Origin of the sequence: Limnohabitans sp. Rim28 (assembly GCF_000293865.2) — a bacterium.
Taxonomy (GTDB): domain Bacteria; phylum Pseudomonadota; class Gammaproteobacteria; order Burkholderiales; family Burkholderiaceae_C; genus Limnohabitans_A.
Window position 1 is genome coordinate 55393 of the sequence record NZ_ALKN02000002.1, and the last position, 57671, is coordinate 113063.

53 protein-coding genes, 1 tRNA gene and 1 pseudogene (2 of these 55 only partly in view) are annotated in these 57671 nt (G+C 53.1%); 30 read left to right on the forward strand and 25 right to left on the reverse strand.

Annotated features, from left to right (window positions below):
• The 9 genes in view from B472_RS02825 to B472_RS02865 are tightly spaced (at most 59 nt apart) and all read left to right on the forward strand, a layout consistent with a single transcriptional unit that may run on beyond the window.
• Positions 1-332 carry the end of a CmpA/NrtA family ABC transporter substrate-binding protein gene (locus tag B472_RS02825; protein WP_019425230.1) on the forward strand. The gene continues 913 nt to the left of window position 1, outside the view, so 332 of the gene's 1245 nt are visible here — the last part of the coding sequence; its start codon lies beyond the left edge, outside the window; it ends in the stop codon at positions 330-332.
• A gap of 11 nt (positions 333-343) precedes the next feature.
• Positions 344-1252: a nitrate ABC transporter permease gene (gene ntrB, locus B472_RS02830; protein ID WP_019425231.1), complete on the forward strand. Its 909-nt coding sequence runs from the start codon at positions 344-346 to the stop codon at positions 1250-1252.
• On the forward strand, positions 1249-2055 hold the full coding sequence (locus B472_RS02835) for an ABC transporter ATP-binding protein (protein WP_019425232.1): 807 nt from the start codon (positions 1249-1251) through the stop codon (positions 2053-2055). Before ntrB ends, B472_RS02835 begins: the two co-directional genes overlap by 4 nt.
• A 10-nt stretch (positions 2056-2065) precedes the next feature.
• The gene (gene nirB, locus B472_RS02840) at positions 2066-4534 is read left to right on the forward strand and encodes a nitrite reductase large subunit NirB (protein WP_019425233.1); all 2469 of its coding nucleotides are present in this window, start codon (positions 2066-2068) and stop codon (positions 4532-4534) included.
• A 19-nt stretch (positions 4535-4553) separates the two neighbouring features.
• On the forward strand, positions 4554-4940 hold the full coding sequence (nirD, locus tag B472_RS02845) for a nitrite reductase small subunit NirD (protein WP_019425234.1): 387 nt from the start codon (positions 4554-4556) through the stop codon (positions 4938-4940).
• Between the two features lie 10 nt (positions 4941-4950).
• Positions 4951-7797 (forward strand): nitrate reductase, encoded by a 2847-nt coding sequence (locus B472_RS02850; RefSeq protein WP_019425235.1) that lies wholly within the window; start codon positions 4951-4953, stop codon positions 7795-7797.
• A 59-nt stretch (positions 7798-7856) separates the two neighbouring features.
• Positions 7857-8756: a DNA-binding protein YbiB gene (ybiB, locus tag B472_RS02855; RefSeq protein ID WP_019425236.1), complete on the forward strand. Its 900-nt coding sequence runs from the start codon at positions 7857-7859 to the stop codon at positions 8754-8756.
• On the forward strand, positions 8753-9535 hold the full coding sequence (cobA, locus tag B472_RS02860) for a uroporphyrinogen-III C-methyltransferase (protein WP_019425237.1): 783 nt from the start codon (positions 8753-8755) through the stop codon (positions 9533-9535). Before ybiB ends, cobA begins: the two co-directional genes overlap by 4 nt.
• Positions 9532-9924, forward strand: a complete 393-nt coding sequence (locus B472_RS02865; protein ID WP_081504904.1) for a sirohydrochlorin chelatase — start codon at positions 9532-9534, stop codon at positions 9922-9924. Before cobA ends, B472_RS02865 begins: the two co-directional genes overlap by 4 nt.
• 68 nt (positions 9925-9992) lie before the next feature.
• Here B472_RS02865 and B472_RS02870 read toward each other — a convergent pair whose 3' ends face one another.
• On the reverse strand, positions 9993-10736 hold the full coding sequence (locus tag B472_RS02870) for a hypothetical protein (RefSeq protein WP_019425239.1): 744 nt from the start codon (positions 10734-10736) through the stop codon (positions 9993-9995).
• A gap of 221 nt (positions 10737-10957) precedes the next feature.
• Between B472_RS02870 and B472_RS02875 the strand changes: the two genes are divergently transcribed.
• The 8 genes from B472_RS02875 (at position 10958) to B472_RS02905 (ending at position 20376) form a co-directional block, all read left to right on the forward strand.
• Complete coding sequence (locus B472_RS02875; RefSeq protein WP_133176055.1) at positions 10958-11896, forward strand: hypothetical protein; 939 nt, start codon at positions 10958-10960, stop codon at positions 11894-11896.
• A gap of 68 nt (positions 11897-11964) precedes the next feature.
• Positions 11965-12603: a hypothetical protein gene (locus tag B472_RS02880; protein ID WP_019425241.1), complete on the forward strand. Its 639-nt coding sequence runs from the start codon at positions 11965-11967 to the stop codon at positions 12601-12603.
• Between the two features lie 121 nt (positions 12604-12724).
• Positions 12725-14074 carry a hypothetical protein gene (locus B472_RS02885; protein WP_019425242.1) on the forward strand — a complete coding sequence of 450 codons (1350 nt, stop codon included), beginning with the start codon at positions 12725-12727 and terminating at the stop codon, positions 14072-14074.
• A 322-nt stretch (positions 14075-14396) separates the two neighbouring features.
• Positions 14397-16328, forward strand: a complete 1932-nt coding sequence (locus B472_RS02890) for a hypothetical protein (protein ID WP_019425243.1) — start codon at positions 14397-14399, stop codon at positions 16326-16328.
• Positions 16329-16598: 270 nt separating this feature from the next.
• A complete protein-coding gene (locus B472_RS02895; protein ID WP_019425244.1) occupies positions 16599-17303 on the forward strand; it encodes a trypsin-like peptidase domain-containing protein in 705 nt (234 codons plus the stop codon).
• Between the two features lie 917 nt (positions 17304-18220).
• Entirely contained in the window at positions 18221-18352 is a 132-nt protein-coding gene (locus B472_RS17410; RefSeq protein ID WP_255418400.1) for a hypothetical protein, read from the forward strand.
• 607 nt (positions 18353-18959) lie between these two features.
• On the forward strand, positions 18960-19532 hold the full coding sequence (locus B472_RS02900; protein WP_019425245.1) for a TIGR00645 family protein: 573 nt from the start codon (positions 18960-18962) through the stop codon (positions 19530-19532).
• Positions 19533-19983: 451 nt separating this feature from the next.
• Complete coding sequence (locus tag B472_RS02905; RefSeq protein WP_026039177.1) at positions 19984-20376, forward strand: DUF4149 domain-containing protein; 393 nt, start codon at positions 19984-19986, stop codon at positions 20374-20376.
• Positions 20377-20428: 52 nt separating this feature from the next.
• Here B472_RS02905 and B472_RS02910 read toward each other — a convergent pair whose 3' ends face one another.
• Positions 20429-21847 (reverse strand): mannose-1-phosphate guanylyltransferase/mannose-6-phosphate isomerase, encoded by a 1419-nt coding sequence (locus B472_RS02910; RefSeq protein WP_040505707.1) that lies wholly within the window; start codon positions 21845-21847, stop codon positions 20429-20431.
• 19 nt (positions 21848-21866) lie between these two features.
• Between B472_RS02910 and B472_RS02915 the strand changes: the two genes are divergently transcribed.
• On the forward strand, positions 21867-22487 hold the full coding sequence (locus B472_RS02915) for a cytochrome b (RefSeq protein ID WP_255418401.1): 621 nt from the start codon (positions 21867-21869) through the stop codon (positions 22485-22487).
• Here the strand turns inward: B472_RS02915 and ribA are convergent.
• On the reverse strand, positions 22474-23568 hold the full coding sequence (gene ribA, locus B472_RS02920; RefSeq protein ID WP_019425249.1) for a GTP cyclohydrolase II: 1095 nt from the start codon (positions 23566-23568) through the stop codon (positions 22474-22476). The two genes, B472_RS02915 and ribA, sit on opposite strands and share 14 nt — an antisense overlap.
• Before the next feature lie 154 nt (positions 23569-23722).
• Between ribA and B472_RS02925 the strand changes: the two genes are divergently transcribed.
• Positions 23723-24529: a RibD family protein gene (locus B472_RS02925; RefSeq protein ID WP_133176056.1), complete on the forward strand. Its 807-nt coding sequence runs from the start codon at positions 23723-23725 to the stop codon at positions 24527-24529.
• A gap of 4 nt (positions 24530-24533) precedes the next feature.
• Here the strand turns inward: B472_RS02925 and B472_RS02930 are convergent, their stop codons facing one another.
• From B472_RS02930 to B472_RS02940, 3 genes are read right to left on the reverse strand one after another with little or no spacing between them, the layout of a single operon-like run.
• Complete coding sequence (locus B472_RS02930) at positions 24534-25619, reverse strand: glycosyltransferase family 4 protein (protein WP_133176057.1); 1086 nt, start codon at positions 25617-25619, stop codon at positions 24534-24536.
• Positions 25620-25627: 8 nt separating this feature from the next.
• The gene (locus B472_RS02935; RefSeq protein ID WP_019425252.1) at positions 25628-26029 is read right to left on the reverse strand and encodes a 6-carboxytetrahydropterin synthase; all 402 of its coding nucleotides are present in this window, start codon (positions 26027-26029) and stop codon (positions 25628-25630) included.
• 9 nt (positions 26030-26038) lie between these two features.
• On the reverse strand, positions 26039-27031 hold the full coding sequence (locus tag B472_RS02940; protein ID WP_081504895.1) for a zinc-binding alcohol dehydrogenase: 993 nt from the start codon (positions 27029-27031) through the stop codon (positions 26039-26041).
• 201 nt (positions 27032-27232) lie between these two features.
• Between B472_RS02940 and mdoH the strand changes: the two genes are divergently transcribed.
• The 3 genes from mdoH to B472_RS02955 are packed head-to-tail and all read left to right on the forward strand — an operon-like array spanning position 27233 to position 31636.
• Entirely contained in the window at positions 27233-28972 is a 1740-nt protein-coding gene (gene mdoH, locus B472_RS02945; protein WP_019425254.1) for a glucans biosynthesis glucosyltransferase MdoH, read from the forward strand.
• On the forward strand, positions 28969-30777 hold the full coding sequence (locus tag B472_RS02950) for a glucan ABC transporter ATP-binding protein/ permease (RefSeq protein ID WP_019425255.1): 1809 nt from the start codon (positions 28969-28971) through the stop codon (positions 30775-30777). The genes mdoH and B472_RS02950 overlap by 4 nt, the downstream gene beginning before the upstream one ends.
• The gene (locus B472_RS02955) at positions 30758-31636 is read left to right on the forward strand and encodes a class I SAM-dependent methyltransferase (protein ID WP_026039181.1); all 879 of its coding nucleotides are present in this window, start codon (positions 30758-30760) and stop codon (positions 31634-31636) included. Before B472_RS02950 ends, B472_RS02955 begins: the two co-directional genes overlap by 20 nt.
• Positions 31637-32008: 372 nt before the next feature.
• Here B472_RS02955 and B472_RS02960 read toward each other — a convergent pair whose 3' ends face one another.
• Positions 32009-32458 (reverse strand): CBS domain-containing protein, encoded by a 450-nt coding sequence (locus tag B472_RS02960; RefSeq protein WP_116798566.1) that lies wholly within the window; start codon positions 32456-32458, stop codon positions 32009-32011.
• A gap of 91 nt (positions 32459-32549) precedes the next feature.
• The gene (locus tag B472_RS02965) at positions 32550-32942 is read right to left on the reverse strand and encodes a phosphate-starvation-inducible protein PsiE (RefSeq protein ID WP_116798567.1); all 393 of its coding nucleotides are present in this window, start codon (positions 32940-32942) and stop codon (positions 32550-32552) included.
• Between the two features lie 446 nt (positions 32943-33388).
• Here B472_RS02965 and B472_RS02970 point away from each other — a divergent pair, with 446 nt between their 5' ends.
• On the forward strand, positions 33389-34402 hold the full coding sequence (locus tag B472_RS02970; RefSeq protein ID WP_133176058.1) for a hypothetical protein: 1014 nt from the start codon (positions 33389-33391) through the stop codon (positions 34400-34402).
• A gap of 204 nt (positions 34403-34606) precedes the next feature.
• Complete coding sequence (locus B472_RS02975; RefSeq protein ID WP_019425261.1) at positions 34607-35473, forward strand: cyclopropane-fatty-acyl-phospholipid synthase family protein; 867 nt, start codon at positions 34607-34609, stop codon at positions 35471-35473.
• Positions 35474-35492: 19 nt separating this feature from the next.
• On the opposite strand, the gene B472_RS02980 is transcribed toward B472_RS02975, so the two are convergent.
• Positions 35493-36446, reverse strand: coding sequence for a LysR family transcriptional regulator (locus B472_RS02980; protein ID WP_081504896.1), 954 nt, complete (start codon positions 36444-36446; stop codon positions 35493-35495).
• Positions 36447-36551: 105 nt separating this feature from the next.
• Here B472_RS02980 and B472_RS02985 point away from each other — a divergent pair, with 105 nt between their 5' ends.
• Together B472_RS02985 and B472_RS02990 are read left to right on the forward strand one after the other, a co-directional pair.
• Entirely contained in the window at positions 36552-37982 is a 1431-nt protein-coding gene (locus B472_RS02985; protein ID WP_019425263.1) for a sulfatase, read from the forward strand.
• A gap of 18 nt (positions 37983-38000) precedes the next feature.
• Positions 38001-38975 (forward strand): tripartite tricarboxylate transporter substrate binding protein, encoded by a 975-nt coding sequence (locus B472_RS02990; protein WP_019425264.1) that lies wholly within the window; start codon positions 38001-38003, stop codon positions 38973-38975.
• Positions 38976-39006: 31 nt separating this feature from the next.
• Here the strand turns inward: B472_RS02990 and eno are convergent, their stop codons facing one another.
• From eno to B472_RS03070, 16 genes and pseudogenes are all read right to left on the reverse strand, one after another.
• Entirely contained in the window at positions 39007-40293 is a 1287-nt protein-coding gene (eno, locus tag B472_RS02995; protein WP_026039182.1) for a phosphopyruvate hydratase, read from the reverse strand.
• Positions 40290-41297: a phosphotransferase family protein gene (locus B472_RS03000; RefSeq protein ID WP_050995399.1), complete on the reverse strand. Its 1008-nt coding sequence runs from the start codon at positions 41295-41297 to the stop codon at positions 40290-40292. Before B472_RS03000 ends, eno begins: the two co-directional genes overlap by 4 nt.
• The gene (locus B472_RS03005) at positions 41290-42240 is read right to left on the reverse strand and encodes a ketopantoate reductase family protein (protein WP_019425267.1); all 951 of its coding nucleotides are present in this window, start codon (positions 42238-42240) and stop codon (positions 41290-41292) included. The genes B472_RS03000 and B472_RS03005 overlap by 8 nt, the downstream gene beginning before the upstream one ends.
• A 198-nt stretch (positions 42241-42438) precedes the next feature.
• Positions 42439-43233 (reverse strand): carbon-nitrogen hydrolase family protein, encoded by a 795-nt coding sequence (locus B472_RS03010; RefSeq protein ID WP_019425268.1) that lies wholly within the window; start codon positions 43231-43233, stop codon positions 42439-42441.
• Between the two features lie 40 nt (positions 43234-43273).
• A complete protein-coding gene (locus tag B472_RS03015; RefSeq protein WP_026039185.1) occupies positions 43274-43690 on the reverse strand; it encodes a hypothetical protein in 417 nt (138 codons plus the stop codon).
• 324 nt (positions 43691-44014) lie between these two features.
• Positions 44015-44089: transfer RNA gene (locus B472_RS03020), tRNA-Val, on the reverse strand.
• A 107-nt stretch (positions 44090-44196) separates the two neighbouring features.
• Positions 44197-44907 (reverse strand): annotated as a pseudogene (gene dnaQ, locus B472_RS03025) (DNA polymerase III subunit epsilon).
• A 19-nt stretch (positions 44908-44926) separates the two neighbouring features.
• Entirely contained in the window at positions 44927-45265 is a 339-nt protein-coding gene (gene fdx, locus B472_RS03030) for an ISC system 2Fe-2S type ferredoxin (protein ID WP_019425272.1), read from the reverse strand.
• 33 nt (positions 45266-45298) lie between these two features.
• Complete coding sequence (gene hscA / locus B472_RS03035) at positions 45299-47164, reverse strand: Fe-S protein assembly chaperone HscA (protein ID WP_019425273.1); 1866 nt, start codon at positions 47162-47164, stop codon at positions 45299-45301.
• 16 nt (positions 47165-47180) lie between these two features.
• On the reverse strand, positions 47181-47696 hold the full coding sequence (gene hscB / locus B472_RS03040) for a Fe-S protein assembly co-chaperone HscB (RefSeq protein ID WP_026039186.1): 516 nt from the start codon (positions 47694-47696) through the stop codon (positions 47181-47183).
• 14 nt (positions 47697-47710) lie between these two features.
• Positions 47711-48034, reverse strand: coding sequence for an iron-sulfur cluster assembly protein IscA (gene iscA, locus B472_RS03045; RefSeq protein ID WP_019425275.1), 324 nt, complete (start codon positions 48032-48034; stop codon positions 47711-47713).
• A 1-nt stretch (position 48035) separates the two neighbouring features.
• Positions 48036-48422, reverse strand: a complete 387-nt coding sequence (gene iscU, locus B472_RS03050; RefSeq protein WP_019425276.1) for a Fe-S cluster assembly scaffold IscU — start codon at positions 48420-48422, stop codon at positions 48036-48038.
• A gap of 47 nt (positions 48423-48469) precedes the next feature.
• A complete protein-coding gene (locus tag B472_RS03055; RefSeq protein WP_019425277.1) occupies positions 48470-49687 on the reverse strand; it encodes an IscS subfamily cysteine desulfurase in 1218 nt (405 codons plus the stop codon).
• An 18-nt stretch (positions 49688-49705) separates the two neighbouring features.
• Entirely contained in the window at positions 49706-50242 is a 537-nt protein-coding gene (iscR, locus tag B472_RS03060; protein ID WP_019425278.1) for a Fe-S cluster assembly transcriptional regulator IscR, read from the reverse strand.
• 139 nt (positions 50243-50381) lie between these two features.
• Positions 50382-52487 carry an excinuclease ABC subunit UvrB gene (gene uvrB, locus B472_RS03065; RefSeq protein WP_019425279.1) on the reverse strand — a complete coding sequence of 702 codons (2106 nt, stop codon included), beginning with the start codon at positions 52485-52487 and terminating at the stop codon, positions 50382-50384.
• Between the two features lie 135 nt (positions 52488-52622).
• A complete protein-coding gene (locus B472_RS03070; protein ID WP_019425280.1) occupies positions 52623-54320 on the reverse strand; it encodes a hypothetical protein in 1698 nt (565 codons plus the stop codon).
• Between the two features lie 141 nt (positions 54321-54461).
• On the opposite strand from B472_RS03070, the gene B472_RS03075 reads away from it, so the two are divergent.
• From B472_RS03075 to pilO2, 4 genes are all read left to right on the forward strand, one after another.
• On the forward strand, positions 54462-55112 hold the full coding sequence (locus B472_RS03075) for a type II secretion system protein (RefSeq protein ID WP_133176059.1): 651 nt from the start codon (positions 54462-54464) through the stop codon (positions 55110-55112).
• Positions 55109-55663 (forward strand): toxin co-regulated pilus biosynthesis Q family protein, encoded by a 555-nt coding sequence (locus B472_RS03080; protein ID WP_157951957.1) that lies wholly within the window; start codon positions 55109-55111, stop codon positions 55661-55663. The genes B472_RS03075 and B472_RS03080 overlap by 4 nt, the downstream gene beginning before the upstream one ends.
• A gap of 72 nt (positions 55664-55735) precedes the next feature.
• On the forward strand, positions 55736-57358 hold the full coding sequence (locus tag B472_RS03085; protein ID WP_157951958.1) for a hypothetical protein: 1623 nt from the start codon (positions 55736-55738) through the stop codon (positions 57356-57358).
• A 140-nt stretch (positions 57359-57498) separates the two neighbouring features.
• Positions 57499-57671, forward strand: the 5' portion of a protein-coding gene (gene pilO2, locus B472_RS03090) for a type 4b pilus protein PilO2 (RefSeq protein ID WP_019425284.1). The gene runs 1078 nt beyond the window's last position; only the first 173 of its 1251 coding nucleotides appear in the window; its start codon is at positions 57499-57501; the stop codon falls past the right edge of the window.

Here is a 57671-nt window from a genome sequence, read left to right on the forward strand (position 1 = left end):
TCTTGGGCCGCTACCAAAACGGTATGGGCAAAACCTGGGACGACCCGAACCACATGAAGTTCTACAACGAAGGTACGGTGAACTTCCCCTATCTGTCTGACGGCATGTGGTTCATGACTCAGCACAAACGTTGGGGCCTGCTCAAAGACCATCCCGATTACTTGGGTGTGGCCAAACAAATTAACCATATCGCGCTTTACAAAGAAGCTGCTACAGCCGCCAAAGCGTCTATCCCCAAGAGTGACATGCGCAGTCACAAAGGAATCGATGGCGTGGTCTGGGATGGCAAAGATCCCAAGAAGTACGCAGACGGCTTCAAAATCAAGGCGTGAAGGAAAACCCAATGGTCAGTGCTGTTTTCCACTCACCCACTGGGGGCAAGACCGCTTCCGTCAAGCGGGTCCCTGCGACTGCTGCAGAACTTGCAGCAGCCACAGCCAAGGCTGCCACTCAAATGCAACGAACTCGCCAATGGCACAACTTCTGGATGGCAGTGATGCCACCGTTCATGGGGCTGGGACTCTTGATCGGTATTTGGGCACTGGTGTCCATCACAACTAAGGGCAGCATTCCTAGCCCTTATGAAACGGGTGTGCAAGCTATCGAGATCTTCAGCGACCCTTTTTACCGCAAAGGTCCTAACGACCAAGGTGTGGGATGGAACGTGCTGATGTCGCTCGAACGGGTGGCTGTGGGATTTGGCTTGGCGGCAATTGTCGGTATCCCTGCGGGCTTTGTCATTGGACGCTTTACCTTCCTCTCGCGCATGTTCAACCCGCTGATCAGCTTGCTGCGCCCAGTGTCGCCACTGGCATGGCTACCCATTGGCTTGCTGGTATTCAAAGGTGCCAACCCGGCGGCCATCTGGACGATTTTTATCTGCTCTATCTGGCCCATGATCATCAACACTGCCGTGGGCGTGCAGCGAGTGCCGCAGGATTATCTGAATGTGGCGCGGGTACTGAATCTGTCTGAATGGAAGATTGCCACCAAGATTCTCTTTCCTGCTGTTTTGCCGTACATGTTGACTGGCGTTCGCTTGGCTGTTGGCACCGCTTGGTTGGTGATCGTGGCTGCCGAAATGCTCACGGGCGGTGTGGGCATTGGTTTCTGGGTCTGGGACGAGTGGAACAACTTGAACGTTAAAAACATCATCATCGCCATCTTTGTGATCGGTTTGGTGGGTTTGGTCTTGGAATTGGCACTGATCCGCATCGCCACGGCCTTCACATTTGAGGATGTCAAATCATGAACCATGACAGCAAATACATCCAGATTCAAGGCGTTGAGCAGACCTTCAAAACCAACAAAGGCTTGTTTCCAGCGTTACGGGACATTGACCTGGATATCGCCAAGGGCGAGTTCGTGGCACTGATTGGCCACTCCGGTTGCGGCAAATCCACCTTGCTCAACCTGATCGCTGGCCTGACCACCCCCACGGCCGGAGTCCTGCTCTGCGCTAACCGTGAAATTGCAGGCCCAGGCCCCGAGCGCGCGGTGGTGTTCCAAAATCATTCACTGTTGCCGTGGCTCACTTGTTTTGACAACGTTCACTTGGGTATCGAGCGGGTGTTTGGGAAGACCGAAACCAAGGCCAAACTCAAGGCGCGCACCGATGCAGCTTTGGACATGGTGGGCCTGACCCACGCTGCACAAAAACGCCCAGGCGAAATCTCAGGCGGCATGAAGCAGCGGGTGGGCATTGCCCGCGCGCTGGCCTTGGAGCCCAAAGTTCTGTTGATGGACGAACCCTTTGGAGCGCTGGACGCCCTGACCCGCGCGAAACTGCAAGACGAACTGCTGGAGATCGTGGCCCGCACCCAAAGCACGGTGGTCATGGTGACGCACGACGTGGACGAAGCCGTGTTGCTGTCCGACAAGATCGTGATGATGACCAACGGACCCGCTGCCACGATTGGCGAGGTATTGCGGGTGGACTTGCCCCGCCCGCGTCAGCGCGTGGAATTGGCCGAAAGCGCTGAATACCAGCGCTACCGCAAGGCGGTGATCGATTTCCTCTACACACGCCAGGCGCATGTAGAAAAGACAGCCTAAGGACAAGACCATGGACATGCGCGTCAACAACAAAGAAAAAATGAAACTGGTCATGATCGGCAACGGCATGGCTGGTGTCCGGGCCATCGAGGAGCTGCTCAAGCTGGCCCCCGATTTGTACGATATCACCGTGTTCGGTGCCGAGCCGCACCCCAACTACAACCGCATCTTGTTGTCTCCCGTACTGGCAGGTGAGCAAACGCTGGATGAAATCGTGCTCAACGATTGGGCTTGGTACACCGACAACAGCATCCAGCTTCACGCGGGATGGAAAGTCACTGAAGTGGACCGGGTCCAACGAACCGTAAGCGCAGAAAACGCGCAAGGCGAAAAGGTCACCGCTCCTTATGACCGTTTGGTCATGGCTACTGGCTCCAACCCATTCATACTGCCTTTACCTGGCAAAGACCTGCAAGGCGTGCTGGCTTACCGAGATATCGCCGATACACAAGCCATGATCGATGCGGCCACGCAATACAAGCATGCTGTGGTGATTGGTGGCGGCCTCCTTGGCTTGGAAGCGGCTAACGGACTGATGAAGCGTGGCATGCAAGTCACCGTGGTGCATGTTAGCGAATGGCTGATGGAGCGTCAGCTTGACAAGCTGGCCGCACAAATGCTGCAAGCCTCACTTGAAGCGCGCGGTATGCAGTTCCGCATGAGTGCGCAAACGGCTGCGTTGGTCGGTAACGACAGCGGCCGCGTAAGCCGAATTGAATTGAAAGATGGCACGCAACTGAAAGCTGACCTGGTGGTCATGGCCGTGGGTATTCGTCCCAACACGGCACTGGCTGAGAAGATGGGCTTGCATGTCAACCGTGGCATCGTGGTCAGCGATACCCTGCAAACCGTGACGGACCCACGTATCTGGGCCGTTGGCGAATGCGCGGCGCACCGTGGTATCGCCTATGGACTGGTGGCTCCACTGTTTGAACAAGGCAAAGTGTTGGCCAACCACTTGGCCGAGTTCGGCATTGGCCGCTATACAGGCTCTTTGACCTCCACCAAGCTCAAAGTGACAGGCATCGATTTGTTCAGCGCTGGCGACTTCATGGGAGGCGACGGGTTTGAAGAGATCGTGATGAGCGACCCGGCAGGAGGCGTCTACAAGAAACTGGTGCTCAAGGGTGACCAATTGGTGGGAGCGTGTCTGTACGGCGACACTGTCGACGGTAGCTGGTACTTCAAGCTGCTGCGTGACGGCCGCAGCGTGTCCGACATCCGTGACAAGCTGATGTTTGGTGAGTCCAACATCGGCGATGTCGGCCATCAGGGCCAAAGCAAAGCCGCTGCCATGGCCGACACAGACGAGGTCTGCGGCTGCAACGGCGTAACCAAAGGCGCGATCTGCAAGGCCATCAAGGACAAGGGCCTTTTTACGCTGGACGAAGTTCGCAAACAAACCAAGGCCAGTGCAAGTTGCGGCTCGTGCACAGGACTTGTTGAGCAAATTTTGATGTTCACTGCAGGCGGTGACTATTCAGCCACGCCCAAGCTCAAGCCTATGTGCGGCTGCACTGAACATGGCCACCAGGCGGTGCGTGACACCATCCGTGAAAAAAAATTGCTCACCGTGGGCAGCGTTTTCAAATTCATGAACTGGCGAACTCCAAACGGCTGCGCAAGTTGCCGTCCAGCAGTTAACTATTACTTGATCAGCACTTGGCCTAAAGAGGCGCAAGATGATCCACAAAGCCGTTTCATCAATGAACGCAGCCATGCCAACATTCAGAAAGATGGCACCTACAGTGTGATACCGCGCATGTGGGCAGGTGAGACCACCGCTGCCGAATTGCGACGCATTGCTGATGTTGTTGATAAGTACCAGATCCCTACCGTCAAGGTCACAGGTGGTCAGCGCATCGACTTACTGGGCGTTAAAAAAGAAGATCTAGTCGATGTGTGGAAAGACATCGGCATGCCTTGCGGCCACGCTTATGCCAAAGCACTCCGAACAGTAAAAACATGCGTTGGCAGTGAGTGGTGCCGTATGGGTACTCAAGACAGCACCCAGATGGGCAAGGACCTCGAAAAAGCCATGTGGCGCATGTACGCGCCCCACAAGGTCAAGTTCGCCGTGTCAGGTTGCCCGCGCAACTGTGCCGAAGCAGGCATCAAAGACGTGGGCATCATTGGTGTCGACAGCGGCTGGGAAATGTATGTCGGTGGCAACGGTGGCATCAAGACCGAAGTGGCGCATTTCTTCACCAAGCTCAAGACTGCCGAAGAGGTGCTGGAGTACACAGGTGCTTTCATGCAACTGTACCGTGAAGAAGGTTGGTATCTGGAGCGCACGGTGCACTACATCAACCGCGTGGGCCTTGACTACGTGAAGAAGAAGATTCTTGAAGATGAAGCCTTGCGTCAAGCCTTATGGGCCAAATTGCAAGCGGCACTCGAAGGAGAGCCAGATCCCTGGTTCGAATTGCAAGAGGCCAAGGTGGACACCCGCCAATTCGAGCCACTCACGCCAGCCTGACACTAGACAAGGACCCCCCATGACTGCATGGAAAGAAATTTGCCGGGTGGAAGACATCCCGGTGCTGGGCTCGCGTCGCGTAGCACGTGACCAAGGCATCGACGTGGCCGTGTTCCGTAATGATGCCGACGAGGTGTTCGCTCTGCTCGACCGCTGTCCTCACAAGGGTGGCCCTTTGTCGCAAGGCATTGTGTTCGGTACCAGCGTGGCCTGCCCACTGCACAACTGGACGATTGGCCTTTGCGACGGCCAAGCGCAAGCGCCCGATGAGGGTTGCACGCCGCGCTTTGAAGTGAAGGTTGATAACGGCAAGGTGTTCCTTAAGGCCGATGAATTACTCACCCACGCCACAGACCTGACACGGCCTGTTGCAGGCCCTGTTTTGCGTAAAACAACCCCAGCCTGATTTCTCGACCATGATTCCCATTACCCGAGAGACCAAATCAACCTGCCCCTACTGCGGCGTGGGCTGCGGTGTGGTGATCGAATCTCGGGGTGTGCAGATCACTGGTGTACGAGGTGACCCAGAGCACCCCGCAAACTTCGGTCGTTTGTGCACCAAAGGCCAGTCGCTGCATTTGACAGCGGCGCCGCAAGTCACAGCGCAAAACCGGCTGCTCACACCCCAATGGCGGTCGTCGCGTGATCAAGAGCCGCAAGCCTTGGGCTGGGACGCGGCCATGGACATGGCTAGCCAGCGCCTTGCCGCCATTGTGCAAAATCATGGGTCTGACGCTTTGGGCTTTTACATATCAGGTCAGCTCCTCACCGAAGACTATTACGTTTTCAACAAGCTGGCCAAGGGCCTCTTGGGCACCAACAACATCGACAGTAACTCGCGCCTGTGTATGAGCAGCGCTGTAGCGGGTTACAAGATGACTTTAGGGGCCGACGCTCCGCCCGCTTGCTACGAGGACATTGCTCATGCGCAGTGCCTGTTCATTGCTGGCAGCAATGCGGCCTGGGCACATCCGATTTTGTTTCGTCGTATCGAAGACGCTAAACGCGCCAACCCTGCGCTCAAGATGGTCGTGGTTGACCCACGCCGTACCGATACAGCTGACATGGCTGACTTGCATCTGGCCATCCAACCAGGCACCGATGTGATGCTCTTCCACGGTCTGCTGCACATCATGCTGACCCAGGGCTGGACGCAAACTGCCTACATTGCAGCGCACACCAGTGGCTTTGAAGCTTTGCAAGCAATGGTGGCCGACCATACGCCTGCGCACGTCGCACAGATTTGTGGCGTACTTGAGGCTGATCTTTACACCGCAGCCCGCTGGTTTGCAGGCATACAAGAAGGCGGTAGTAAGCGCAGCCCGACCCTTAGCCTGTATTGCCAGGGCCTTAACCAGTCGAGCAACGGCACGGCTAAAAATGCCGCCTTGATCAACTTGCACCTGGCCACCCAACAAATCGGCCGCCCCGGTGCTGGACCGCTGTCATTGACGGGTCAGCCCAACGCCATGGGCGGGCGGGAAGTCGGCGGCATGGCCAACTTGATGTCGGCGCACCGCGATTTGGCGAACTCACAGCATCGTGCAGAAGTTGCTTCGCTTTGGGGGGTGGCCGATGTACCCGCCAAGCCAGGCCTGACAGCGGTAGAGATGTTCGAAGCCGCTGCCGACGGCCAGATCAAGGCGTTGTGGATCGCGTGCACCAATCCTGCGCAATCCATGCCCGATCAAAAAACGGTTCGCCGCGCCCTGCAACGCGCCGAGTTCGTGGTAGTGCAGGAAGCTTTTGCCACCGCCGCCACCTGTGATTACGCTGATCTGCTGTTACCTGCGACCACTTGGGGCGAAAAAGAAGGCACTGTGACCAATAGCGAGCGACGCATCACCCGGGTACGCGCCGCCGTGGCCGCACCGGGAGAGGCACGCGCAGATTGGGTGATTGCAGCAGACTTGGGCAAGCGACTGGCCACATTGTTGGGCCGCCCCCAAGACTCCCATCTGTTGGACTACCCCACACCTGAGGCGGTCTGGAATGAGCACCGCGAGAGCACCCGTGGCCGAGACCTGGACATCACCGGTCTGAGCTATAACCGGCTGGAATCCCAAGGCCCCGCGCAATGGCCACTGCCCGAGGGGGCCAAAATCGGGCAAGCGCGCCTCTACGCGGATGGCCAGTTCCTGACGCCCGATGGTCGCGCCCGCTTTGCTGCCGTAACTTGGCAGCCAGTGTCCGAAGAGCGTGTGTCGCAGTTTCCGTTTTCATTGACCACTGGCCGCTTGCGTGACCAGTGGCACGGCATGACCCGCACGGGCACCGCTGGCCGCCTGTATGCCCACAGTCCGGAGCCCTGCGTGCAGGTGAATCCGCAAGACGCCAAGCGCATGGGCTGGTCAAACGACGAACTGGTTCAGGTGCGCAGTAAGCGCGGGGCTCTGGTGTTACCGGTGCAGGTCAGCGCACAGGTCGCACCCATGCAGTCCTTCATCGCCATGCATTGGGGTCCCGAGGTGCTGAGTGGGCGCGATGCGAAGGGCGAGGCGGGTTTTGGTGTCAATGTGCTGACGACCTCTAGTTATTGCCCAACGTCCAAACAACCCGAACTCAAACATGCGGCAGTACAGATCATCCGTGCTGACCTATCGGCCGACGCCACTTGGCAGTTGATGGGCATGGCGTGGCTACCATCCGACCAGGTGTGGACGGTGCGCCAACAATTGCAAAAATTGCTTCCACATTTTGACTTTGCTTACTTGGTGCCATTTACAGATGCATCGGCTGCACTGGCCGATCAAGCTCCTCGCACAGGGTTGCTGTTGCGTGCAGCCTGCCGAGCACCGGCTGACAACCTCTTGCTGCAAACGGTGGCTGAAGCCCTGGACCTGAACGGTACAAATACCCTTCACTACAAGGATGCAGTGCGAGTTCAACGTCGCTCGGTACGTTTGACGACAGCGGATACAAACGGTCTGCGCAGCCTGCAAGGCTTTTTGATTGCTGGTGACAGCCGCTCGGCCCGCTGGCTCAAAACCTTGCTGCAAGAGTCCACACCACTCAACTGGTCTGCTCGCCAGTGGTTGGTTGCCTCAGACGCACCGATGGACGGAACCGCACCAGTCAGCCGTCAAGTATGCAGTTGCTTGAATGTGCGAGAAGACGCGATTGCCGGTTGCTTACAAAACCTGAGTGGCAGCGAAGACGAGCGCTTAGTAGGGCTGCAAAGCCAATTGCACTGCGGCACTCAATGCGGATCTTGTGTGCCCGAGTTGCGCCAGATCACACGACGGGTAACGGTTTTGGCCTGAACTTGAGTTCACAAATCCATCGAACAAACAGCTAGCTGAATTTCTTAACAATTGAAATCATGGGAATCAGTCACTACATCAAGGACATTGGACGAGGTAAGGATGGCGCACGATCGATCGGGCGCACACAAGCGGCAGACCTTATGGGACAGATCATCGACCAGCAGGTCAGCGACCTTGAACTTGGCGCGTTTTGCATCGCCATGCGCATCAAGGGTGAAACACCCGAGGAGATGGCTGGATTTCTGGATGCTGTGCACGGACGATTGAATAAGGTGGACAACCGTCAAACGCGTACCGTGGTGCTGCCAAGCTACAACGGCGCTCGCAAGCTACCTGTGCTCACACCTCTTTTGGCATTGCTTTTGGCTCGCGAGGGTGTGGCCGTGGTTGTGCACGGCGAGGCCACCGAGGACAAACGCGTGAGTAGCCAAGCTGTATTTTCGCACCTCGGGGTGAACACTGCAGAGCATGTGGGCCATGCAATGGCAGGACAAGTGCAGTTCATACCCACATGCGTACTGCTCCCCGGGCTGGACCGTTTGCTGGCTGTGCGCCGCACCGTAGGGCTGCGCAACTCTGCTCACAGTTTGGTGAAACTGATGAATCCCTGCAATGGTCCTGCACTGGTGGTCAGCAGTTACACCCACCCCGAATATTTGTTGTCGATGTCGGCCACCTTCTCCTTGACGGGCCAGCACGCCCTGCTGTTGCGCGGCACCGAGGGCGAGCCTGTAGCCGATGCCCGACGCACACCAGCCATGGACGTTTTCAAAGACGGTCAGATTCGTCGTGTTCAAGATCAGAAAGAGGGTTCGCTGGTGCAATTACCCGAACTGCCCTCGACCGATGCCGCCGCGACTGCTCTTTACACCGAGCATGTGCTGCAAGGCCTGCTGCCCGTGCCCGAAGCGATTGCGCTGCAAGTTCAACATATTTTGTACGAGGTGAACCCATGAACACACCCATCAAAGGCCGCTGCACCCTGGTCGGTGCAGGTCCTGGCGATCCTGAACTGCTGACCCTCAAAGCGGTCAAAGCCATTGCCAGTGCCACCGTGCTGCTGGTAGACGATCTGGTGAACGATGCTGTACTTGAACACGCGTCACCAAAAGCCCGTATCGTGCATGTAGGCAAGCGTGGCGGCTGCAAGAGTACGCCGCAGGTCTTCATTGACAAACTGATGATCTCTGCGGTCCTTGAAGGCGAGCATGTCGTACGCCTCAAGGGAGGAGACCCCTTCATTTTTGGCCGGGGAGGCGAAGAGGTCGAGAACTTGCGCCAAGCAGGCATTGATGTAGATGTGGTTAACGGCATCACATCGGGTCAAGCCGCCTTGACAGGCTTGGGCGTATCCTTGACGCACCGCGATCATGCTCAAGGTGTACTTTTCATGACAGGTCACGCTCAACCTGGTGCCCAAGGGCCAGATTGGCCAAGCGTGGCGCAGGTGTGCCACCAGCAGCGCATCACTTTGTTGATTTACATGGGCACGAGCCGCTCTGCCCTTATTCAAGCCGGTTTGCTTCAAGGCTTGCCCGCGAAAACTTCAGTGGCGGTAGTGCAAAACGCCAGCCGCCATGACCAGCGGTATGCTGTTACCACCTTGGACGCTTTGCACAACACATTGCATAACGAGGGAATTGGCAGCCCTTGCATCATCGCTGTAGGCGATGTTTTGACTGTTTTGTGTGCATTGAAAGAGAAGTCGTCCCTGCCATTGAGATGCGCTGCATGACCGACACACGCTCCCCCGCTCTGCTTTTGTTCGCTCACGGCTCGCGCGACCCTGCATGGCGCGAGCCACTTGACGCGGTGTGTCAACGCATTGCAGTCCAATACCCCGGCCATTGTGAGCTGGCATTTCTGGAATTCATGCAACCTGAATTGTCCGATGCGCTGGAGGCCTTAGCGCAAGAAGGTGAGCAGTCGATTGTTGTTGTGCCCTTCTTCTGGGCAAGCGGAAAACACATAAAAACTGATTTGAACGAGGCCATTGATCGTTTCTGCCAGGCCCATCCAAAGGTGACGGTGCAAGTGTCAACGGCGCTGGGCGAAGCGACAGCAGTTCAGGCTGCCTTGGTCGATTACGCCTTGTCTTGCGCGGTAATGACCTCCAAGCTTTGACACAAATAAAAGATTTAGTGACCAGTTTTGGCCGAAAGGCGACATTCACATTTCAAAGTTAGTACAGTTCAGTACCTTGGAAAAACACCCTCGCAAGCATTTTCCACCAAGCCCTGTCCCTTCCTAACCATCTCGCTGACTGTTTGACCCATAGTGATGTGCTTAGCGGTTTGCTCGTTGGGCGTGTCGCCTGATCTGGTCATGGCCTTGGGATTTAAACGCATCTGCTCTCCAATTCGCCACAACTTAGTCCTCGGAGCGCTGTGCTTGATGGTGTCATGTGCCTCCAGTACATCTAGGTGTAGCTTGATGGCTTCGGGTGTGATTCGGCTTTTGTAAATTGACCATGCCTTGGGTGCGGAAGAAAGCATGCCGCTTTGCCCTTGAAGCAGACGCATCTGCTGAACCAGAAAACTGACCTCATCACCGACCAGATCCGGCGGTGTTGCATCATCGGCATCTAACGTGATCCGGCAACTGGCCTTTTTTCGCTGAGCCACAACCAACCGAACTTTGAATGTGGCCATGCTGCGCCCAAAGTTTTCGCAGCCTCGCTCATGCCACCACTCTCGTAGTGTGCAGTGCTCAAGGCAACCGAAAAGCTTAAAGGTATTGGCAGCGCCCTGCGAACCGAAGAGTCCGGTTCGGCAGTTGTGGATGTACTGCTTGGAAAGTTTCAGACATCGAAACCAGACTTCCAAGTAACCGCCATAAATGAATGGCTCACTGCCCTTGGCGGTCATGTCTCCAGAAGCAATTGACTGAACTAACGGCCGTCCGCTATTAGCAGATATTTGAGTTTCCAACTTCATTTTTTCGACCCCATCGAAAAAAGGAACTAGCTCCCTGGCCTTAAACCTAACCTCAACGTGTCGCACCAATCCTGGTCGACGGAACCCATGGTTATGGAATTTAACAGGAGTTTGAAATGAACTTGGACAATACAAACAGCGCCCCGCCCACAGCAAATGGGGCACCCGTCGAGACCCCGGCAACTGCCTTGCCAGTGGATGAGTTTTCCTTTGGACTTTTGATGAACCGCGCCTTGGGCGGCTCGGACAAGCGTCGGCCTAGTGACAAGAGCGCTAATGAAGTGCAAGTGGACATGATCCTGGGACAGGCGCAAAACCTGGCCAAGATGAACAATCAGTACGTAGAGACCTACGTGGTGCGAGGCACAAAAGAGCTTTATGCATTGCTGGGAGCCATCTACAGCTATGCACTTCAAATCAATGAATCTGTTTTGAAAGATCACATCCTTCAGCGCATGCGCGATCGCCTGGAAAGTGAACATGATGTCAAGACTCAGGCCAACACCCCATGGCTCACCACTGTGCTGCGCTTCATCTTGCCCACAGATCGTCAAACAGCCTACACCTACTCAAAGGTTTTGCAGGTGGCTTACGACGAAAACTTGGCTGCCACTGAACTGCCCAACTACATCAAGGAGCGTGGCGGCATCGCCAAGATCACAGCCACCAAGGAGGATGCGGAAACGGCCAAAGCTGTAAAGGACCACAAGGAAGCCAAGACAAAACTGCTGCGCAAAATCTTACTGGCCAATGCCAAGGTTGCGGACACAGTGGTTCAGGTGGAGGACAAGTTCGTGCTCAACACCGTAGGCGAAGGCAAAAAGGAAGGTACTTTTGAATTCGCTGTTTGCGTGAACCCCATGGGACACGAGCGTCGTGTGGTTCGCTTCATCCGGCTGAACGAAGCCATGGAAACGCAAATCCTGTCCATGGTGGCTGAAGCCAGCCTTTCTGACGACTTGAAAAGCATGGAAGACAAGCTGGATGTGCTGCGCGAGAAATGGGGCATCACATCTGGATGGGGCATGCAGCCGGGTGACAAGGGTTACCAGCCTGCAGGCCTGCCAGCGCTCAGTTCTGCGGTGCAGCCCGAAGCCATGATCAATGCGCCAACCAGTGTCGATATCGCCGGTGTCACGGTCAAAGAAGCCATGTTTTAACCAGCGATACCAATAGTTCAATTACTCCCTGGACCTTCGGGTCCTGGGTTCATACAGGAGCGATTTGCATGTCTGATTTGTTTGAAAAAATTCCTAAAGGTTCTATCTTGCTTTGGAATGTTGAAAGTGAGGGCGATCTGCCTAAGCGCAAAGAAATAATCCGACTGCTGGGAACAGATAGCTTCACCTATTACAAGCATGATGGTCACCACAGAGACTACATAAGATTGTTGGCAAGGCTCAAGGACTCCTTGAATCCAAGTACAGAAGAGGACTGGCATAGCTACTGGCCAAGAACAGCTATGTCGCATTTTCTTTTCACAGCTCAAGAAATCGAGATCAACAGCTTTTTCTTATTGAAATACTCTAACCAATGCCTTGGCGCGTTTCATGTTGTCAAACAGGACCTTGAGGCGTTAAGGGAGCATCTCCGGCACTATGACCAGGTTAGACGCTTCACCCATGAAGTGAATGACTGGCCAAAGAGGATTCAAAACCACAAGGATGAAATCAAGTCCGGCAAGATCGTGGATGCGGTCATAGAAAACTTTGACATTTCAAAATTACAGCAACTTACCGAGAGCTACGGGCAACAGGCCAAGGATAGCGCTTTAGCAAATTTACAGACTTGGCATGACCAGTTCTTTTGGAAAAGCAAGGTATCCCGCAAGGATGTAAACACACATGGCGAGACCTGTAACGCTTAGAGATTGCGTGATTTAAGACTGTTTGTCTAAAAGCCACAGATCAACCCGAGCCCTGCCGCTTTCAGGTTGACTGGCCAGCTGTTAAGAAAACAAACTTTATGAATACAGCAGAGAAATTGACATGCCACGCGCCATAGAACCCGACTCACACGAACGGCACAGATCCGTACCCATCAAGGAAACCATCACGCGAATTCCCGGCTACCCACGCAAGCTGGTGATCTTCAAGATTCCGGCTTCCAGCTACTGGTGGGTCAGGTATTACGCAGAGAGCCACATATTCAAGCGCACCACCAAGACCGAAATCAAGCGTGACGCGTTGGAAGCGGCCAAGCGCTTTTACGACGACATAACCATTCGCATAAGGGGTGGCAATTTTGAAGGCTTACCCATCGAGGTCAACGCCGCAGAAGTTGTGACTTTCGCCAAGGCTACAAAGATGCTGATGGACAGTGAATTGGCCAAACTCAATCGCAGCCAACTGTCCAAGATCAGCTATGACAACATGCAGCTGCGCTATGACAAACACATCCTGCCCTTTTTCGGTCAAACGGATGTGCTCAGCATCAACTACAAGATGCTGGACGAGTTCTTGCAAAAGCTCTCCAACCAAGTACCCAAGCTGAGTGTCAGCACGCTGGGTGCCTACATGGGTCTCACGCGCAAGGTATTGCAGCACGCGGCCAGACACAGCTTCATCCAACACATTCCTGAATTTCCCAAGGTGGGCATTGAGGACAAACCACGCGGCTGGTTCAATGTGGGCGAATACAAAGAAATCACCAAGGTGGCAAAAAAACTGGCTGGCAAGAAAGTCGAGTGGCGAGCACACTCAGAGGAGACCAAGGGTTCCTATTTTTGCGAGCCTAGTGGCAAGTTAGGACCTGCAGACCGTTTGATCAAGCGTATCGAAATGACCAAGGACTTGGCGGACCTGATCGTATTCATGGTCAACAGTTACATCCGCCCAACTGACATACGCAACATGCAGCACAAGCATGTGGAGATCATTCGACGGGAATGGACTTACCTCAGGCTCAGCTTGCCGCCCAGCAAGGGGCACACATTTCCCATAACCACCATGCCATGGGCAGTGAAAGTGTATGAACGCATCAGGCGTCGACAGGTGCTTGAGTTGGGTCGAGACATTCACCCCGAGGACTATGTGTTCATGCCCGAAGCAGCATCACGCGACAACGCCATGAAGTTGCTGGCACGGCAATTTGAAATCGTGCTGGAAGTCACAGGCCTGAAGCTGAGCACTGCCGGTGAAACCAGAACGCTTTACAGCCTGCGGCACAGCAGCATCATGTTCCGATTGATGTTTGGACGCACAGTTGACACCTTGACCTTGGCACGCAATGCTAGGACGAGTCCGGAAATGATTGACCGCTTCTACGCTGCACCGCTTCAAGGGGAGATGAACGTGGGTGAGTTGCAGAGTAAGCGGCGTCCACGGCCCTGGGAATAAATGAGCGTTGACAACGGCTAAGCAACGATTGCCGGCTGTCACGACGAAATCATGAACATGCGGTACCCGCCAAATTGCTGTCATCCATGCAATCCATATGGATTTGAACTGGCACCCGGTATTGAAGGCGCAGCCGAAGCAAATGCTCTTTAGGCTAAATTCACCAAACCTAAAGACGGCCGCTCAATGCAATCCGTAAGCGGTGCCGCGTCAAAGTGGACCTCACTGAGGAGTTAGCCACTTGGACCTAAAATCGTTGGTCGTATATCTGTGTGAATCAAAGCTTTCTAGGCAAGTACCAATCGATTTAGGAGCACGTGCGATGGCAATCGCCCAACAGGTCTTTGAGACTGGAAGCAAAGTTGCCGCCGTCAGCGCAGGAGAGCTTTCTTCCGCCCTACGAGAGGGAGTCGAACAGTACGTTGGCTGGCCGTACAAGGTGACATCTGCCAGAGTTGTCGATTCCGACGGCACAGCGTCGGTTCCATTTGCAGCCGTCGTGTACGCGACGAAGGGCGATTCGCCGGTTACGGCTCCAGCGCAATTGCCTGCTGATTCCGTCGCTGTTGTTATTGATGCTACCGACAGCCTGACGATCGACAAATTCCGGGCGGCTTACGCGCGCGTCGCAGTCGCGAAGCGACTAAAGAAGTCACCAGCACCGGAGCTTGGTACACCGACGACGACCGTAACACTCGGCTTAATCTACGCTCAGAGGTCGGATTTGACGCTGGAAGCTATTGCCGAAGAGCTTAAGAGGCTCAACGCCACGACTCCGAGCGGGGAATGGCCCGACATGATCGTCGTTGCCTCGATGGGTGCGATTCAGTATGCGGTGCAGTTCCCCGGAGAGTCATTGAGCGGCGACTATTTGCCGCCGGCAGAAGGTGCGCTAAGAAAATACGTACCGGCGGTCTACGTCGTGATTGTCCTGAGGCCGACAGGCACGTTCACCTTCAACAAGATGATGTCTTTTGTTGTTGCGCACCTTGGCATCTTCTCGCCGGGCGCGAAGCTTTCCGACTTCACAGAATTTCTGGACGGCGTACCGAGGACGGCTGTGGTGGTGTCCGGCTATCAGTACGATCTCAAGGGCAGTCTAAATCCCGTTCCAAGCGATCAGTACCAAGACCGCTTAATGCCGGCAGCACCGATCCAGATCACAGACCGGCGCGGGAAGCACTTAGGCACGATTCAACTTATTCCGTGGCAGGACGGGGGGACGATCGTACTTAGGGGAAAGTTGCCGCTGCTTGGACTGCTGCCATTCTTCGGAAGACAGAACATACTGAAGGCCGGAGTTGTTACCCGACCAGACGACTTGCAAATTTCTTATGTACTACCAATTACGCCGGCAGATTTCGGCGACATGCTGACTCGATTTCAGCAACAGTCAAATATGCTGGTAAAGCAGACCCAGACTCAGTGGCTCGTACAAAAACTAGCCGACGAGGGCTCGGCGTCGCCCTTCATGGCGCGCCTATTCATGGGCCTCATGAGGCTGCGCGACGCCGTTTATTCCGATCCTGTGGAACGCGATAGATTCGACAAGGCCTTTGACTTCGTCCCAACCTCGCTGTTCACGGTGCGATCCACGGCTAAGGAGATATCCGAGCTCTGGTCAGGACACGCGCTTAAAATTGCGACCGGGGAAGTCGTGCGTCGACAAGGTGTCGCAATCCACATAGACGAGAGCATCGACAAAGAACTCAGGAGGCAGGTGGAGCACTTCCTTAACAGCGCCGCGCGCGTCATCAAGCAAGGCATGCAGGGTCTCACGGCTCAGCTTGGCGTAGACATCGGCTTCATGTTCAAGCAGCAAACTGCCTTTGAACGCGGTATTGCTGAATTGAAGGCAACTGCTCCGCTGCTGGCCGAGTATCTAGATCAGAGTCGGCAGACATGGTCAGAGCGGCTCATTAAGAGTCGCATCGACCTGGAGCATAACAACTGGTCCTTGCCTCGAGTCTCTTATGACACATCCGGAGCGAACATCGTAGCAGTCGAACCCCTCGTCGCCGGTCAGCCAGTCACGGAATTTGTGCAGGGGATGCTTGACCGCGTGTGCTGTTTTGTCGAGGATGTAACTGCACATTGCATACAGAAAAAGATGCCAGCGCCGATTACTATCGCGGAAATCCCGTTGGCTCAGCGTCGTCCGGAAGCTCCCGAGCGCTTCCAGGTCACACTTGCGGTAGGCGGCAAGCCTCGCTGGGAAATTTCCTACCAATCTCAGCCGTTCGAAAAGGTGTAAGCGCCGGCGTTTCATTGAGGTCGCATCGCCCATTGACGTGTCGCGAATGTCCGGATTTTGCCGTAACAGTGTGGTCCACTAAATGCGCAAAAGCGGGCCCGCCGGCCTCCTCCGCTGAAGCTGATATCCGTGCCGGTACGCCTTTGCAAAAAATTCTGATGTGAACAAAAACTTAAAACACCTAACGGGTGAGCAAATTGATGCGCTACGATGTATTGCGTCCGACAGGGTTGACGTTTATATCAAGTTTGCACCCATAGGGACGAGATCATGATTCTCACTCGAGACGATACATTCCGCGTTGTGTTCAATCTAAGGACTCCGGTTAACGCAACGCAGTTCAACGTTGGCACCGGTGTTTTTGTCGCCCGAAATGGCAACGAGCCGTTCCTTGTAACGGCGACGCATGTCGCGCGAACGTGCACAAACGCCACACAGCTCGTCCTTAGTGATCAAGCGGGGAACGCTACCGGGTTACGGCTTGCGGATTTCAATGGTGAACTTGCATGGCAGCACCATCCAGTCGCGGACATTTCGGTACTCCAGGTCATACCTAACACTACACTCGCACCGCACTTAGATGGCCGATTCCTGGATTACGACCACTTCCATTTGGACAGAACGCCAGTCTCTCGAGACTTTGAACTCACATCGGTCGGCTTTCCAAACGGATTCGGCGCGCAAGGAATGTTCAGCCCTCTAACTTACCGGTCGTATGCGTCGTCCACGTTCCTGACAATGAACCGCGCTGACACGAACACCCTGTGTGATTTCTTCATGCTTGAAAATCCAAGCATTGGTGGGTACAGCGGTTGCCCCGTCTTTGACTTGGGATACATGGTCGTGGGAGCTATGACAACCACCAAGGAAAAGACGGTGTGCTATGGAATCATGCATGGGACCGTATCCGACACGACTGGCGGAAAGCTCGCCGCAGTCACTCCATCTCACTATCTGCGTGATCTTCTGGGATAAGGGCTTACTGCTACTTCGCGTTCTGAACCGGATGGCTAAGCTGAGGTCTGAGCGATGACGGGTACCGGGGGAAGCAGTCATTCACGCTTCGAAACCAAGTGACAGCAGTCAACCTCTAGCGACTATTTGCGCGCAAAGTCTGCGTAAGGCAGTGCTCTTTTGCAAAAAAGCACCCGTGTGGCACTCAAAAAAGCCCTACAGCGCGTTTTCACCTGGGCTCGCAGAGCTGACTAGCTGGACTTCAATCAAAACAAACGTAGCGTTTTTTTAAAGCTGGGCAAAGCGCTAGCCGTGTTGGCGCTGAGGCAAAAAGCAATTCGACATTGACACGAAGTAGGAGTCACTGTTCAGACATTGAATTGGGCTTGTTTGACTGTTCCGAATCTATGAAAAGACATCGAAAAATCTATGAGAAGTAGTAAACCCGGACCATACTACTTTGAACTAAAGAAAAAGCACTTAGAGTTTCCTCTAAGTGCTTGATTTCATTGGGAATTTTTTGGTGGGCGATGCAAGTTTCGAACTTGCGACCCCTGCAGTGTGAAAACGCCAGCTTTTCACATTTTTCCTGTTTAAAAACAAAAACTTAGCTGTTTTACAGGGTGTCAAAGTAGTATAGTTGTAGTATACCCATATAACTACAAAGTGATATTTTAAAAGCCACTTTGTGACAGCAGCTGTAAACCAGTGTCATTTCTTTTTACGGTGCGACTTTTTTAAGCACCTGACGAGCATCCATTGTGGCCCAGCGATGGCTCAATGTATATAGAGTTTTCGCTCGAACGGCCTCAATGTATATAAAGTTTCGCGTCGAAGACAGGCAATGTATATGGAGTTTTGGTTCGCACTGGCCAATGTATATAGAGTTTTGTTGGCGACCATTGAGCACCCTCCTCCACTATGTAAGGTGCCGCAAGATGGCTATTGCTTTGTGCTCACCTGATGGCAAGCGTCATTTATTTTTACGCTGCAACTTTTTTACGCTGCAACTTTTTCAAGCTGCAACTTTTGATCTGACCATCTGCAAAGCTATCGCTCAAAGTGTATGAAGTTTGGGATTTGAACCTCGCCCTTCACGCTGGAGCAAAAGCGTGATGTGCTGTTAAAAGTGTTGTCATGCAGACTGTAGTTTTTGAAACGAAAGTAGTTCAGGCCAATCGAGACTGAGTCGAAAGATCTGTCCTTAGCTGCTCAACACGCGATAGGTATTGATCACAGCTGTCCAGCTCGTTAACTTCAGGATAGGTCTCAATTCTTTTCATTTTGCGCTCAACTGGCGGCTGACTGAAATAGGTGACACCGCACCTGTAGCCAGTGGTGGCTGAATCAGAGATCAATAAATTACTGCATGACTTGCAAGACTTTTGCATGGAGTTATCTAAAAAATTCTATTCACAAATATTAACCCACACAGCTGCACCTAAGACCCAACCCTGCCGCCAAACCTTTTCATCCTGCAGCTCTCGCAAAGCATTCACGTGAAAGACCTTGAAAAACAACGCTTCGATTCATCTCGGATAGGGTGTTCCGTGGGTTGTTGTAGTTATTCGGTTCGATATGGCCGATAGGCTGGTGAAGACAATGACCACAAGGTGCTCGTTAACCCGCGTGAGATAGACTCGCAAGAAGACATTTGATTTTTTAAAGCGAGTTCGTATGAAGGCCCTTGAAAACTTATTAGAAGCCTTGATTTTCAACAGCCGTTGGCTGTTGGCCCCCTTTTACCTAGGGCTGGTGATCGGCATCGTGATGTTGTTGGTGAAGTTCACGCAAGAACTTTTTCACGTGTTGCCTCACATTTTCTCCTCCAGTGAGAGCGAAGTGGTGCTGGCAGTTTTGGCCTTGGTGGATCTCTCCTTGGTGGCCAACTTGCTCCTCATCGTCATCTTCAGCGGCTACGAGAATTTCGTCTCCAAGATCAACACCAAAGGGCATGAGGACCGGCCAGAATGGATGGGGCAGGTTGATTTTGCGAGCTTGAAGATCAAAGTGATCGCCTCCATCGTGGCCATCTCGGCGATAGAGTTGCTCAAGAGCTTCGTGAATCTCAGCATCTTGCTCAAATCCGGCGGCGACACCCCAGCAATCTGGTCAGAAGCGGATCAAGCCATTGCATGGAAAGTCGGCATTCACGTGTGCCTTGTCGTCACTGGCTTGCTCTTTGCCTACATGGACAATATTTCGGAACGAACCCACGCGCTCAAGCATAGAGGCAATGCCGAGCATTGATCCGCATTTACTAAGCCCACTTCCACCGCGCAACAAAATTTTCCAGGTTAGAAACGACTTCGGTTTTGATACCGAACTCATGTCCACGGGAATTACTAGCCCAGTAAACGATCGATGGGTAGTTATATTCTTGGATCAATCCGTGCGGTCATTCCACGGGCATCTTTGTGAATCGTCCCGGATTTTATTGAGGCTCCACACTTGTTGAAACTGATAACAATTTAGCAAGGGATGCCGATTTCAGTTGAGTCAGTTAGGGTCCAATCAACAGTCTAGAAAAGCAGGATCGCCACTGCTCTATACAGCTAGTTTGAAAGTGGGCGAAGAAAACATTGAGCCCTCTTGAAACCCCTCATACGTCAGTCAATTGTTACCTCGCGAATGAGGGTTATCGCAAGGTACGTTTAATTGCAATAAGCTCCAAGATTGAGATTTTTTAGAGAGTGAAATCGTGATTGATATCTTTTTTATGTTGACCGTAGCCTTGCTGTTCGGAGGCATGACTTTGTATTCTTTTGGTTTTGCAGCTTTCTTGTTTTCCGCGCTACCGGCCAATGCTGCAGGACCTTTACTGCGCAAAGCATTTCCACACTTCTACGCCTTCGTGATTGTGACTTCTTTGCTTGCAGCAGGCTTAGCAGGGCCCGAGAGAGTTCAATCAGCGAGTTTGATGCTGCTGATCGCCTTGACCACAGTTTTTACTCGTCAATTGCTGATGCCGGCCATTAACCGTGCAACAGATACGCAAGCTAAAACTCTTTTCAAAGTGTTGCACACAGTATCCGTTTTGCTGACCTTAGCCCACATTGGGATCTCTGGTTTCGTCTTAGTGCAAGGGCTGTAGACAATTTGGTGTTGCCGAAGAAAGCCAATCGTATGATCAATGAAAGCTTGAATCAAGATCGTCCATAGAGGTCTTCGAATCGCACAATATCGTCCTCACCTAAATAGGTACCGGATTGAACTTCAATGATTTCGAGGGGTACATCCCCTGGATTCTTTAAGGAATGACGCTGGCCAACCGCTATGAAAGTTGACTCATTTTCATTTAGAACATAAGTGCTGTCGCCGTTGGTTATTTCTGCTGTACCACTGACAACGACCCAATGCTCGGCGCGGTGATGGTGCAGTTGCAAAGAGAGCTTTGCGCCGGGATCTACCGTGATGCGTTTGACCTGAAAGGATGTCCCCGAATCAAGGCACTCGTACATGCCCCAAGGGCGATAAACAACGCGATGATTTTTGTATTCTGGTCGTCCTGAATTTTTGAGCTGAAGATGAATTTTTTTGACGTCCTGGGCACGTGTTTTATGTGCCACCAACACGGCGTCTTTAGTCTCTACCACCACCAAATCTTCTAAACCGATAGCCGCCACCAAACGGCTTTGCGCATTGACATAGATACCCCGACAGTCATCGGCTACTACATCCCCTTGCAGGACATTGTTAGCAACGTCTTTATCTGCCTGTTGCCAAAGGGCCGACCAAGACCCGATATCGCTCCAACCCGCATCAAGCTTTACAACCACAACGTCGCTGCTTTTTTCCATCACGGCTGTATCGATGGCCTCTGATGGGCAGGCATCAAATTCAGATTGATCTACACGGGTAAATGTCAGGTCTGTGGTCGTCACCTTTGTCGAGGCCTTGCATGCCTCAAAAATTTGGGGTGACAAACTTTGAAGTGACTTTAAATAGCTTTTGGCTTTAAAGACAAATATGCCGCTGTTCCAAAGAAAACGACCACTGTCTATGAATTTTTGCGCACTGATCTGATCTGGTTTTTCAATAAAACGGTTCACCACGAAGCCGTCTTCAAAAGGTAACCCCTGCTCGATGTATCCGTAACCCGTTTCAGCCGACGTCGGCAAAACACCACAAGTGACCAACTGGCCAGACTGTGCAAGTGAAACAGCAGAAAGCAAAGCGCCATGAAATGCAGTCACATCAGCAATGAAATGGTCGGCAGCAAGCACTAGCAGGATCAAATCCTGCTCATCCGTCAGGGCTGAAGTGGCAAAGAATGAAGCCAACGCAGCAGCAGGGGCCGTGTTGCGGGGAAAAGGTTCCAACAAAATGGTGCAGTCCTCGCGTCCCATTTTTCTCAATTGTTCAGCTGCAATGAAACGATGATCCTCGCTGCACAAAATCAAAGGCGCCCTGAAATCGAGCCCCTCCAACCGGGATATCGTTTCTTGCAACAGACTTTTTTGACCTGGTATCAAATTCAAAAATTGTTTGGGATACAGATCACGGGAGAGTGGCCATAACCGAGAGCCAGAACCACCTGCAAGAATGACCGGAAGAACGTCCATAAATATCTTTTGAAATTTGGTGTATCAATCGTTCAATGGTAATCTTTACACGATCAACAACTCAGCATCACCGTTAACAGAGAGGCTTCCATTGTTAAATCAATATCCCATTTTGTTAAGGCTTATTCATTGGATTACGGTGGTGATGATCATCGCCTTGCTGGTGCTTGGCTTTTGGATGACTGACCGTGCGGGTGCCAATCTTTGGGATGAGCTGACGAACACCCTGTACTCATGGCATAAATTGATAGGTTTCCTAGTACTGCTCGTCACCGCAATGCGGATTGTGGTGAAGTTGCTTAACAAAAGACCAGACTATCCAAGCAGCATTTCAACGGGCCAAATTCAATTGGCCCATGTGGTGCAAAGCGCGATGTATTTGCTTTTGGTGCTGGTGCCGTTGTTTGGATGGGCCGGTGTCACTGCATACCCCGCACTCATCACCGTTGGAGGCTTACATCTTCCAGCCTTGCCCGGCGTACCCAAGGGTGAACCTTTGGCAAAACAGTTGTTCGAAATTCATGGCTACTTGGTTTTGGCGTTGATCGCCGTCGCCATCGCTCATATCGGTGCGGGTTTGAACCATCTGTGGATTAAAAAAGACCAGGTTTTTGACCGTATCTGGTTTAAATCGAAATGAGATGACCGCTCTTTTCAACCTTTGTTTTTAAGTAATGCTCGTTGTGGGGATTGGCTGGGTAGGCGTGCGGAACACGCTCAGTCACATCGACACCCCACGCAGTCAGGGCTGCGACCTTCGTTGGGTTGTTGGTCATGAGTTTGACCTGGGACACGCCCAGCAACTGCAACATGGCCACAGCGGGTGCATAGTTGCGCTCATCTGAATCGAAGCCCAATTGCAAATTGGCATCAACAGTGTCATGCCCAACATCTTGCAATTGATAAGCACGCAACTTGTTAACCAGGCCGATTCCACGGCCCTCCTGTGCCAAGTAAAGCAATATGCCACTGCCATTTTTAGCCATCACGTCGATGGCGCCTCTCAACTGGCTTCCACAATCACAGCGCAATGAACCGAGCAAGTCACCGGTAAAACACTCGGAGTGCAGTCTGATGAGAACTGGTAAGTTGACATCGATATCGCCAATCACAATCGCCAGATGCTCAATACCGCCATATTGAGGACGGAAGGCCAAGACTTTGGCGTGCTCAGCACTGTCAAGAGGCACTCGTGCCTCACTGACCAAGGTTAAGGCGCTTGCTGCGTTGCTGGCATAGGCATTGATTGAATCAGGGCTCACACAAGGTAACGCAACATCGTTAGACATGTCGACCAAGACAACTGCTGGCAAAAGGCGCGCAAGCTTGGACAAACTAAGACATGACTGGGCTAAATGATCCGCCTGGGTAATGGCAATGTTTTGTAAATGCTCTTGGAAAGCCTTCTGGGACTTCGCGCTTGTCAAAGGGTTGCTCAATAAAGAGATGAGTTCAACATTGAATCCACCAGGGCACACGACCGAATAAGCATGTTGTGGAGAGATATCGAGACCCAAGGCCTGTAACCTGTTTCCCGTCAAAATCAATTGGACATTGCCGTTTCCGGCTATTGCAAACGCATCCAAGCGTTCTTGAGTCAGCAGTTCTACACTGACAACAGCAAAGCTTTTCTTTAAATCGTCAACAACCACTGATGCACCACGTCGCAAATCGTAAATAGCGTTGTCAACATCGATTAAATTATGATTTTTTGAATTCATTTGTATCAAGAAAATTTGATAAGTCTATGTTCGTGCTTTATGAAGGCTGGGGCAAAAACAGTCATTTTTTTTAGCACCGATGAATTATTTCCTCCCATGTTAAGTTAGACATTCAACAAATAATTTTTTTGGACAAGAACAAGGTCTTTTAACCGTGATTTCCACTGACCCATTTCCAACGAAGTTGCCCATCGGCACTGAGAGTCCAGCAGTGGCAGACTGGGATCACTTTTTAAAAGCATTTTTTGGAACTGACCCTTTACCCCCATCGACTCTTCAAGCTGTGTTTGAACCTTTGCGTCAAATGAGCGACAACAGCATGATGGTCATCGCTCAAATAGGACAAACACTGGACGGACGTATTGCCACCGTCACGGGGCAGTCCAAATACATCAACGGTCAGGATGGCTTAGTTCATTTGCACAGACTTCGTGCATTGGTAGATGCGGTTGTCGTTGGCGTTGAAACCGCAATTACAGACGATCCATTACTGACCGTCAGACTCGTGAATGGGCAAAGCCCTGCCCGTATCGTGATTGACCCGCGAGGTCGATTGGCGAGCAACGCCAAGGTTTGGCAACAAGATGGTGTGAGAAAAATATGGGTCACATCTGAAGACCAAGCGGTATTTGCGCCACCTGAAGTTGAAAACCTGGCTTTGCCGTTAACAGACGGTCAGATCGATCCAAAAAATCTTTTGCAACGACTGCAGCAGATAGGGATCTCACGTGTGTTGATAGAAGGTGGCGCCAAAACAGTCTCTGGATTTTTGCAAGCCAAATGTCTTCACCATTTGCATTTGATCGTTGCACCTATTGTCATGGGCTCTGGAAGACCCAGTTTTGAATTGCCGCCCATATTGCACATGGACCAAGCGACCCGAATGAGCACGTCAACCCATGTACTTGGAAATGACGTTTTGTTTGCCTGCAACTTGCGTAAGGACTCACTTGTCCTTTAAAAGATCACTCGGCAATTAGTTCACTCAGAAGTTGATCAAATTTTTGAACAGATTCTTCCCATGTAGGCTGCTGCTGTGCTGCAGACCTTGCACCTTGTGCCAATAAAGATCGATAGTCATCGTTTTCAATCAATAACTTGATCGCATCGCTGAGCGCATCCACTTGACCAGGTTCAACCAATACGCCAGCTTGCTTTGGAACAGTGTCCGCTATGGCGCCACCCGTTGTCGAAACAATGGGCAAACCATTAGCCATCGCTTCTGCGAAAACCATGCCATACCCCTCATAAAAAGATGCTAAGACAAACACATCTGATTTGGCGTAAAGGTTTTGCAGCTCCGGACTGCTGACAGCACCCAAAACATGGATACGGTCTTCCAGTGAACAACGACGAATGACCTCTTGTAAAAGCACATAAGCAGGGGGGTCTCGGGTCACATCGCCTGCAATGGTCAATGTCCACGAAAGAGACTTGAGGGGCTGCAATGCTTCAACAAGGATATGGAAGCCTTTTCGGGGAATGACAGCACCTACAGAAAGCAATTGAACAGGCCCTGAACTTGGTTTTCGGGTCAATGCAGGTATTTGATGGGCAGCAAACCGATCAGTTCCCGGCAAAACCACTGTGACGTGTTGGACAGGTACTTCGTAAAAGCCAGTCAAGTCACACGCGGTTTTAGGGCTGTTGGCCACTACCCTTTTGGCATGCATCAAAGACTTTTTTTCTGACTCTTGAAGCATCCGGACCTGTTCTGGGCTGTGACCGGATTCCAAAGCTAGTGGGTGGTGTACCAAACTGATCACAGGATGGCGCGCAGCAAGCAAGGGAACCAAGTCAGGCAGCACCCCAAAAGCCAAGCCATCCACCAGCATCGGCAGACCCGCTTCCAACTGAAGAAGCAAAGAGGCAGCTTTAGCCAATTGTTCTTTATTCGGAAATGGATAGCCTTCCCCCAAGCTGATCAATTGAATTTGCCAACCTGAAGTTTGAAGGCCCTCAATGACACGCCGATCGTAGGCGTATCCACCCGTTAACGAGGCAAGATCACCAGGAAATACAAAGATGAGTTTTTTGACCACGCCCAACACGCCATTGGTCAATGAATTTCGGCTTCATACCAAGCGCGGGCTACATGGGACTCGGACAAGGTGACCCTGATCGCATGCAATTCGGCTCCGTCTCGGCCAAGTTCACCGCTTCGTGCAGCAGTAGCCAAAATATCGAAGATGTGTTTGGTGAGAAATTCAGTCGTGGTGTTGACACCCAAAAAATCCTCACGCGCATCCAAATTAGAGTAGTTCAAAGGGGTCAGTGTGGCTTTTAAAACATCAAGCGCCCTGCCGATATCGATGACGATGCCGTTGGAATCTAACGCCTTTGACATGAAAGCTGCGTCAACAACAAACGTTGCACCATGCAAGGCTTGAGCAGGTCCAAAAACCTCTCCCTTGAATGAATGGGCGATCATGATGTGGTCTCGAACTTCAACAGTAAACATGAAAAATCCTTAGGGGTAACGAATCAAACTGCAAAGCGCTTGGCTTTTTGAGCCCAGCAAAATGGGTAACTGATGGGGTAAATCTTCGAAGTCCACAGAATGGGTCAACAAAACATCAAGGCGTTCATCGATCAGCATACTCATGGCCGCTTGGAGCCGTCTTCTGTGTGTCCAGCGAGGACGCCGCGTCGCAGATATGTGACCCACTTGGCTGGACTGTAGCCTGATCTGTCGGCTGTGAAATGCGCCACCTAAAGAGAGGCTGATTTCGCGACTGCCGTACCAACTCAATTCCAACACCTGAGCCTCTTCACCTGCAGCATCTATTGCTGTGGCCAGACCGGCTGCGCTGGCGCTGCAATGAAAGACAACATCGCATTCTGTGGGGGCGTTTTGGGGCAATGCAAATTGCACCCCCAAAGCTGTGGCAATAGAGGCACGTTCTGGGTTGATGTCCACTAATGTGACGTTTGCACCTTTCAATCCAGCGCACAAGTAAGCAATGAGACAGCCCACAACGCCACCACCAACAACCAATATTTGGTCACCAGGGCCTGGTGATGCATCCCACACTGCATTCAAAGCGGTTTCCATGTTGGCTGACAAAACTGCGCGCTCTGGCGTCAATCCAACTGGCAAGGGCACAACATCCATCAGATCTGCCACGTACATCGACTCATGTGGTCGCAATGCAAAAACAAGCTGCCCAATCCAATACGCTGGGCCATCCTCAATACGACCTACATGGCAATAACCATACTTGACCGGGTACGGAAAAGTTCCGCCCATCCAAGGTGCCGCCATCCGTTGGTACTCAGATTCAGGAATTTCTCCGCGATAAACCAAAGATTCGGTGCCGCGACTCAGTGCACCAAACAGCGCCCTAACGCGCACTTCGCCGTCTTTCAAAGGTTTGAGCGACTCTGACCGAAGTTCAACTTTTTCAGGAGCCAAGTACCAAAGGGATCTGGCCTCAAAGCCATGGACTGAATGTGATGACACAGGTGTTTCAATCTAAAAAGCAGTCGGCACTCAATTTGTACTGAACTGATGATCAAAGTATAGGACAGCACGTCAAATGCCCACCATTAAAAATGCACCGGGCCTGGTGTTCATAAAGGTTTACAAAAAGTCTGATGACGCACTTTCTGTCAGCCCCATAAAATCAAAGATCTATTGCTTGTGAATATCGAATAAATAACCATGTCAGTCAGACGCATCCTCTTTTTCTCGCTGTCACTGACAACCGCCGTATTCATGCTTTGGTTGATGCATTCAACCCTGTCAAACAACACGCCCTATCTTCTGCACGCCTTTTTGTTGGCACTTTTCGCCATGACACTGCCTTGGATGGTTGTGGGCTTTTGGAATGCCATCATCGGCTTGATTCTGTGCCAATTTTCAAAAGACCCTACAAGCCTGGTTTTCCCAAACGCAGCTGCCTGTTTTCAAGACAAACCACTGACATCCTCAACTGCAATATTGCTTTGCATACGGAACGAGCTGCCCGAAAGACTGGTTCGAAATTTACAGGCCATGTTGAAGGATTTGGTCAACAACGGATGGGGCAAAAATTATCACATTTTCATTTTGAGTGACACCAACGATCCGTCAATTGCACAATTTGAGGACGCTGCTTTCAACAAACTCAGTGATGAGTGGAAAGACCAAATCTTTATCACCTATCGACGCCGTGAAAGCAATGAAGGTTTCAAGGCTGGCAACATCGAAGATTTTTGTCAACGGTGGGGGACTCTTCACGAATATGCAATCGTCCTCGATGCAGATAGTTTCATGACAGGTAGTGCCATGTCGCGGCTGGTACGCATCATGGAAAACGATCACCGTTTGGGAATTGTTCAAGGGCTGGTTGTCGGCTTGCCTTCGGCCAGTGCGTTCACCCGATTGTTTCAATATGGCATGCGCTTGGGCATGCGCTCTTACACCATGGGGTCTTCTTGGTGGCTTGGAGACTGTGGGCCTTACTGGGGACACAATGCCATCATCAGATTGGAACCGTTTATTGACCACTGCAATGTGGCCTTACTCAAGACAGGCTCAAAACATAAAACAATTTTGAGCCACGACCTGATAGAGGCCATTTTGATGCGAAGGGCTGGTTACGAGGTACGGGTTTTTCCATGCGAAGACCAGAGCTACGAAGAAAACCCGCCCACTCTCAGCGATTACATCCAGAGAGATTTGAGATGGTGTGAAGGAAATTTGCAATACATTCACCTGCTGAGACTTGAAAATTTACACGCTATGGGGCGGTTCCAATTGTTCATGGCCATCGCCATGTTCGCAGGGTCTCCAGCCTGGATCCTTCTCATGTTGATCACAGTGGTATCCGCAAGCACGGTCAGTTCTTTTTCTGAGTACATCAATACAGGTTTTTTTCAAGCATTGATTGTTGCTTCCGGCGTCATGTGGTACCTGCCAAAAATAGCTGGTGCCTTAGATGTTCTCTTGCGCAGAAGAGAGAGTCATCGTTTTGGAGGCCGCACTGTCTTCGTGAAAAGTTTATTGCTTGAAACATTTTTTTCGTTTTTGATGACGCCCATCACTTGGCTCAATCATTCATTTTTCATCATTGGACTCGTCCTGGGCCATCAGGGTGGGTGGTCTACCCAATCTAGAGATGATCACGTCATTTCTTGGCGTCAAGCAAGTCAACAATTTTTTCCGCACACACTGATTGGTATTTTCTTATCTGTTTTGCTTTTATGGTCTCATCCAAGTCTATTCCCAATTGGCCTGTTTTTCTTTGGGGGGTTGGCGCTGGCAATACCCTTGGTAGTTTTGACATCCCAAGCTTGGCTTGGGGAAAAAATGATCCAGCATCAATGGTTGTCTTCGCCTGAAGAAATTGGACGCTCAGAAGTTCTGCAGCCTCTTCAACTCAAGTCCTATTCCATCCAAGAAAAGTTCCAGAAAAAATGATCTATTTTTGGAAAATTTATGCGCGAGTGCTTGGACTTTTAGGCACGCAAAAAAGTTTAGCGTGGCGCTTGTCAATTGCTAACATTGCGCTGGCTTGTGCTTTGTTTTTTGAGCCCATTTTGTTTGGAAAAATCATTGATGAACTTTCGAAAATAGCCAATCAAACTGAAGACCGCATTTGGGAATCTATCAGTCCGTTGCTCTTGTTATGGATTGGTTTTGGTCTGTTCACCATCGTTTCCTCAACTTTGATTGCGCTTTATTCTGATCGCCTCGCACACAGTAGACGCCATGCAGTGATGAACGACTACGTTATGCACGTCTTGCACTTGCCCATGTCTCAGCTGTCAAGGACGCATTCAGGAAAGCTGATGAAAGTCATGACGCAAGGTACAGACGCTCTGTGGTCGTTGTGGCTCAGTTTTTTTCGGGAGCAATTGGCTGCATTTGTGTCATTGGTTGTTTTGATGCCGCTTGCGTTTTTTATCAATTGGCAATTGGCGTCCATCTTGATGGTTCTTTGTGTCTTCTTTGTTTTGCTGACGCACTCTATTTTGCGAAAAACTCAAAAACTTCAACAACAAATTGAAAATCATCACACCGAAATGGCAACCCAAGCCTCAGACACTTTGAGCAACATCGCTTTGGTTCAAAGCTTCACACGAATTGATGCAGAAGCAAAATCACTCAGTCAAATCAGTCAACGCGTATTGCAAGCGCAGTTTCCAATTTTGAATTGGTGGGCGGTGGTTACCGTGATGACACGCTGCGCAACATCCATCAGTATTTTTTGCATCATCCTCTTGGGTGTTTGGCTCTACTCCCATTCCCTGGTGAGCGTTGGAGAAATAGTCACATTTTTAGCGTTCGCAGGCCTGGTCATTACCCGCCTTGATCAATCGGTTTCATTCATCAACAGACTCGCTACCGAAGCGCCTCGCTTAAAGGACTTTTTTGATGTTCTGGACACAACACCTGAGGTAAAAGATAAACCCGATGCCATTGACCCAGGACGCTTGGTTGGATTGGTGGAGTTCAAAAATGTGAGTTTTTCCTACAACGCCAACATTTCAGCCGTAAACAATCTCAGCTTTTGTCTCCATCCGGGTCAAACGCTCGCCCTGGTTGGCACTTCAGGCGCTGGAAAATCAACCGCCCTCAGTTTGTTGTACCGTGCCTTTGACAGGAAATCAGGACTCATCACGATAGACGGCCATGATATCGAGCACATTAAGCTCAAAGCATTGAGGCAGAACATCGGCGTTGTTTTCCAAGAGCCTTTTTTGTTCAATCGCTCAATTGCTGAAAATTTGCGAATTGGCTCGCCGGATGCTTCCGATGAAGCATTGCATGAAGCCGCATCCTGCGCCCAAGCCTTGGATTTCATCATGTCTCAGCCTGATGGCTTTGACACCATCATTGGTGAACATGGTCGCACGCTGTCTGGTGGCGAAAGGCAACGACTTTCACTCGCGCGTGTTTTCTTGAAAAATGCACCGATTTTGATCTTGGATGAGGCGACCAGCGCACTGGACACGCCCACTGAAACCAGCTTGCTTAAAGCCCTTGAAGCTGTCACTCAAACGCGAACCACGCTGGTTATTGCGCACCGGCTGAGTACGATTCGAAATGCGGATGTTATTTTGGTCATGGAAAACGGCAAGGCTGTTGAATCAGGAAACTTTGAAGAACTGATGGCGCAAAGCGGCGTTTTCGCCGGCATGATGCAACAACAATATGGCATGCCCAATAAGCTCAATGGCTCAACCTTTGATCGAATAGACAATGAACAGCTTCACCAGTGAATGGCTTGCTTTGAGAGAGCCTGTTGATCACCGCTCTCGAAACCCAAAGCTGATGGCTTCAGTCAAGGCCTATCTTCAACACATCGAATCCTCACGTCCTGGTGCGGTTCATGTCGTTGATCTGGGTTGTGGGAGCGGCTCGAATCTTCGCGCACTTGCACCTGTCTTCAATGAAGTTCAAGAGTGGACTTTGGTTGATTCAGACCCCAAATTATTGAATGCAGCGCATGCTGCGCTTTTGAAATGGAGTGATGATTCAACCATTGTCAAAAATGATCCTCATACATCTGCTCATCAATCCCAGGAGTCACAACTGATCTTAAAAAAACACAGTAAAAAAATTATTGTTAATTTTCAATGTGCGGATCTTGCCAAAGAGGCTCATTTGCCCATCATGGCTAAATCAGATCTTGTGACCGCAGCAGCTTTTTTTGATTTAACAAGCGACAGCTGGCTTAAGAAATTTTCTATGGCACTGACAAAACCCCTTTACGCAACCCTCAGTTACAACGGTGCCGAAACTTGGGATCCACAGGGGCCGGATGATCAAGCAGTCTTACAAGCATTTCACTTTCACCAACGCACCGATAAAGGTTTTGGAGCTGCTTCAGGCCCCAATGCGGCAAATGTTTTGATCAACCTACTGAAAGACCGTCACTTTGATGTTGAGGTTGAGGACAGCCCTTGGGTCATGAATGAACTTGATCGACCACTGACGGAACAACTTGCTTTCGGAATTGCTGATGCCGTTAAGGAGACTGGTCTTCTTCCAATCGAAACCGTAGAAAACTGGTTGCGAAGTAAAAAAACCGCAAGTCAATGTACCGTTGGTCACACTGATTTTTTTGCTTACCCTTGAAGCCTTCGAAAAAATGATTTCTACCGCTGATTGATCCGATTAATTTAGCCCACTCAAGACTGTGTCTAAACCGTTAAGATCACGGATCAAGGCTTGCGAAAAATGCAAAGTTGTAAGCTCAACGCCCTATCGTGTTGTGCAGGATGCATCTGCAGCGTGGGTTCTTATTTGTAATGATTGCCGAGCAAAGGTTGAACGACTCCCCTTCTACAGCTATGGCGGCACATGTAAAGCCGATAAACGGCATTGAAACGGCTCACGGTTATTGACCAACCTTTGGGAAGATAAATTTAAAAACTTTATCAACAGCCCAGTTACTGTCCCATGTTGTTGACGCCAAGTCGGTGCGCCAACAACATAGTCAATCAATCATCAAAGCGCAGCGCTGTGCCCCTTGATATAGGTCTCTAAAAACCCAATCTGCTGGCCCATTTGTCGAATGTTGTCTTTGACGACATCACCAATAGAAATAACGCCAACGACCCGCCCAGCTTCCACAACCGGCAGATGGCGGAAGTTACGGGAAGCCATCAAGCCTGTGCAGGCTTCAATGGGATCGTCCAGTTTGACCGAGACAGGGTCGGCAGTCATGACTTCTTGCACCAGGACTTGTTTGGCATCCAGGCCGGGTAACAGCACCTTGATGGCACAGTCACCCTGAGTGACGATGCCCATCAGCTTTTCATCGTTGACCACCAAGATCGCACGCACACGGTTGTCGCGCATCAGCTGTAAGGCCACGACCACTTTTTCGTCGGGCTTGACGCTGATCACGTTAACGGATTTTCCTTTTTGTGCTAAACATGCTTTGACGCTGGTCATCTGAATTCCTATTTACGGTTGTGTGATTTAAATTTTCTCACAGCCATTGGAGTCATGCTCGCGTTGTATTCTTCTTATCAAGCGCCTTTGGTCAATCACGGTCTTGTATTTTGCTGATCACCCAGCAGGCAATCGCAATCATCAAAATAGCGCCACTCTCATACAAAAGAATAGAAGGGTCACCGTCCTTGCCCTGGAGGATGATCAAGCGGCTCAAGGCAGTCATGGCAATGACCAACGGTATGGTGATTGGAATTCGGTGGCTGCTGTAAAAAGCGCCCAACATACCCAATACTTCTGCATAAATAAACATCAGCAATAAGTCCTTCAGCGCTACGCTGCGCTGCTCGATCAACAGCATGACTTCTTGCAGCATGGCACCCACTGTAAACAGTGCGATAGTGACCAGGAAAACTTTTTCAGTCACGTCAATGATTTTTTTGATGGGCATAAGATCTTGAGTTGAATGGGTTAATTCAGGCATTATTCAATGAATCGTGAAAAGGAGTTGCTCACTCTTAAAGTACATCATTTGTATCAGCCTATTAACTTTGATGAATGAACTGAATCACCCCGGAAGCTGATGAGGTTTCACGCTTAAATAAATTAGAACCTCGCGCAAGGTCTAAAACTGCCCTGCCCTGCGAAGCCACATGGCCTGACCCCGATGGCCCAGCGTTTGCAAAGAGGACCAGTTTCTGAAGGCTGACAAACATCGCGTTGTCCACTGATCTCGACTAAGATTGTTGTCGCACAATAAAAAGTCCATTTAATCCATCACCAGTCATCGTGTAAAACCATTGCACGTGGTCGATTATTCAAAATGGGAAAACCATGTCCCCAAAGGTCAACGCGTCGACACCCGCCGGCATCCTGATTGAAGGCAGCAGGGATTTAAACCCCGATCAATCGCATGGCGAGTTCAACCGCTTGCTCAAGCGCTTGGGCCTCCAAGAGGCGACTCAGATTCGGCCATCTGTTCAAAATGCAGACGGCTGTTTTGAAGCCCGACTCCAGCAGCGGTATGTCGATCTTTGGTGCCCGGGTTTTGACACACTGCAGGTCAGAACGCTTGCGTCTGACTTGGTGTTATCCGATGCGCATGCTCTGGAACTCGAAATAGTCCTGACCATGCTGGCTGCGCCGCAGATCATGACTTTTAAAAGCGTGGCGCAACTCGAATCGCACATACGTGTCCGCGTCAATATTGCAAGGGCAGCCGCCAAAACCTCCTTGGCATTCAACACCGAAGCTGCCGAGCGACCTTCAGAATACTGGCAGGGAGACTCCGAAACGGGGTTTGTCATCCGTCAAGGTGTCAGCCTGGAAGAGGCCATCATCGCTGCCACCCAGCCCGAAGTCACTGGTCGTCAGTATGAGTTTTCTTGTTATCGGGCTGCGGAGTATTTGGTTTTGCTCGGTCTGGCTGAGGAAGCCAAGCTCGCAAACCCAAGTTATTTGCAGGCGTTGGAAGCACAGTGTCGTCTGGCGGTGCCCAGGGCTGACCCATTCCACACCACCTACGTCTATGAATACGGTAGGCCTGAAAACCCCATCCCCATGCGCTACTACGTGCCGGGCGATCGTTTATGGTTCAAAAACCCCGACGATCGCTCCTCGGATGTCAAAGGTTTTGAAGGATCTTGGGTATTTTACTTGGGTGGCGGTTTGTTCAGCAATTTTTGGCGACGAGACAAACCCTTTGACTTGACTTCTAAATGCCTCGAAATCTACCACTGGCGTGATGGTGCTTGCCTCAATTCGAGCGGCGTTCTGTCCATGGATGAAAGCGAAGTGGCGCGACAGATAGAACTCACAAGGCAGTCCCCTGAAAAATTGGAAGCTGTGATGTCCAAAATGATGGCTTACCGAGACCCCGCAGGTGTTTACGCGAATGGGGGATGCATTGACTCGACTCGCGAGATACCGCGCTCTTTGTTTTGAGCGCCAGGCGGGTCCATGTCTTTTTAAGGGCTCAGTCCTGAACCCCAACTGGCTCGCTGAGTAAAGGGTAAATACCAATGAAGCCCAAAACCGCGATTCATTCAAAATCAATGCAAACAATTAATAATCCTACGAATTACCCAAGGAATTGCCTCTGCTCGGTCCTGCATGGCAAAACCCAATGCATCTCATAAGGAATAGATCATGAAGTTATCCCGTGTTTTGCTGCCCATCCTGCTGACCAGTTGGCTGAATGCGGCCTGCGCCTCCACCGCCACCACCGCCACCAACACGGCCGGCCCAAAACCAGCCACAACGGCCTACGAGCCCGTGCGCGGTCAAGCCGGCAAGGATGTGATCTGGATCCCCACCCCACCAGGTCTGATTGACAAAATGCTCGCCGCAGCCAAGGTCACCGATCAAGACAGATTGTTTGATTTGGGCGCGGGCGACGGCATCATCGCCATCACCGCGGCACGTCAATACGGCACCCAAGCGGTGGGCATTGAGTTCAACCCCGACATGGCGCAATTTGCCCGCCGCAAAGTTGCCGAAGCTGGCGTGACCGACAAAGTGAGGATCATCACAGGGGACATCTTCCAAGAAGACTTCAGTTCGGCCACTGTGGTGACCCTTTACCTGATGCCCCACTTGAATTTGAAGCTACGCCCACTCTTGCTCAAGATGAAACCAGGCACGCGGGTGGTCTCGCATGCCTTCACCATGGGCGACTGGGAGCCTGACGAAACCATGTCGTATCTACACGCACAAGGCTACTTTTGGGTGGTCCCAGCACAAATTGAGGGCAATTGGGTCATGACCGGGCTGGATGGCGGGCCCATGCGCATGAGCATGAGCCAATCCTTTCAAAACATTGGCGGAATTCTCTCCCGTGGCAGCCAAAACCACGCCATGTTGGGTGCCAGGTTGCGTGGCGATGAAGTCAAATTTCAATTCATCACGCAAGACCGCAAGGTACACGCTTTCACTGGCCGTGTAGAAGGTCGCCGCATCACGGGCACTGTTGTCTCTGATTACATGCACACGCCTGTCGAAATCACCCGACCTTGAAACGCATCATCTCTCGGCTTCAAAGTCCAAGTGCTTTTTGCAGCGCTTGCATGGTTGCCGAGGGAATCAAGTTTTGCTTGTGCGTGACCAAGTACAAGTCGGGGAGATTGATCTTTGGCTGAATTTTGACAATGGCTAAGTTATTGGCGCGCTCTTCTTCTTTGGCTTGATGCTCACGCATGATGCCAAGCAAGTTGTCATCAAATTGAATCAAGCCTTTCATCGTGATGGCAGACATGGACTCAATGACAGGAATGATGTCTGGGCAATCCATTTTTTTGAGTGCGTACATTAACTCTTTGGTCATCAGCGCATCCTTGGGAGGCAAAGCCCATCGGTGCTGAACAGCTTCCGTCCATTTGATGGTTCTTCGCTTTGAGAAAGGGTGTTTCTTGGAGGCGACGACACAAAGACTGTCGGTGGAAATCGGCTGAAGCTTCAGCGATTTAGTTCTTACATCACCCATCATCTCTCTTGAAAAACTGGTCACCACGCCATCTAACTCATGGTTGATGAGGGCGTTGATCAGTTCTTGAGGAGGACTTTCTTGAATTTGAATTTTAAGCAAGGGCAGCTGTTGGATGACGTCAACAACCAGCTTGGGAAAGATACTGGTTGTAGAAAAAGATCCCAGCCGCAAAAGACCGCTTGATCCCTCTTCAATCGAATTGATTTCGGAAAAACAGCGGTCAAGACTTTGCACCATGTCGCACGCCTGTCGTATCAAAAGCGCGCCTTGAATGGTAGGTTGAATGCCCGTTCTACCTCTTGTGAACAAGGCGGCTTTACTCACGGACTCAATTTCAGAAATCATTTTGCTCACAGCAGGCTGAGTGAGGTTGAGCTTGCCTGCAGCTGCGCTGACTGTGGTCGCCTCACTGAGATGGCATAGCAACTCCAAATGACGCATGCGAAGCCTGCGCAAGGCTGAAAGCGTATTGGGCGTTATGGGCTTGAATTTGAATTGTTCCATCTTGCTACCTGTCCATTCCAAATAGTAATGGATCGATTAAAAATAATCACTATTTATTTGCATAGAGACGGACTAGCATGGGATTTTTCATGTGCAGAGAATCCGATGAGTCCAAAGCAACCTCACATCATTTTCATCATCACTGACCAGCAACGCTATGACACGATCGCTGGCTTGGGATTTCCGCACATGGATACGCCGAACCTGGACAGGTTGATCAAAGAAGGCACCCACTTTACGCAGTGCCATGTTGCTGGGGCATCTTGTGTGCCAGCTCGCTCGAGTTTGTTCACCGGCTATTACGCTCATACCACTGGCATCTTAAAAAATGCAGACAGATGGCGTCACACTTGGGTCGAAAATCTCGCACAAGTTGGCTACACCTGCATCAACGTTGGCAAGATGCACACATGGCCTTTAGACACACCTGCCGGGTACCACCAACGCTATGTTGTAGAAAATAAAGACCGATTTTTGGAGGGTCGATTTTTCTTTGATGACTGGGATCGCTCACTGGCTGCGCGAGGCTTGGTCAAGCAGCAAAGAGTTCAGTACCGAGAATTTCCAGACTACCGCGAAAGACTCGGTGCATTTGAATGGCGCTTACCACCTGACTCGCATTCAGACAATTTTGTTGCCGATAGAGCTTGCTGGTGGATTGACACCGCCCCCAAAGCAGAGCCCTTGTTTTTGCAAATTGGTTTTCCGGGACCGCACCCACCTTACGACCCAACGCCGGACTACCTCAATAGGTACATCGACAAAGATTTGCCCATCGCCAAAGTCACGCAAGCAGATTTGGCAGGACAACCAAAACCGTTCCATGTGCTTCGCGAACACAACGTTGAAATAGACCACGATTCAGTCGTACACCAACTCGAACCCAGCGATGAGCATCGCCATCGGCAGCGCGCCCATTACTTGGCCAACGTCACCATGATTGACGATGCAATTGGGAAGATCACGGATTCGCTTGATAAGAAGGGCTATTTGGACAATTGCATCATCGTTTTCACATCGGACCATGGAGACTGTTTAGGAGATCACGGGCACAGTCAAAAGTGGACCATGTACGAGCAAGTGACAAAGGTTCCTATGATTTTGTGGGCGCCTGGAAAGGTACCTGAGGCCCATAAATCTGATGCCCTGATTCAAGCGATGGACATCGTTCCATGGTTACTCACTCAGGCACAAGCCAAACACCCCGAAGGCATGGAGGCCGTTTCTGTCGAACCAGCTTTCAGTGATCCGCATTGGCCTGGACGTGAGGCCGTTTATTGCGAACAAGGTCGTGACAACATTTTGACGGACATTGAGTTCATGACCATGGTCAGAACCCAACGGTGGAAGCTGGTGCATTTTCTGAATGAAAGCTTTGGCCAGCTTTTTGATCTTGAAAATGACCCCGAGGAAACCAACAACCTTTGGACGTCAACAACGCACGCTGCTATTCGTCAAGGCCTGATGGACAAGCTACTGCATTGGCGCATGTCGAGTCAGATCAAGACTCAGAATGTTTTTCGTGACCACCGTTGATCTAAACAGGAGACAAACATGAAACTCAAACAAATGGGTGTTTTTTTGGCCCTCTTAGCGGGTGCAATTTTCAGTCAACCTCTTCTTGCCCAAGACTTCCCCAACAAACCCATACGAATGGTGATTGGTTTTCCTCCAGGAGGTGGCATTGATCAGCTGGCCCGATTGTTGGCACAAGACATGTCAAGCCAATTAGGTCAAAACGTCATTGTGGACAATAAACCTGGTGCAGGCACAGCGATAGCTTCCGCAGAAATCATGCGGTCACCCAGTGACGGCTACACGATTGGCTTGGGAAATGTGGGGCAGTTTTCTGTTTTGGAACACATTTCCAAGCAACCCATTGTTGATTTACCTAATAAATTAGCGCCCATTGGACAGGTAGGCTATGCCCCCTTAGCGCTTTTTGTGCCAGCCACATTGAATGTGACTTCAGCGGCCGAGTATTTGAATTTGCTGAAGTCTCAGCCAGATGCCTTTAGCTACGCTTCAGGCGGCAATGGACAAATAACGCACCTTGCTTTTGAAATGTTGAAGTCTGAAGCACAAGTCAAAATTCAGCATATCCCCTACAAAGGCAGCGGACCTGCACTGATCGATTTGATGGCCGGCAGAGTGGTTGGAATGATTGATGCTCTTGGAGCGGGTATGCCGCATGTCAGAAGCGGCAAATTAAAAGTATTGGCGCTCACGGCTGCAGAACGTGCGCCAGAGTTTCAATCCATTCCAACCTTCAGAGAATCTGGTTTGAAAAACTACGTGGTGACGGGCTGGCAAGGCATGGTTGCGCCGTTGGGCACGCCGCCAGCCATTGTTCAAAGACTGAACCGTGCTTTGAATGACTCTTTGAACAAGAAGGAAGTTCGGGAAAAAATGATCGGTCTGGGCTACTACCCCACTCCTACCACTGCGGATCAGTTCGGTCTGTTCATGAAAGCAGAATCAGTTCGATGGGGTGCGCTTTCCAAGGAACTCAAAATTGAAGCAGATTGATGCCCTTGTGTTGACGCCGATGTCGATTTGATCAGTGTGCTCTTCTGAATACGCTACCGCCAGCAAAACTGGCTTGTGGGCCCAGTTGTTCTTCTATGCGCAGCGCATGGTTCCACTTGATCATGCGTTCACTTCTGGCAAACGATCCGACTTTGAGTTGACCGACATTCCAACCAATGGCCAGGTCGACAATGGTGGTGTCTTCGGTTTCACCTGAGCGGGCCGATACGATGGCTGAGTAGCCCATTTCTTTGGCCACATTCCAAGCTTGCAAAGTTTCGCTCAGGGTGCCCTGTTGGTTGGGTTTTAGGAGAACTGTATTGGCAGCGCCTAAATGGGCGGCCTCTCGAACGAGGTTTGAATTGGAGACCAAAAAGTCATCCCCCACAATTTGCAGGCGATGGCCAATGGCTTGGGTAAAGCGAGCGAACCCCTCAGGATCGTCTTCTGCCAATGGGTCTTCTATGGAGACGATGGGATACTTATCAATCCATCCCAGCAGCATTTCAATCATGCCATCGGAGTCCAGTGCCCGAGATTCAAGTCCAAGTCGGTATTGGCCGTGTTGCCCAAATTCGGAAGCTGCAATGTCCAAAGCCATGGCGACTTGATCTCCAGGAATAAAGCCTGCGCGTTCGATGGCATGTACCAGCATTTCCAGAGCTTGCTCGTTGCTTGAAAAGTCAGGCCACCAACCCCCTTCGTCGGCAACACCGAACAGTGAGCCACGTTGCGCCATCAGCAAGCCCGCATGGCGGTAGACTTCAGCCGTCCACTCCAAAGCCTGAGCGAAACTGCTTGCGCCAGGACATACCACCATGAAGTCCTGAACATCCACACGCCTGCCGGCATGTGCACCACCGCCAAAAATTTGAATTTGGGGCATGGGCAAGCGGCCAATTCCGCCATGACCAAGGTATCGGTACAAAGGCATGTCAGAGGCGGCAGCCATCGCATGCGCTGCCGCCATTGAAACGGCCAATGTGGCATTTGCGCCTAATCTTGACTTGTTGATTGTTCCATCCAGGTCAATGAGCGCCTGGTCAAGAACCAATTGGTTGTCCGCCTTGGTTCCCACGAGTGCTTTAGAAATTTCACCGTTGACATGCCCGACCGCCTGCATCACATCCAACCCACCAAACCGATCACCCCCATCCCTTAATTCCAGTGCTTCACGCGTGCCTTTGGATGCGCCCGCTGGCGCAATGGCTCTGCCGAGTGAGCCATCGTTGAGAATGACCTCAGCTTCTACGGTGGGTCGACCACGACTGTCCCAGACGCGCCTTGCACGGATGGATTGAATGGCAAACGGTGTCATGTCTTAAGTTCCTTGGCCCATGCTTGGGCAATCTCTTGCAAATGGCTTGTTGGTTTGATAAGGAAGGCGCTTGCGACGCGTCTGACCTGTTCGCGCTGATGCTCTTGCGTCACATATTCGACAGGCGACTTGCCATCCACTCTGGCCAGAAAAAGCCCAGGAAGCAGCCGTGCCGCTCTTGCTTCAAGATCGCTGGGCAGTTCCCAATCGACCGATGTCAAATAGCTGGTGGTCAGAACTTCAAAGCCATGTAAAAAATCTGACGATGAAGCAGGCGTCCACAGACACTTGAGCAACAAATGGTTGAGGCAAAACGCCAAGTCAAATGCAGGGTCACTCCAAGTGGCGCACTCTGCATCCAACAACAAGGGCCCTTGTGGCCCCAACAGGATATTTTTGGGGCTGACATCACCATGCACCAGTGTTTTTGCATTGTTTTGCGTTTGCAATACCAACGCTTCCAATGCGTGTGCCAGTTGGGGATGGCGCTCAGCTGTGGCGAGCAAATAAGGTGCCAGTCTGATTTCAAAAAAGATTTTGTCCGTTGGAAACTCACTGGCCAAGTGGCTATTTTTTGCGGCATGGCTGTGAATCTTAGAAAGGACTTGTCCCATGGCATGAGCAGTCTGCGGATCAGCATGGCCAGCACGCAATTCTTGTTTCCAGACGCGGTAGAGATCTGGGTCAAGGTATTGCATCACCAACACCCCCAATTCAGGGTGTTGGCCCCATAATTCTGGCGCGCTAACTGCAGAAACTTGGTGGGCAATTTGCAACCATCTGGCTTCATAAAGGTTGCGTTCTACAGGCGCATACCAATCTGCATTCACCCTCAATTTGGACAAAGCCCGTTTGGCGCAAACAGGGCCCTTTTCGGTGTCAATGCGCCAAATATCAGATGACACACCACCCGTTAGAGGTGCACCCCAAAGGGAAGATGCGTTTGAAAGACCCAGTTCGTTCAAAGCCCGAACGAACTCTATGGGGACTTCTGATTTAGACATGATCGGTATACGTTGATTCAACCAGCTTGACCAATGAGAATAAGGCTTGGTTCACGGGGGTGGCAACGCCAAGCGCTTGCCCACGTCTCACAATGAAGCCATTCAAATGGTCAATTTCACTGGGTTTAGAGCGCGCCATATCTTGTGCGGTCGATGATTTCTGACTTCCCATCGTGACAGCTATTTTTGCGACGGCCTCCAGAGCGACGGTCTCTGATAAATGGATGCCGTCGGCCAGCGCCACTGCGATGACTTCCCTCACCGCAGCTGTCTGGGTGATGCGAACAGCCTCTAAGGCCGCAAGTTTTTCGTATTGAATTTGCGCCAAGCCTGAAATCGCGTTGAACGCACAGTTGATCAGCAACTTAGACCACAACTCAGCCATCACGTTTTGCGAAATCTGAACCGGAACCTGGGCTGAAGCAAAGAGCTCAACGATCGCTTGAAGCGTTTTTTGCGGATCCTGCAGTCGTGAATCCTGCATCGTTCCCATCACAAGATCGCCGCGGCCATGGTGTTTCACACAAGCTGGGGCGGGAATTTCTGTCGCCACATAGACGACACAGGGGATCACCGCATGGGGTACCTGTTGTGCAATCAGGGCTGAATTCTCCACCCCGTTCTGCAAACTCATGATCAAAGCATGCGGTGCAAGGTGGGGCACCATTTGACGTGCGACCGAAGCGCTGTCTGTCGATTTGACACAGAACAAAACCAAGTCTGCGCTTTGCAAGCTCGATAACTCAGTGCTTGCATCAAGGTGGACGATCTCTGAGGAAGATGATGTGGCCAAATCCAATGTCAGACCGTCGCGCTGGGTCGCCTCGACATGTGCGGGACGTCCGATGAGCGTCACCTTGTGCCCAGCGCGGGCAAGCATGGCACCGTAAAAGCTACCGACGGCGCCTGCACCAACAACGGCAATGTGCTTAAAAGTGGGCATGTTCAAAATGACCCTTGATTTGCTGAGAAATTAATGCTGATTTTCATCATGGAGGTGCGTGCTTTTCAGTGATCATCTGTGGGTGTTATGGCTTAGGGGGATGCATTCGATTGATTATCTATGCTCTGGCAATCCCCCAAATCAGCACACAAAAACTGCGCTATGAAAAGTGTCAACAGGTTGTGGGGAATGCCGTGGTCACAGGCGACGATGCCGCAAAGCCTGCAAGTTGTGACGCACGAACTTCAGCCGCTGGCGGTCCATCTCGCCCATCACAACGCCCTCGCCTTCCGGTAAAACCGAGACCACCTCACCCCAAGGGTCGATCAGCATGCTGTGACCGTAAGTTTGGCGACCGCTTGCGTGAGTGCCGCCTTGTGCTGCCGCCAACACGTAACACTGGTTCTCGATGGCCCGAGCGCTTAACAAAACTTGCCAATGGGCTGAGCCTGTCGGCACGGTAAAGGCTGAGGGCACCAAGATCAGGTCCACCTCGCCCATGGCACGGTAAAGCTCAGGAAACCGCAAGTCATAGCAAATGGACATCCCAATACGCCCAAAAGGTGTTTCAGCAGTCACGATCTCTGTTCCCGCCACCATGGTGCGGCCTTCGTCCAAATGACGGGTGCCGTCTTGGTAGCTGAAGAGATGCATCTTGTCGTAACGGGCCACCACTTCACCTTGAGAATTGAAGAGCAAGGCGGTGTTTGTGACCTTGGCCGCGTCTTGGGTCTTGATGGGGATGGAGCCACCGGCAACCCAAATGCCGTGTTGCCGAGCTTTGGAAGCCAACATCTCTTGCATGGGGCCTTGTCCAAACTCCTCCGCAATCTGGAATTTGTCGGTTTCATGCCATCCGATTTGCACAAAGTACTCGGGCAGAGAAACCAGTTGGGCACCATCGGCGACGGCTTGATCCATCAGCCTTGAGGCTGTTGCCAAGTTGGTGGCCAAATCCGGCGCAGACACCATTTGGATGGCAGCAATCTTCATGGATTTATCGGTTGCGTGAAGACGTGGAATAGAAGCTGTCTCAGCGGGTGATCATCACGATCTGATCTGCCGCAATGGTGAGCTCGAATTCAACCAGTTCACCATTTTGGAGCTTCGGGAAGCCCAAGCCTGCCACGTTGAACCTTCCTGGCTTGGCAGCCGGAACGGGCCCTTTGGACTGAACGCCCTCTCCCCGAGCTAAAGCCTTGTTGCCGTCGCAAACCGATAAAAGAGCGGCCTGCGTCAATTCAACCGCTCGGACTTGCGTCAATTCAGATTTGTTCTTCACTGGCACGATGCGCCCGGCATCATCCAATAGACGCACCGATTGAAACTGCGGTGCCCAGACAGCGTTGTCCATTCGCCCGGCAGTGATGCAACTCGAAGCCTGAACACCCATCGCGAGAAGACATACGGCCAAGAAAAGGGATGGCTTGCAGATTGTGAAAGCGGTCATGAGAAGCTCCAATCAAGAGTGATCATCATAAGACGCAGGTCGGCAACATCGTGTCTAAATCCTGCGAACATTCGCAACATTTCCAAGAATTCAGAGCCCCCCGGAGGTCAACGTTCAAAAGGCAAAGGAGTGGTGAGCTGGGTTCCGAAGGGCAATCGGGTGAGCGAATGAGAGTGCAAGCACATTCATATCTGCCGTGTTCACCGCAGCAAAAGTGAAACCTTTTGGGACTTCAAAAACAGGCGATTAGGACACTTTTAGGACACGGCAATTAAAAAAGCACTTAGAGTTTCCTCTAAGTGCTTGATTTAATTGGGAATTTTTTGGTGGGCGATGCAAGTTTCGAACTTGCGACCCCTGCAGTGTGAATGCAGTGCTCTACCCCTGAGCTAATCGCCCCACGCTGTTCAGCGAAGACCGCGATTATGACATGAAAACACGCCTGATTTGCCGCAAAAGTTGCGAAAAATGCATGGCGAAAGCATGTCCACGCGCAGGCTTCTGGCTCAGACCGGTTGTGACTGTCGCCAAACGGTTTTGCCACCACTTGACTTGTCAAGTTGCAGCAGGACTTCCTCATGCGCTGCCACCTCTTGTGCGTTGGCCGACAACACGGGCAAGGCGAACTGACTCAGATCCAAAGGGACCACAACCGTCTTGGCGTCGCTGGGGGCGTCGCCTGCATCGATCAACAAGGCCTCTTGGCCCCGCGTCATGTTGATGTAAACGTCGGCGAGCTACTCGGCATCGAGCAAAGCGCCGTGCAAGGTGCGACCGGAGTTGTCAACTTCCAGGCGGTCACACAGGGAATCAAGGCTGTTGCGCTTGCCAGGGAACATTTCCTTGGCCATGGCCAAGGTGTCGATGACGTTGCTGACATAGGCTTTGAGCGGTTTCTTGCCCACGCGCTCCAATTCCTTGTTCAGAAAACCCACGTCAAAAGCCGCGTTGTGGATGATCAGTTCCGCATCGGCCAGGTAATCCAGAATCTCATCGGTCAATTGCGCGAACTTGGGTTTGTCACGCAAAAACTCGTTGCTGATGCCATGCACCTTGAGCGCGTCTTCGTGGCTGTCGCGCTCAGGGTTGAAATAAAAATGCAGGTTGTTACCGGTGAGTTTGCGGGCGAACAACTCCACACAGCCCAGCTCGATGATGCGATCGCCGCCTTCGGCTGACAGGCCTGTGGTTTCGGTGTCCAGAACGATTTGACGCATGGCTTTGTCGCTCCCCGGCTCAGTGCAGTTCTTTGGCGTGGTTGACGGTATAGCGCGGAATCTCGATCACCAAATCGCTTTTGGCCACAAAGGCCTGACAGCTCAGACGCGAGTTGGGCTCCAAGCCCCAAGCGCGGTCGAGCAGGTCTTCCTCGGTTTCCTCCATCTCGCCCAGACTCTTGAAGCCCTCGCGCACCACCACATGGCAGGTGGTGCAAGCCGCGCTCATGTCGCAGGCGTGTTCGATGTTGATGTGGTTGTCGAGCAGCGCTTCGCACAGGCTGGTGCCTGCAGGCGCCGTGATTTCTGCGCCTTGTGGGCAGTATTCCGGGTGGGGCAAGATTTTGATGACGGGCATAGTTGTCTTACGAATGAGAAGCAAAGTGGGCTTTTACAAGGCTTGGATGTTTTGTCCGGCCAGCGCTTTTTGGATGCTGTGGTTCATGCGCTCGGCAGCAAAGGCTTCGGTGCCTTTGGCCAGTGCTTGGGTGCAATCTTCCAAGGCTTGGGCGTCTTGCTCGGTTTGTACCGCCGCTTGCAGGGTGGCCATCAACGCATCAATGGCGCTGCGCTCGTCAGCTTGCAGCAATTGACCGTCTGCCGCCAGGGCGCTGCGCGTGGCCAGCAGCATGCGGTCGGCGTCGACGCGCGCCTCCACCAGCGCACGGGCTTTCATGTCGGCCTGGGCGGTGGTGAAGCTTTCTTGCAGCATGGTGGCGATCTGGTCGTCGCTCAAACCATACGAGGGCTTGACGTCGATGCGGGCTTCGACACCACTGATTTGTTCCTTGGCACCCACATTCAGCAGGCCATCGGCATCCACTGTGAAAGTGACGCGGATGCGAGCTGCGCCTGCGGCCATGGGCGGAATACCGCGCAACTCAAAGCGCGCCAAGCTGCGGCAGTCCTGCACCAGATCACGCTCGCCCTGCACCACATGCAGCGCCAGCGCGGTTTGCCCATCTTGGTAGGTGGTGAAGTCCTGCGCCATGGCCGTAGGGATGGTTTGGTTGCGCGGGATGATGCGTTCGACCAATCCGCCCATGGTCTCGATGCCCAGCGACAGCGGGATCACATCAAGCAGCAGCAACTCGCCCGCCGCGTTGTTGCCTGCCAGTTGGTTGGCCTGAATGGCCGCGCCCAAAGCGACGACCTCGTCAGGATTGAGGTTGTTGAGCGGTGCCTGGCCAAAAAATTCGGCCACGGCCTGCTGGATTTGCGGCATGCGGGTGGAGCCCCCCACCATGACCACGCCTTGAACATCGTCCTTGGCCAGCTGCGCATCGCGCAGGGCTTTGCGCACGGCGGTGATGCAACGGGCTGTCAGGGCTTGGGTGGCTTGTTCGAAATCAGCGCGGCTGATGGACGCTGACAAACTGCCGGTAGACAAGGCAGCATGCAGCGTGACCGCATCGGCTGTCGTGAGTGCTTCTTTGGCAGCACGGGCCGCTGCCTTGAGCACGGTCTTGTCTTCGGCAGAGGTCGCCTGCAAGGCGGGCTGGCGGGCCATGGCGGCATCGGCCAGGGCTTGGTCGTAATCGTCGCCGCCTAAGGCAGAGTCACCCCCCGTGGACAAGACTTCGAACACACCTTGCGTCAGGCGCAAGATGGAGATGTCAAACGTGCCGCCACCCAAATCGAACACGGCATACACGCCTTCGCTGGCGTTGTCGAGGCCATAGGCAATGGCTGCAGCGGTGGGTTCGTTGATCAGGCGCAACACGTTCAGGCCGGCCAGCTGGGCCGCATCCTTGGTGGCTTGGCGCTGGGCGTCGTCAAAGTAAGCGGGCACGGTGATGACCGCACCATACAAGTCGTCGTTGAAGGTGTCTTCGGCGCGGTAACGCAAGGTGGCCAAGATTTCGGCGCTCACCTCAACCGGGGATTTAGGGCCTTGCACCGTCTGGATAGACAGCATGCCTTGTTCGCTGGCAGAGAACTCATAAGGCAGTTTGCTGCGGTCGGCGATGTCGTTCAGGCCACGGCCCATGAAGCGCTTGACCGAGGCGATGGTATTGACCGGGTCGCTGGCGGCAGACTGCACCGCGTCAAAACCAATCTGGCGGCCCTGCCCTGGCATGAAGCGCACGACCGAAGGCAAGATCACCCGGCCATCGTCATCGGGCAAGCACTCGGCCACGCCACTGCGCACCGAAGCCACCAGCGAATGCGTGGTGCCCAAATCGATGCCGACGGCAATGCGGCGCTGGTGGGGATCGGGCGATTGGCCCGGTTCGGAAATCTGCAGTAAGGCCATGGTGAAACCAGTGAATTCAGGTCAATCGGTCGAGTTTAGCGTTCACCTCTTGGGTGAAGCGTGCGATGAACATCAGCGCCCTCACCAGCCCCACCGCCTGCGCAGGGTCTTTGGCCACATCCAGCAGGCGGGCCAACTCTTGCTGCACGTGGCGCTGCTCATCGGCCACAGCGTCTGCCAGGGCTTCCAAGCCTTGGGCGCTGTCGGTGTCGTCGAGGCTTTCTCGCCATTCCATCTGCTGCATCAAAAAAGCAGCAGGCATGGCGGTGTTGTTTTCTGCTTGCACAGGTGCTCCAAGCAACTCGCACAAATAGGCAGCACGTTTGAGGGGGTCTTTCAGGCGCTGATAGGCCTCGTTGATGCGCACCGACCACTGCATCGCCACGCGCTGGGCGGCTGCGCCCTCGGCTGCGAAGCGGTCGGGGTGGGCTTCGCGCTGCAAGGCTTTCCAGCGGGTATCGAGTTGCGCACGGTCCTGCGCGAACTGGACCGGCACATCAAACAACTCAAAATCGTTGGCTTGAAGCGAGATCACACGCGCAAGACTCAGACGCGGAAGGACTCACCGCAACCGCAGCGGTCACGCTCGTTGGGGTTGTTGAAGCGAAAACCTTCGTTCAGGCCCTCGCGAACAAAGTCAAGCTCTGTGCCGTCGATGTAAGCCAAGCTTTTCGGGTCCACCAGCACCTTGACGCCGTGGCCTTCAAAGACCACGTCTTCAGGGGCGATTTCGTCCACGTATTCGAGCTTGTAGGCCAAGCCCGAGCAGCCCGTGGTCTTGACCCCGAGGCGCACACCCACACCCGAGCCGCGTTTGGCCAAGTACCGGGTCACATGCCGAGCTGCGGCAGCAGACAGTGAGATCGCCATGTCAGTTCAGGTGTTTCTTTTTGTAGTCGTCCACAGCCGCCTTGATGGCGTCTTCGGCCAGGATGGAGCAGTGGATTTTGACGGGCGGCAGCGCAAGCTCTTCCGCAATCTGGCTGTTCTTCAAGGCCGCCGCTTCGTCCAGCGTCTTGCCCTTGACCCACTCGGTCACGAGCGAACTGGAGGCGATGGCTGAGCCGCAGCCATAGGTCTTGAAGCGTGCGTCTTCGATCACGCCTGTTTCTGGGTTGACCTTGATTTGCAACTTCATCACGTCGCCACAAGCCGGTGCGCCGACCATACCGGTACCTACGCTGTCGTCGCCCTTGTCGAACGAGCCGACGTTGCGGGGATTTTCATAGTGGTCAACCACTTTTTCAGAATATGCCATGGTGTTTTCTCCGTATTCAGTTCAATGTGCGGTGGAAAAAAGTCAAATCAGTGAGCAGCCCACTGGATGGTGCTCAGATCAATGCCATCTTTGTGCATTTCCCACAGGGGACTCAAGTCGCGCAGCTTGGCCACGTTCTCGCGGATGGTTTTGATCGCGAAGTCAATTTCTTCTTCCGTGGTCCAACGGCCAATCGTCATGCGCAGGCTGCTGTGGGCCAACTCGTCGCTGCGGCCCAAGGCGCGCAACACATAGCTCGGCTCCAAGCTGGCAGAGGTGCAAGCCGAACCGGACGACACCGCCAAGCCTTTGATGCCCATGATGAGCGATTCACCTTCGACAAAGTTGAAGCTCATGTTGATGTTTTGCGCCACGCGTTGGGTGGGGTGACCGTTCAAAAACACCTGCTCCATGTCACTCAGGCCGTTCATCAAACGGTCGCGCAAAACACGGGCTTTGGCATTGTCTTGGGCCATTTCGAGCTTGGCAATGCGAAACGCCTCGCCCATGCCCACGCACTGGTGCGTGGCCAAAGAACCCGAACGCATACCGCGCTCATGACCGCCACCGTGCATTTGCGCTTCCAAGCGAATGCGGGGCTTGCGGCGCACATACAAAGCGCCAATGCCTTTAGGGCCATAGGTCTTGTGCGAGGCCAAGCTCATCAAGTCGATGGGCAACTGGGCCAAATTGATCTCGACCTTGCCCGTGGATTGCGCTGCATCGACGTGGAACACGATGCCTTTTTCGCGGCACAAGTTGCCAATCGCGGTCACGTCCTGGATCACGCCAATCTCATTGTTCACGTGCATCACGCTGACCAAAATGGTATCGGGACGGATGGCGGCTTTGAGCACATCCATGTTCAGCAAGCCATCTTCTTGCACGTCGAGGTAAGACACCTCAAAGCCCTGACGCTCCAACTCACGCATGGAGTCCAAAACCGCCTTGTGTTCGGTCTTAACGGTAATCAAGTGCTTGCCGCGTGACTTGTAAAAGTGCGCTGCGCCTTTGAGGGCCAGGTTGTTGGATTCGGTCGCACCGCTGGTCCAGACGATCTCGCGGGGGTCGGCACCGATCAGGTCAGCCACTTGCTCGCGGGCTTTTTCAACGGCGGCTTCGGCTTCCCAACCCCAGGCGTGGCTGCGAGACGCAGGGTTGCCAAAGTGCTCACGCAACCAAGGCACGATGGCGTCCACCACGCGGGGATCGCATGGGTTGGTGGCGCTGTAATCCAGATAAATGGGGAAATGCGGTGTGGTCATGGTCTGGTCTTCTTGAAATCAGGATTTGGCAAACATGTTGCCCAAGTCAAACACAGAGTTGGGCACATTCACACGGATCGGTTGGCTGACGGGCATGGGAGAAATGGCACGCTTGAGGCTGGGCTTGATTTCAACCACCAAGCCTTTGGCCAATTGGTCGTCCACCAGCTTTTGCAGGGACACCGAATCCAAAAATTCCACCATCTTGGAATTGAGGGAGGCCCACAGATCATGTGTCATACAGCGGCCATCAGCGCCATTGCAGTTTTCTTTGCCACCACAGTGGGTGGCGTCGATGGGCTCGTCCACCGACAAAATGATGTCAGCCACCGTGATTTCTGTGGATTTGCGGCCTAAGGTATAGCCGCCGCCGGGGCCACGGGTGGACTCGACCAGGTTGTGGCGGCGCAGCTTGCCAAACAACTGCTCCAGATAAGACAGAGAAATCTGTTGGCGCTGGCTGATGGCGGCCAAAGTCACGGGACCGGCGTCTTGGCGCAAGGCCAAATCGATCATGGCGGTGACGGCAAAACGGCCTTTGGTGGTTAAACGCATGGCAGACTCCTGAAGTGTGTAGAAGCTTGGTCCATCACCCGCTGGCGCGGGATCCCGACTAAACAAGTCAAGTATAAACCAATCCCGATCAAATCACTCGGGTTAAGCGCATGTTGCACCCAAGCCCTCGGAAAGCGCCTCAGGCCCGGATCAGGGGCACGATGTTGTCGCCCCCCGTGGCGCCAAAAGCTTGCTCTTTCAAAATGGACAACTGGTCACGCACATGAGCGGCTTTTTCGAACTCCAAATTGCGGGCGTGCTCCATCATTTGCTTTTCCAACTGCTTGATGGCGCGGGCAATGTCTTTTTCGCTCATGTCCTCGACCTTGGCCCTTTGCATCGCGGCTTGCTCCAGGCGCTCAGCCTCTTTGCCCGACTTTTCGCTGTACACGCCGTCGATCAAATCCTTGACCTTTTTGACGATGCTCTTGGGCGTGATGCCCATGGCCTCGTTGTGCGCCACCTGTTTGATGCGGCGGCGCTCGGTCTCGCCGATGGCTTTTTTCATCGACTCGGTGATGCGGTCCGCGTACAAAATCGCCCGGCCATTCAGGTTTCGGGCGGCACGCCCAATGGTCTGGATCAAGCTGCGCTCGGAACGCAAAAAACCCTCTTTATCGGCATCCAAAATGGCCACCAAAGAGACCTCTGGAATGTCCAAGCCCTCGCGCAGCAAGTTGATGCCCACCAGAACATCGAAAGCGCCTAGGCGCAGGTCACGCAAAATCTCGACCCGCTCGACCGTGTCCACATCGCTGTGCAAATAGCGGACCTTCACGCCGTTGTCACTCAGGTAATCGGTCAGCTGCTCGGCCATGCGCTTGGTCAGCGTGGTGATGAGCACGCGCTCTTGTTTGTCGACCCGGATGCGGATTTCCTGCAGCACGTCGTCCACTTGGTGGGTGGCGGGCCGTACTTCCACCTCAGGGTCAACCAGCCCAGTGGGACGCACCACCTGTTCGACCACCTTGCCCGAATGCGTTTTTTCATAGTCAGCGGGCGTGGCCGAGACGAAGATGCATTGACGCATGCGCTTTTCAAACTCTTCAAACTTGAGCGGGCGGTTGTCCAAGGCGCTGGGCAGGCGAAAGCCATATTCCACCAAGGTGGTCTTGCGCGCCCGGTCGCCGTTGTACATGGCATTGAGCTGGCCGATCATCTGGTGGCTTTCATCCAGAAACATGATGGCGTCGGGCGGCATGTAGTCGGTGAGCGTGCTGGGCGCATCGCCTGGGGCGGCGCCCGACAGGTGCCGGGTGTAGTTCTCGATGCCCTTGCAATGCCCCACTTCCGACAGCATCTCGAGGTCAAACCGTGTGCGTTGCTCCAGGCGCTGGGCTTCGACCAGCTTGCCCATGCCCACCAACTCTTTCAGGCGCTGGGCCAGCTCGACCTTGATGGTCTCCACCGCCGCCAGCACCTTGTCGCGCGGCGTCACATAGTGACTAGAAGGGTAAACCGTGAAGCGCGGAATCTTTTGGCGAATGCGCCCCGTCAACGGGTCAAACAACTGAAGGCTCTCGATCTCGTCGTCAAACAGTTCGATGCGGATCGCCAGCTCAGAGTGTTCAGCTGGAAACACGTCAATGGTGTCGCCGCGCACGCGGAACTTGCCCCGGCTGAACTCCATGTCGTTGCGCTGGTACTGCATGCGGATCAGCTGCGCGATCACGTCGCGCTGACCCAGCTTGTCACCCGTGCGCAGCGTCATGATCATGCGGTGGTAGCTCTCGGGCTCGCCAATGCCATAGATGGCCGACACGGTGGCCACAATGACCACGTCGCGCCGCTCCATGATGCTCTTGGTGCACGACAGGCGCATCTGTTCGATGTGCTCGTTGATCGCGCTGTCCTTTTCGATGAACAGGTCGCGCTGGGGCACATAGGCCTCGGGCTGGTAGTAGTCGTAATAACTGACGAAATACTCGACCGCGTTTTTAGGGAAAAACTCGCGAAATTCGCTGTAAAGCTGGGCGGCCAAGGTCTTATTCGGTGCAAACACAATGGCCGGCCGGCCCACCTGGGCGATCACATTGGCCATGGTGAAGGTCTTGCCCGAGCCGGTGACGCCCAGCAGCGTCTGAAAAACCTCGCCATCCTGCACCCCCTCGACCAACTGCTCAATCGCCACGGGTTGGTCACCCGCAGGTGGATAAGGCTGGAAGAGCTCAAAGGGCGAATCCGGATAGGACACGAACTGGCCGTCAGTGGCTTGAACAACAACGCTCGGGGGGGCATGAACCATGGACGAAAGCACTTCCAACACAGGCGACAGGTGGAGATTCACCGCAACAGCCGATCCCGGGTGGGTCAAAGCTGAACGGTGTAGTTTGCCTGAAGCGCGATCCGCCCAGGCCTGGCGCGTCCAGGCCCTCTGATGTCAATCCACCACAGGCGGCTTTTGGCTGGTGGCCATCAAGCCACCGATCGCCGTTTTGTTGTAGCCCCCAGCGAGGACTCTGGAGGCACCCTTCGGATAAAAAACACCGCCAGCGAGTTGCTGCACGCCCAACAAATCTGTGTATTGTGCAAACATCAAGCGTCCGGTCCCCAGCTGCAAGTCTGTCACCAGCATCCTTTGGTTTTGCACCGTGCGGATCTCATAGCTGCCTGTGGCTACAGGCACAGGACACACACTCCCCACCTGGCAAGATGCTGGCGCACCATTCCAGATGGTGATCTTCCTGTCGTCGTCAAAAGTCAGAACATAAGGCGCCCAAGCCAGGTAACTTCGGTGAGACGTTTTCCCTGTCGCAAAGGTTTGCAGCATTGTCTCGAGACGGGCCATCCCTCGGATCGGTGTGTTCGCGTCCAACTGCTGCAAGCTGATCATGTAGCTGTCTGCACTTGCCGTCGCGTTCAATGTGATGATTTGAGAACCTTCAGGAAAAGCTGGCGCCGGACTGTTCTCCAGCGCCTCTTTTGTGTTGGCATCGATGTTGGGGATATTGGCGATCATCTTTTTATCCAGCAATGCCATGTCGAAAACACGTGCACTGACCTTGAATGACTGCCCGGTCTGTTCCCAGGACACCCGGCCCTGACCGTCGGACACAAATGTTCCGGAGCTTGCCGTGCGCTTCCATGCAGCATCAACAAGGAACCGTGAACCATCATCAGGCAAGTCGGCCACCGGCGCCCAGGCCGACTGTTTCAACTGGTAAGGCTGGATGACCCATTGCCCATGGCTGCCACGGGTTTTCTGGTAACCGTCGAATCCCGTTGCAGAACAATCACCAAGGCATATCGGGGCGTAGATCCCCTGCGCAAGCAGCGCTTGAACATCTTGCTTGGTGCTGTTGCTGTAAAGCTCTGCCTCGTCAATCAACTCAATCTGGCTGGAGCTGACCTCCGCTTTGATCTGTTCAGACGTTTTGCCTTTCAGCAAATGGGCATTTTTCCGGGCGTAGGCGTAGGCTCCGAGCAATGCAACGCGATCGGACGAGCCGCTGAGCTTCAAGACCTGGCGACCGTTCGCGACCCCCAACGCAATCGCTCTCGCCTGCAAATTCAAGCCTTCGTCCAGCGTCATCCTGGCCAGGTAATCGTCCATCAAGGTGGTGTCCAACTGGCCAAGGGCGACCTTCACCTCCCGCTCAATCAACTTCACATCGTCCTTGCTGGGATTCTTCAGCATCTCGTAGCTGATGAGGGTCGTGAATGGCGAGACCACGGCAGAGCGCAGGGTCTTGCCATCTTCGGACAAGAATCCCGCTGCAGGCGACATCATCACGTAGCCGCTTTTCCCGACGTCCTTGAGCATTCTGCCGTGGTCGTCCGAGTCCCGTGCCGTATCGGGCACCACCGCGATCAGGTGGGCACTCTGCAGTGCACCCGCTTCGATGCCGCGAACGTCCAGACTGTAGAAGCCATGGGTGCCCGTTGTCGCCGAGGGCTCGTTCGCATCGCATCCCTGGTTTTCATTGAGGTCCAGGCACACCTGCGCGCCCTGGATATAGCCATCCAGGACAACCCCTTGCCAGGGCAGCGCCGACGCAGGGGTCCCACTGCCACCGCCTGAGCCGCAGGCGGCAAGTAAGGCAGACATGAAGCCGATCAGATAAAGGTGTTGGGTCATCTTTGCACACGGTAAAAGCAACTTGAAACTTCAAAAAATAGCATAAAAGCAGGGATAAATTGACTTTTATATGAAATTTATGAACTCTTATTTTGTATTTATGTATGCTATATTACTCAATCACCAAAGGAGGAGTTGATCGTGAAATTTTTTGTCAGGCCCGTCACACGCAGCCAAAACCACAGCGCCTCATCGGGCTACAGCCTCATTGAGCTCAGCATTGCCTTGTCGATCTTGGCTGTGATCATTGTGGGTTCGCTGATCGGCGTGCAAAAAATCCTGCGCACCAACGCGGTGAACAACGAACTCAAAGCGATGCCGGAGACGATGGCATCGGCACAACGCTTGACCAGCAATCTGGCAGATCTCAATAACCTGAACACTGGGGTCTTCACGGCCCTGGGCGTCTGGCCGCAAGACAGGGTGGTGGGCGGGGCAGCCGGGGCAGCCGCCACCGTCAGCAACCATTTCGGGGGGCGGCAATTCCTCAACCCCAACAACGCGCCACTGGCGGGCTATGCCATCAACCAGCTCTTTGTGCTGACCTTGACCAACATCCCCACCGAAGCGTGTGCCGACCTGGTCTCGGGCATGGACCGGATGGCCCTGGGCTTGTTCATCGGCGCCAACATCACCGCCGATCCCGTCGGCGGCGTCGCAGGCGACGTGGTGAAAAATCCTGGAAGTGACAGCGCAGCAGGAGCCAGATCGGCCAACCTGGCCACTTTGGCCGGACGATGTGGCGCCGCAGGCGGCGGACGCATTCGACTCGACATGGTCGTGGCACGATGAGTCCTTCCGTTCAGCACAGGGCCGGTCCGACCTGCCGGTCTGCACGCCTGCCTGTGTCTTGGGTTTTGCTGGCTTGGATGGCATCCTGGCACAGCGTTCAGGCTCAGACCTCAGCACCCCCGCCCCGAGATCAACACCTCAAATCCGAACTGGCCCACAGCCCACGGCCCGCGATCGCTTCGCCAGCCAGCCAATTGAGCGCGCCTCGCAGGGAGGCCGCCCCATCGGCTGGCACACCAGCCGAGACACCCGGGCCCGCGTCACACAACCTGAACCCGGAACCCGTGCGCATCTGGAGCGTGGAGTTGGCCGACAGCACCGTTCGCTTGTGCCTCAAACGGTGGGCCCATGAAGCCCAGTGGCAACTGGTCTGGGACGCTGACCGGGACTTTGTGATCGAGGCTGAAGTGCGGTGGCAGGGCACTTTTGAACAAGCCCTGACGGCCCTTCTGGAGTCACTGAGAAACAGTGAATACCCCTTGCAGGCGCGCCTGAATACAGACGGTCGGATCTTGCGCATCCAACGGCTTGCACCCTCACTGGGAAAATAAATCATGCTTTGGTCATCCCCCGCTCATGCGCAGACATGGCACCCCCGAACAAGCACGCCGCTCCTCCTCCTGATGCTCTGGGGTCTTGCAGGCTGCTCCCAATTCAACACCCGGGTGTCGGACGTGTTTGAACGCAACCAGGACAGAAGCGCTCAGGCACAAGACACGGCCAGAAATCTGCCGCCCCCCTTGCAGGTGGTGGTGCGCGATAACCACCCCAGGTTCACGGGCAGAAGCCTGTCTGTCAATGAAGAGCAGGCTCTGCCCGCTGCCCTGAGCCGGGTGACGGTGCGCTATCCAGGCCGGCATTCTTTGCTTCAAGTCGCCGAACTGATTTCTCGGACGGTGAAAATCCCCGTGACGGTCACGCCCGATGCCTTGATGGAACCCTCGCGTTTTTCGCCCGTCGGCAATACGGCCGCGGGCGCTACCGCCAGCGGCACCAGGCCACAAGTGGACACAGGCGCACAGGTTCAACGCCAATTGCAACGGGAAGCCAATGCCGGCCTCGTCAGCCAGCAAGGGGGCGGGATGCTGAACCTGACGGACGAGGAGTACCAAAACAGCCTCGAATTGAATTACAGCGGCAACCTGGAAGGGTTGCTGGACCTGGTGGCCGCGAGAACCGGCTTGTATTGGCGCTTTTCAGCTGGGGTCATCACTTTCAGCCGCATCGACACCCAGACTTTTTCCATCAAGGCACACCCTGGCACTTCCAAGTTTTCGGCCGAAGTCAACGGCACCAACGGCGAAAGCTCCGGCGGCACGATGAGTGTCTCGGCCGGTGCCGAGTTCGATTTTTGGGCAGGCCTGGAAGAAGGGGTCAAAAGCCTGATTTCCAGGTCGGGCCGATTTGTGATCGACTCCAGGAACGGTTTTGTGACGGTGACGGACGCCATCCACAACGTCCGAGCTGTGCGCAAAATGGTTCAGCGCTACAACGAACTGACCACACGTCAGATCGTCCTCAACGTTGAAGTTCTGCAGATCCAACTCGATGAATCCAAAGCCATCGGCATTGACTGGGGCGCGGTATCGCAACGCATCAACAGCATGTCGGGTGCCCAGGTGACCCTGCAGGGACCGGCATCCATCATTCGGTCCCCAGGTGTTGGCTCCGTCGGGTTGACGCTGACGGGCGGGGCCGGGCAACTCAATACCGGGCGATTCTTGATCAATGCGCTCGAGACCTTCGGCAAAGTCTCCACGGCCTACTCGGTCTCTGTCGCGACGACCAACCGGCAACCCGTTCCTGTCGGCGCTCTGAACAATCTGGCTTACGTCAAACAAGCTTCACCCGCCTCGGTGGTGCCCACCTCCGGTGTGGCCACTTCCGGCGCCTTGATCCCGGGCACCGTGCAAACCGGATTCGCGATGACACTGATCCCGACCATACTGGACTCCAACCGGATCATGCTGCAGTCCTCATTGACCATCAGCCTGCTCAAAAGCCTTCGAACCTTCACCAGCGGAACGGCCTCTGTACAGACGCCCGAGGTGGATTCATTCACCAGCATGCAACGCATGAGTGCAAGCCCTGGCGACACGCTGATTTTGCTCGGTTACGAACACGAAGGGGGTGATTGGAGCAGCGCTGATCTGTCTCAGGGCTTCCCGATTCCTGGTTATCGGAGCGGCACACGCAAGAGAGTCAGCACCGTGGTTCTGGTCACCCCAGTCTTGCAGGGCATCTGAGCATGCGGGCGTGGCACCAGGTGAACGCCTTCTTGCGAAGGAGGTTTTCAAGCGCACTTCGGGACACCCCCATCCCCAATGACGCGCCCCAGCAAAAAACCCGCTCGGCTGAACCGAAAAATCAGACACGCGTTTTGAAGATGGGAGCGGCACCTGTGGCCTTCGGACTGCAGTGGCAGCCCCATCATGGTGCCAACTTCGAGCAACAACTCAAGCACCTCTGGCAACAGGGCTACAAGGGCTATGCGCTATCGTCCCCAGCCGAAGTGCTGGGCGTTTCGGACATCTCCCTGCCCCGCAAAACCATCTCGGG

Excerpts from the sequence above, each read along its gene's own strand:
- ntrB (WP_019425231.1), top strand. The coding sequence starts at position 344 with ATGGTCAGTGCTGTTTTCCACTCACCCACTGGGGGCAAGACCGCTTCC.
- B472_RS02835 (WP_019425232.1), top strand. The coding sequence starts at position 1,249 with ATGAACCATGACAGCAAATACATCCAGATTCAAGGCGTTGAGCAGACC.
- nirB (WP_019425233.1), top strand. The coding sequence starts at position 2,066 with ATGGACATGCGCGTCAACAACAAAGAAAAAATGAAACTGGTCATGATC.
- nirD (WP_019425234.1), top strand. The coding sequence starts at position 4,554 with ATGACTGCATGGAAAGAAATTTGCCGGGTGGAAGACATCCCGGTGCTG.
- B472_RS02850 (WP_019425235.1), top strand. The coding sequence starts at position 4,951 with ATGATTCCCATTACCCGAGAGACCAAATCAACCTGCCCCTACTGCGGC.
- ybiB (WP_019425236.1), top strand. The coding sequence starts at position 7,857 with ATGGGAATCAGTCACTACATCAAGGACATTGGACGAGGTAAGGATGGC.
- cobA (WP_019425237.1), top strand. The coding sequence starts at position 8,753 with ATGAACACACCCATCAAAGGCCGCTGCACCCTGGTCGGTGCAGGTCCT.
- B472_RS02865 (WP_081504904.1), top strand. The coding sequence starts at position 9,532 with ATGACCGACACACGCTCCCCCGCTCTGCTTTTGTTCGCTCACGGCTCG.
- B472_RS02870 (WP_019425239.1), bottom strand. The coding sequence starts at position 10,736 with ATGAAGTTGGAAACTCAAATATCTGCTAATAGCGGACGGCCGTTAGTT.
- B472_RS02875 (WP_133176055.1), top strand. The coding sequence starts at position 10,958 with ATGAACCGCGCCTTGGGCGGCTCGGACAAGCGTCGGCCTAGTGACAAG.
- B472_RS02880 (WP_019425241.1), top strand. The coding sequence starts at position 11,965 with ATGTCTGATTTGTTTGAAAAAATTCCTAAAGGTTCTATCTTGCTTTGG.
- B472_RS02885 (WP_019425242.1), top strand. The coding sequence starts at position 12,725 with ATGCCACGCGCCATAGAACCCGACTCACACGAACGGCACAGATCCGTA.
- B472_RS02890 (WP_019425243.1), top strand. The coding sequence starts at position 14,397 with ATGGCAATCGCCCAACAGGTCTTTGAGACTGGAAGCAAAGTTGCCGCC.
- B472_RS02895 (WP_019425244.1), top strand. The coding sequence starts at position 16,599 with ATGATTCTCACTCGAGACGATACATTCCGCGTTGTGTTCAATCTAAGG.
- B472_RS17410 (WP_255418400.1), top strand. The coding sequence starts at position 18,221 with ATGGCTATTGCTTTGTGCTCACCTGATGGCAAGCGTCATTTATTTTTA.
- B472_RS02900 (WP_019425245.1), top strand. The coding sequence starts at position 18,960 with ATGAAGGCCCTTGAAAACTTATTAGAAGCCTTGATTTTCAACAGCCGT.
- B472_RS02910 (WP_040505707.1), bottom strand. The coding sequence starts at position 21,847 with ATGGACGTTCTTCCGGTCATTCTTGCAGGTGGTTCTGGCTCTCGGTTA.
- ribA (WP_019425249.1), bottom strand. The coding sequence starts at position 23,568 with ATGAATTCAAAAAATCATAATTTAATCGATGTTGACAACGCTATTTAC.
- B472_RS02935 (WP_019425252.1), bottom strand. The coding sequence starts at position 26,029 with ATGTTTACTGTTGAAGTTCGAGACCACATCATGATCGCCCATTCATTC.
- mdoH (WP_019425254.1), top strand. The coding sequence starts at position 27,233 with ATGTCAGTCAGACGCATCCTCTTTTTCTCGCTGTCACTGACAACCGCC.
- B472_RS02950 (WP_019425255.1), top strand. The coding sequence starts at position 28,969 with ATGATCTATTTTTGGAAAATTTATGCGCGAGTGCTTGGACTTTTAGGC.
- B472_RS02955 (WP_026039181.1), top strand. The coding sequence starts at position 30,758 with ATGAACAGCTTCACCAGTGAATGGCTTGCTTTGAGAGAGCCTGTTGAT.
- B472_RS02960 (WP_116798566.1), bottom strand. The coding sequence starts at position 32,458 with ATGACCAGCGTCAAAGCATGTTTAGCACAAAAAGGAAAATCCGTTAAC.
- B472_RS02965 (WP_116798567.1), bottom strand. The coding sequence starts at position 32,942 with ATGCCTGAATTAACCCATTCAACTCAAGATCTTATGCCCATCAAAAAA.
- B472_RS02975 (WP_019425261.1), top strand. The coding sequence starts at position 34,607 with ATGAAGTTATCCCGTGTTTTGCTGCCCATCCTGCTGACCAGTTGGCTG.
- B472_RS02980 (WP_081504896.1), bottom strand. The coding sequence starts at position 36,446 with ATGGAACAATTCAAATTCAAGCCCATAACGCCCAATACGCTTTCAGCC.
- B472_RS02985 (WP_019425263.1), top strand. The coding sequence starts at position 36,552 with ATGAGTCCAAAGCAACCTCACATCATTTTCATCATCACTGACCAGCAA.
- B472_RS02990 (WP_019425264.1), top strand. The coding sequence starts at position 38,001 with ATGAAACTCAAACAAATGGGTGTTTTTTTGGCCCTCTTAGCGGGTGCA.
- eno (WP_026039182.1), bottom strand. The coding sequence starts at position 40,293 with ATGACACCGTTTGCCATTCAATCCATCCGTGCAAGGCGCGTCTGGGAC.
- B472_RS03000 (WP_050995399.1), bottom strand. The coding sequence starts at position 41,297 with ATGTCTAAATCAGAAGTCCCCATAGAGTTCGTTCGGGCTTTGAACGAA.
- B472_RS03005 (WP_019425267.1), bottom strand. The coding sequence starts at position 42,240 with ATGCCCACTTTTAAGCACATTGCCGTTGTTGGTGCAGGCGCCGTCGGT.
- B472_RS03010 (WP_019425268.1), bottom strand. The coding sequence starts at position 43,233 with ATGAAGATTGCTGCCATCCAAATGGTGTCTGCGCCGGATTTGGCCACC.
- B472_RS03015 (WP_026039185.1), bottom strand. The coding sequence starts at position 43,690 with ATGACCGCTTTCACAATCTGCAAGCCATCCCTTTTCTTGGCCGTATGT.
- fdx (WP_019425272.1), bottom strand. The coding sequence starts at position 45,265 with ATGCCCGTCATCAAAATCTTGCCCCACCCGGAATACTGCCCACAAGGC.
- hscA (WP_019425273.1), bottom strand. The coding sequence starts at position 47,164 with ATGGCCTTACTGCAGATTTCCGAACCGGGCCAATCGCCCGATCCCCAC.
- iscA (WP_019425275.1), bottom strand. The coding sequence starts at position 48,034 with ATGGCGATCTCACTGTCTGCTGCCGCAGCTCGGCATGTGACCCGGTAC.
- iscU (WP_019425276.1), bottom strand. The coding sequence starts at position 48,422 with ATGGCATATTCTGAAAAAGTGGTTGACCACTATGAAAATCCCCGCAAC.
- B472_RS03055 (WP_019425277.1), bottom strand. The coding sequence starts at position 49,687 with ATGACCACACCGCATTTCCCCATTTATCTGGATTACAGCGCCACCAAC.
- iscR (WP_019425278.1), bottom strand. The coding sequence starts at position 50,242 with ATGCGTTTAACCACCAAAGGCCGTTTTGCCGTCACCGCCATGATCGAT.
- uvrB (WP_019425279.1), bottom strand. The coding sequence starts at position 52,487 with ATGGTTCATGCCCCCCCGAGCGTTGTTGTTCAAGCCACTGACGGCCAG.
- B472_RS03070 (WP_019425280.1), bottom strand. The coding sequence starts at position 54,320 with ATGACCCAACACCTTTATCTGATCGGCTTCATGTCTGCCTTACTTGCC.
- B472_RS03080 (WP_157951957.1), top strand. The coding sequence starts at position 55,109 with ATGAGTCCTTCCGTTCAGCACAGGGCCGGTCCGACCTGCCGGTCTGCA.
- B472_RS03085 (WP_157951958.1), top strand. The coding sequence starts at position 55,736 with ATGCTCTGGGGTCTTGCAGGCTGCTCCCAATTCAACACCCGGGTGTCG.